This window comes from Vibrio sp. 2096 (assembly GCF_033339595.1).
Taxonomy (GTDB): domain Bacteria; phylum Pseudomonadota; class Gammaproteobacteria; order Enterobacterales; family Vibrionaceae; genus Vibrio; species Vibrio alginolyticus.
On the sequence record NZ_JAWOUX010000006.1, the window covers coordinates 1 to 57,671 of the forward strand.

At 43.5% G+C, this 57,671-nt stretch carries 53 protein-coding genes and 1 pseudogene; 24 read left to right on the top strand and 30 right to left on the bottom strand.

Features of this window, described 5'->3' with window-relative positions:
• From R7Q41_RS12950 to R7Q41_RS12965, 4 genes and pseudogenes are all read left to right on the top strand, one after another.
• Positions 1–558: pseudogene (locus R7Q41_RS12950) on the top strand (assembly protein); the annotation flags it as partial.
• A gap of 944 nt (positions 559–1,502) precedes the next feature.
• Positions 1,503–2,318 carry a hypothetical protein gene (locus R7Q41_RS12955; protein WP_258473522.1) on the top strand — a complete coding sequence of 272 codons (816 nt, stop codon included), beginning with the start codon at positions 1,503–1,505 and terminating at the stop codon, positions 2,316–2,318.
• Between the two features lie 3 nt (positions 2,319–2,321).
• Positions 2,322–3,041 (top strand): hypothetical protein, encoded by a 720-nt coding sequence (locus tag R7Q41_RS12960; RefSeq protein ID WP_258473521.1) that lies wholly within the window; start codon positions 2,322–2,324, stop codon positions 3,039–3,041.
• A 76-nt stretch (positions 3,042–3,117) separates the two neighbouring features.
• Positions 3,118–3,714 (top strand): hypothetical protein, encoded by a 597-nt coding sequence (locus R7Q41_RS12965; protein ID WP_258473520.1) that lies wholly within the window; start codon positions 3,118–3,120, stop codon positions 3,712–3,714.
• A gap of 39 nt (positions 3,715–3,753) precedes the next feature.
• Here the strand turns inward: R7Q41_RS12965 and R7Q41_RS12970 are convergent, their stop codons facing one another.
• Together R7Q41_RS12970 and R7Q41_RS12975 are read right to left on the bottom strand one after the other, a co-directional pair.
• On the bottom strand, positions 3,754–4,119 hold the full coding sequence (locus R7Q41_RS12970) for a regulator (protein WP_258473519.1): 366 nt from the start codon (positions 4,117–4,119) through the stop codon (positions 3,754–3,756).
• Between the two features lie 565 nt (positions 4,120–4,684).
• The gene (locus R7Q41_RS12975) at positions 4,685–5,035 is read right to left on the bottom strand and encodes a hypothetical protein (RefSeq protein WP_258665377.1); all 351 of its coding nucleotides are present in this window, start codon (positions 5,033–5,035) and stop codon (positions 4,685–4,687) included.
• 81 nt (positions 5,036–5,116) lie between these two features.
• Here R7Q41_RS12975 and R7Q41_RS12980 point away from each other — a divergent pair, with 81 nt between their 5' ends.
• Complete coding sequence (locus tag R7Q41_RS12980) at positions 5,117–5,956, top strand: LysR family transcriptional regulator (protein ID WP_258665375.1); 840 nt, start codon at positions 5,117–5,119, stop codon at positions 5,954–5,956.
• 296 nt (positions 5,957–6,252) lie between these two features.
• Entirely contained in the window at positions 6,253–6,465 is a 213-nt protein-coding gene (locus R7Q41_RS12985) for a hypothetical protein (RefSeq protein ID WP_005376260.1), read from the top strand.
• A 90-nt stretch (positions 6,466–6,555) separates the two neighbouring features.
• Here the strand turns inward: R7Q41_RS12985 and R7Q41_RS12990 are convergent, their stop codons facing one another.
• The 10 genes from R7Q41_RS12990 to R7Q41_RS13035 form a co-directional block, all read right to left on the bottom strand.
• Positions 6,556–6,945, bottom strand: coding sequence for a universal stress protein (locus R7Q41_RS12990; protein ID WP_053349900.1), 390 nt, complete (start codon positions 6,943–6,945; stop codon positions 6,556–6,558).
• Between the two features lie 877 nt (positions 6,946–7,822).
• Complete coding sequence (locus tag R7Q41_RS12995; RefSeq protein ID WP_005376257.1) at positions 7,823–7,984, bottom strand: YoaH family protein; 162 nt, start codon at positions 7,982–7,984, stop codon at positions 7,823–7,825.
• A 41-nt stretch (positions 7,985–8,025) separates the two neighbouring features.
• Positions 8,026–9,147, bottom strand: a complete 1,122-nt coding sequence (locus R7Q41_RS13000) for a conjugal transfer protein TraF (protein ID WP_025767767.1) — start codon at positions 9,145–9,147, stop codon at positions 8,026–8,028.
• Between the two features lie 60 nt (positions 9,148–9,207).
• On the bottom strand, positions 9,208–10,089 hold the full coding sequence (locus R7Q41_RS13005; RefSeq protein ID WP_017820158.1) for a DUF2861 family protein: 882 nt from the start codon (positions 10,087–10,089) through the stop codon (positions 9,208–9,210).
• 6 nt (positions 10,090–10,095) lie between these two features.
• A complete protein-coding gene (vxrB, locus tag R7Q41_RS13010; RefSeq protein WP_005376251.1) occupies positions 10,096–10,758 on the bottom strand; it encodes a response regulator transcription factor VxrB in 663 nt (220 codons plus the stop codon).
• Positions 10,733–12,187 (bottom strand): sensor histidine kinase VxrA, encoded by a 1,455-nt coding sequence (vxrA, locus tag R7Q41_RS13015; RefSeq protein WP_025767766.1) that lies wholly within the window; start codon positions 12,185–12,187, stop codon positions 10,733–10,735. Before vxrA ends, vxrB begins: the two co-directional genes overlap by 26 nt.
• A 155-nt stretch (positions 12,188–12,342) precedes the next feature.
• On the bottom strand, positions 12,343–13,719 hold the full coding sequence (gene pntB, locus R7Q41_RS13020) for a Re/Si-specific NAD(P)(+) transhydrogenase subunit beta (RefSeq protein WP_005376248.1): 1,377 nt from the start codon (positions 13,717–13,719) through the stop codon (positions 12,343–12,345).
• Positions 13,720–13,727: 8 nt separating this feature from the next.
• Complete coding sequence (locus tag R7Q41_RS13025) at positions 13,728–15,284, bottom strand: Re/Si-specific NAD(P)(+) transhydrogenase subunit alpha (protein WP_318144520.1); 1,557 nt, start codon at positions 15,282–15,284, stop codon at positions 13,728–13,730.
• A 434-nt stretch (positions 15,285–15,718) separates the two neighbouring features.
• Positions 15,719–16,000, bottom strand: a complete 282-nt coding sequence (locus tag R7Q41_RS13030) for an HlyU family transcriptional regulator (protein WP_318144521.1) — start codon at positions 15,998–16,000, stop codon at positions 15,719–15,721.
• 41 nt (positions 16,001–16,041) lie between these two features.
• Positions 16,042–16,410, bottom strand: coding sequence for a late competence development ComFB family protein (locus R7Q41_RS13035; RefSeq protein WP_005376241.1), 369 nt, complete (start codon positions 16,408–16,410; stop codon positions 16,042–16,044).
• Positions 16,411–16,663: 253 nt separating this feature from the next.
• Here R7Q41_RS13035 and R7Q41_RS13040 point away from each other — a divergent pair, with 253 nt between their 5' ends.
• The gene (locus R7Q41_RS13040) at positions 16,664–17,902 is read left to right on the top strand and encodes a sensor domain-containing diguanylate cyclase (protein ID WP_065275318.1); all 1,239 of its coding nucleotides are present in this window, start codon (positions 16,664–16,666) and stop codon (positions 17,900–17,902) included.
• Positions 17,903–18,152: 250 nt separating this feature from the next.
• Here the strand turns inward: R7Q41_RS13040 and R7Q41_RS13045 are convergent, their stop codons facing one another.
• A complete protein-coding gene (locus tag R7Q41_RS13045) occupies positions 18,153–19,112 on the bottom strand; it encodes a diguanylate cyclase (protein ID WP_017634619.1) in 960 nt (319 codons plus the stop codon).
• Positions 19,113–19,385: 273 nt separating this feature from the next.
• Here R7Q41_RS13045 and R7Q41_RS13050 point away from each other — a divergent pair, with 273 nt between their 5' ends.
• The gene (locus R7Q41_RS13050; RefSeq protein ID WP_005376232.1) at positions 19,386–19,823 is read left to right on the top strand and encodes a DUF3069 domain-containing protein; all 438 of its coding nucleotides are present in this window, start codon (positions 19,386–19,388) and stop codon (positions 19,821–19,823) included.
• A gap of 76 nt (positions 19,824–19,899) precedes the next feature.
• Here R7Q41_RS13050 and modC read toward each other — a convergent pair whose 3' ends face one another.
• The 4 genes from modC to R7Q41_RS13070 form a co-directional block, all read right to left on the bottom strand.
• A complete protein-coding gene (modC, locus tag R7Q41_RS13055; protein WP_005376229.1) occupies positions 19,900–21,006 on the bottom strand; it encodes a molybdenum ABC transporter ATP-binding protein ModC in 1,107 nt (368 codons plus the stop codon).
• The gene (modB, locus tag R7Q41_RS13060) at positions 21,003–21,692 is read right to left on the bottom strand and encodes a molybdate ABC transporter permease subunit (protein ID WP_104976084.1); all 690 of its coding nucleotides are present in this window, start codon (positions 21,690–21,692) and stop codon (positions 21,003–21,005) included. The genes modC and modB overlap by 4 nt, the downstream gene beginning before the upstream one ends.
• Positions 21,693–21,719: 27 nt before the next feature.
• Positions 21,720–22,475, bottom strand: coding sequence for a molybdate ABC transporter substrate-binding protein (gene modA, locus R7Q41_RS13065; protein WP_104976083.1), 756 nt, complete (start codon positions 22,473–22,475; stop codon positions 21,720–21,722).
• Positions 22,476–22,544: 69 nt separating this feature from the next.
• Positions 22,545–23,996 (bottom strand): cobyric acid synthase, encoded by a 1,452-nt coding sequence (locus tag R7Q41_RS13070; RefSeq protein ID WP_033907055.1) that lies wholly within the window; start codon positions 23,994–23,996, stop codon positions 22,545–22,547.
• A gap of 155 nt (positions 23,997–24,151) precedes the next feature.
• On the opposite strand from R7Q41_RS13070, the gene R7Q41_RS13075 reads away from it, so the two are divergent.
• Together R7Q41_RS13075 and R7Q41_RS13080 are read left to right on the top strand one after the other, a co-directional pair.
• Positions 24,152–24,526 carry a YgiW/YdeI family stress tolerance OB fold protein gene (locus R7Q41_RS13075; RefSeq protein ID WP_033907054.1) on the top strand — a complete coding sequence of 125 codons (375 nt, stop codon included), beginning with the start codon at positions 24,152–24,154 and terminating at the stop codon, positions 24,524–24,526.
• Between the two features lie 154 nt (positions 24,527–24,680).
• Positions 24,681–25,217 carry a hypothetical protein gene (locus tag R7Q41_RS13080; RefSeq protein ID WP_017634623.1) on the top strand — a complete coding sequence of 179 codons (537 nt, stop codon included), beginning with the start codon at positions 24,681–24,683 and terminating at the stop codon, positions 25,215–25,217.
• 135 nt (positions 25,218–25,352) lie between these two features.
• On the opposite strand, the gene R7Q41_RS13085 is transcribed toward R7Q41_RS13080, so the two are convergent.
• The 3 genes from R7Q41_RS13085 to R7Q41_RS13095 form a co-directional block, all read right to left on the bottom strand.
• A complete protein-coding gene (locus tag R7Q41_RS13085; protein WP_033907053.1) occupies positions 25,353–26,036 on the bottom strand; it encodes an ATP-dependent zinc protease in 684 nt (227 codons plus the stop codon).
• An 11-nt stretch (positions 26,037–26,047) separates the two neighbouring features.
• The gene (locus tag R7Q41_RS13090; RefSeq protein WP_033907052.1) at positions 26,048–27,235 is read right to left on the bottom strand and encodes an aromatic amino acid transaminase; all 1,188 of its coding nucleotides are present in this window, start codon (positions 27,233–27,235) and stop codon (positions 26,048–26,050) included.
• 155 nt (positions 27,236–27,390) lie between these two features.
• The gene (locus R7Q41_RS13095) at positions 27,391–28,248 is read right to left on the bottom strand and encodes an AraC family transcriptional regulator (RefSeq protein WP_025767758.1); all 858 of its coding nucleotides are present in this window, start codon (positions 28,246–28,248) and stop codon (positions 27,391–27,393) included.
• Positions 28,249–28,368: 120 nt separating this feature from the next.
• Between R7Q41_RS13095 and R7Q41_RS13100 the strand changes: the two genes are divergently transcribed.
• Positions 28,369–29,754 carry an MATE family efflux transporter gene (locus tag R7Q41_RS13100; protein ID WP_005388027.1) on the top strand — a complete coding sequence of 462 codons (1,386 nt, stop codon included), beginning with the start codon at positions 28,369–28,371 and terminating at the stop codon, positions 29,752–29,754.
• A gap of 84 nt (positions 29,755–29,838) precedes the next feature.
• Here the strand turns inward: R7Q41_RS13100 and nrdG are convergent, their stop codons facing one another.
• Both nrdG and nrdD read right to left on the bottom strand, forming a co-directional pair.
• A complete protein-coding gene (gene nrdG, locus R7Q41_RS13105) occupies positions 29,839–30,309 on the bottom strand; it encodes an anaerobic ribonucleoside-triphosphate reductase-activating protein (RefSeq protein WP_017634628.1) in 471 nt (156 codons plus the stop codon).
• 84 nt (positions 30,310–30,393) lie between these two features.
• Positions 30,394–32,514 carry an anaerobic ribonucleoside-triphosphate reductase gene (gene nrdD, locus R7Q41_RS13110; RefSeq protein WP_005388026.1) on the bottom strand — a complete coding sequence of 707 codons (2,121 nt, stop codon included), beginning with the start codon at positions 32,512–32,514 and terminating at the stop codon, positions 30,394–30,396.
• A gap of 309 nt (positions 32,515–32,823) precedes the next feature.
• Here nrdD and R7Q41_RS13115 point away from each other — a divergent pair, with 309 nt between their 5' ends.
• Positions 32,824–33,687 (top strand): endonuclease/exonuclease/phosphatase family protein, encoded by an 864-nt coding sequence (locus tag R7Q41_RS13115; RefSeq protein WP_104976081.1) that lies wholly within the window; start codon positions 32,824–32,826, stop codon positions 33,685–33,687.
• Positions 33,688–33,723: 36 nt separating this feature from the next.
• On the opposite strand, the gene R7Q41_RS13120 is transcribed toward R7Q41_RS13115, so the two are convergent.
• From R7Q41_RS13120 to R7Q41_RS13130, 3 genes are read right to left on the bottom strand one after another with little or no spacing between them, the layout of a single operon-like run.
• Positions 33,724–34,164 (bottom strand): YeeE/YedE family protein, encoded by a 441-nt coding sequence (locus R7Q41_RS13120; RefSeq protein ID WP_017820171.1) that lies wholly within the window; start codon positions 34,162–34,164, stop codon positions 33,724–33,726.
• A gap of 14 nt (positions 34,165–34,178) precedes the next feature.
• Positions 34,179–34,592: a YeeE/YedE family protein gene (locus tag R7Q41_RS13125; protein WP_372036149.1), complete on the bottom strand. Its 414-nt coding sequence runs from the start codon at positions 34,590–34,592 to the stop codon at positions 34,179–34,181.
• Positions 34,593–34,597: 5 nt separating this feature from the next.
• Positions 34,598–34,888 (bottom strand): ArsR/SmtB family transcription factor, encoded by a 291-nt coding sequence (locus tag R7Q41_RS13130; RefSeq protein WP_005376206.1) that lies wholly within the window; start codon positions 34,886–34,888, stop codon positions 34,598–34,600.
• Positions 34,889–35,039: 151 nt separating this feature from the next.
• Here R7Q41_RS13130 and R7Q41_RS13135 point away from each other — a divergent pair, with 151 nt between their 5' ends.
• Positions 35,040–36,743 carry an FAD-dependent oxidoreductase gene (locus R7Q41_RS13135; RefSeq protein ID WP_318144522.1) on the top strand — a complete coding sequence of 568 codons (1,704 nt, stop codon included), beginning with the start codon at positions 35,040–35,042 and terminating at the stop codon, positions 36,741–36,743.
• A 67-nt stretch (positions 36,744–36,810) separates the two neighbouring features.
• On the opposite strand, the gene R7Q41_RS13140 is transcribed toward R7Q41_RS13135, so the two are convergent.
• Positions 36,811–37,509, bottom strand: a complete 699-nt coding sequence (locus R7Q41_RS13140; RefSeq protein WP_170893241.1) for an aspartate/glutamate racemase family protein — start codon at positions 37,507–37,509, stop codon at positions 36,811–36,813.
• 139 nt (positions 37,510–37,648) lie between these two features.
• Positions 37,649–38,449, bottom strand: a complete 801-nt coding sequence (locus R7Q41_RS13145; protein WP_042520943.1) for a PhzF family phenazine biosynthesis protein — start codon at positions 38,447–38,449, stop codon at positions 37,649–37,651.
• Positions 38,450–38,596: 147 nt separating this feature from the next.
• On the opposite strand from R7Q41_RS13145, the gene R7Q41_RS13150 reads away from it, so the two are divergent.
• Positions 38,597–39,046 (top strand): YkgB family protein, encoded by a 450-nt coding sequence (locus R7Q41_RS13150; protein ID WP_005376100.1) that lies wholly within the window; start codon positions 38,597–38,599, stop codon positions 39,044–39,046.
• Between the two features lie 208 nt (positions 39,047–39,254).
• Here the strand turns inward: R7Q41_RS13150 and R7Q41_RS13155 are convergent, their stop codons facing one another.
• Both R7Q41_RS13155 and R7Q41_RS13160 read right to left on the bottom strand, forming a co-directional pair.
• Positions 39,255–39,731, bottom strand: a complete 477-nt coding sequence (locus R7Q41_RS13155) for a DM13 domain-containing protein (protein WP_005376099.1) — start codon at positions 39,729–39,731, stop codon at positions 39,255–39,257.
• 195 nt (positions 39,732–39,926) lie between these two features.
• A complete protein-coding gene (locus R7Q41_RS13160) occupies positions 39,927–42,251 on the bottom strand; it encodes an FdhF/YdeP family oxidoreductase (protein WP_042520945.1) in 2,325 nt (774 codons plus the stop codon).
• A 667-nt stretch (positions 42,252–42,918) separates the two neighbouring features.
• On the opposite strand from R7Q41_RS13160, the gene R7Q41_RS13165 reads away from it, so the two are divergent.
• The 10 genes from R7Q41_RS13165 (at position 42,919) to R7Q41_RS13210 (ending at position 56,352) form a co-directional block, all read left to right on the top strand.
• Complete coding sequence (locus R7Q41_RS13165) at positions 42,919–43,803, top strand: LysR family transcriptional regulator (protein ID WP_206958863.1); 885 nt, start codon at positions 42,919–42,921, stop codon at positions 43,801–43,803.
• A 53-nt stretch (positions 43,804–43,856) separates the two neighbouring features.
• On the top strand, positions 43,857–44,687 hold the full coding sequence (gene fdhD, locus R7Q41_RS13170) for a formate dehydrogenase accessory sulfurtransferase FdhD (RefSeq protein WP_206958865.1): 831 nt from the start codon (positions 43,857–43,859) through the stop codon (positions 44,685–44,687).
• Positions 44,688–45,091: 404 nt separating this feature from the next.
• On the top strand, positions 45,092–46,486 hold the full coding sequence (gene uhpT / locus R7Q41_RS13175; RefSeq protein ID WP_206958867.1) for a hexose-6-phosphate:phosphate antiporter: 1,395 nt from the start codon (positions 45,092–45,094) through the stop codon (positions 46,484–46,486).
• Positions 46,487–46,624: 138 nt separating this feature from the next.
• A complete protein-coding gene (gene uhpA, locus R7Q41_RS13180; RefSeq protein WP_005376090.1) occupies positions 46,625–47,233 on the top strand; it encodes a transcriptional regulator UhpA in 609 nt (202 codons plus the stop codon).
• Positions 47,233–48,735, top strand: coding sequence for a signal transduction histidine-protein kinase/phosphatase UhpB (gene uhpB / locus R7Q41_RS13185; protein ID WP_206958869.1), 1,503 nt, complete (start codon positions 47,233–47,235; stop codon positions 48,733–48,735). The genes uhpA and uhpB overlap by 1 nt, the downstream gene beginning before the upstream one ends.
• A 6-nt stretch (positions 48,736–48,741) precedes the next feature.
• The gene (locus tag R7Q41_RS13190; protein WP_005376086.1) at positions 48,742–50,082 is read left to right on the top strand and encodes an MFS transporter; all 1,341 of its coding nucleotides are present in this window, start codon (positions 48,742–48,744) and stop codon (positions 50,080–50,082) included.
• Positions 50,083–50,206: 124 nt separating this feature from the next.
• Positions 50,207–51,424, top strand: coding sequence for a mannose-6-phosphate isomerase, class I (gene manA / locus R7Q41_RS13195; RefSeq protein WP_054575431.1), 1,218 nt, complete (start codon positions 50,207–50,209; stop codon positions 51,422–51,424).
• A gap of 354 nt (positions 51,425–51,778) precedes the next feature.
• The gene (locus R7Q41_RS13200) at positions 51,779–53,041 is read left to right on the top strand and encodes a hydroxymethylglutaryl-CoA reductase (RefSeq protein ID WP_115386657.1); all 1,263 of its coding nucleotides are present in this window, start codon (positions 51,779–51,781) and stop codon (positions 53,039–53,041) included.
• 407 nt (positions 53,042–53,448) lie between these two features.
• Positions 53,449–55,017: a DUF1800 domain-containing protein gene (locus R7Q41_RS13205; RefSeq protein WP_064369239.1), complete on the top strand. Its 1,569-nt coding sequence runs from the start codon at positions 53,449–53,451 to the stop codon at positions 55,015–55,017.
• 9 nt (positions 55,018–55,026) lie between these two features.
• The gene (locus R7Q41_RS13210; RefSeq protein ID WP_318144523.1) at positions 55,027–56,352 is read left to right on the top strand and encodes a DUF1501 domain-containing protein; all 1,326 of its coding nucleotides are present in this window, start codon (positions 55,027–55,029) and stop codon (positions 56,350–56,352) included.
• Between the two features lie 85 nt (positions 56,353–56,437).
• Here R7Q41_RS13210 and R7Q41_RS13215 read toward each other — a convergent pair whose 3' ends face one another.
• The gene (locus R7Q41_RS13215; RefSeq protein ID WP_005387993.1) at positions 56,438–57,532 is read right to left on the bottom strand and encodes a ketoacyl-ACP synthase III; all 1,095 of its coding nucleotides are present in this window, start codon (positions 57,530–57,532) and stop codon (positions 56,438–56,440) included.
• Positions 57,533–57,671: the final 139 nt, after the last annotated feature.

Here is a 57,671-nt window from a genome sequence, read left to right on the forward strand (position 1 = left end):
AAGCAAGTGCAGGAAGCCGAAGCAAAAGACATTCGCCCGTTCTGGAAGCGTTGGCCTGTCGTCGGAACGGTGGTGCTGTTATCGCTTGGGTTAGTTTTCAATATCTGGGCTTGGTGGCCGGAGCCAGAGCAACCACCCGACCCCGTTAAACCACCGCAACCAGTACAAACGCAGCTGCCTGATGGAACGCCAACGGTAGATACGGCAGAAACCAAAGCGAAGAAGAAAAAGAAAGCATCAGGGTTCGGGCCTTTGGAAGACTACGACTTCTATATCACCGGATACGCAAAGCAAATCGCCTACGCAAAACGGCTGAAGTATGCTGCCGAACTCGACCGTGACCTGACGTTCTACAAGATATACATCGATGTGTACGATGGTCGCGACAAGCTATTCAGTTTCGACCATCTGGACTTGGTAAAGATTGGGTATCAGTTCGAAGTGTTGAGCGACTGCGTATATCGAGTGACTTGGGAAGAAACAGAAAGGATCTTCACGTGCGGCCAAAGAGAAAAGCCATCAGATATATTGCAGCAAAACATGCCTGTCCATATCTAGACCGCTCGCCACAGCGTCGAAGCTAGCGCAGTCTGCGTAGACCGAGGAAGCGGAACATGTAGGACACCAAACCTTGGCACTTCCACACCGAACTTAATCATGGGGCTCTATACGAGCCCTTTTTATTATGTGCGCGGTATTGCGAGCATTTTGGGAGGGGCCCGCTTTGCGGGAGGGACCTAAAAGCGGAGCAAACCCCCGAATCTGTATTACGGGGGTAAATTCCCACTCGGTGCTATCCTTGCGTGCTGATACAAAAAAGCCAAACTATAAAGTTCGGCTTATCTTTTTAAAATGTGCATGATGGCATATGCCTAAAAGCTTTATACATCTTTTTAACCCTACTTCCGTTCTAAATTAGCAGGTGCTACAATTACTGTATGGATGAACAGTAGTGGTGTTTTTTTATGTTAATCTCCTATATTAAAAATCACAGTGGATACCTCCTTGACTCTAAGGGTTATGATATCCACGGTAATTTAATTGAAGTACCTGCTTTACTTCGTAATGGAGATTACAGGTACGACAGATATAGAGGCGTGATTAATGTTTTTGAATGTGACTCTTTTCAACGAGTCAAGCTAGTTGGCTTCGAAGAGTATAGCCTAGATAGTGGTAAGACTTGGATTAAGGTTGAAAAAAATCAGTGTCTTATAGGGGTTAGAAAGTGGGGAGAATTTTACGTCGTACTTTTTAATGGCAAACCACGAACAATAACTTATACACCAGTATCTCCCGTGCGTTACTTCAATAATGTTTACCATATTCACGGCCCAGATAACTAGCAAATTTGACTGTTATCACATTGTCATCAACTTACTCATTACTATAACGTTGATGAGATAAACAAAAATACTTATACAAAATTAATAATCATAGCTCTACGTGATATCCATACTGTACTATCACAATAGCATCAATACGCATATTATGGATTTCAATAAATGAAACTAGATCTAATTATTAAAACTGAAGAGCATGCCGTTGATATGAAAGCGGGGCTTGATACTATTTCTGGCGCGTCTGAAGCTGTTCGAAGTGTTGTAGAGGCTGCGGTTACAGACACGGTTTCTCAACGAAATACTAGCTCGAATAAGTTGCGCAACAAAATGATGGAGTCTTTTGAGGGCTCTTACGGCTTGGTCTTTGAAGTTGCGTCAGAAGATCCGGAAATAAAAGCCAAAATGTCTCGCATAGGTAATGAAACCATGTGCCAAGTCGTTAGCTATTTCATTTCTGAGGCTATTTATCAGGACAGCCCACCATTATCTAATGAGGCTACAGCATTAATTGCGGAAATTTCTGCCGAAAATCAGGAGGCTCTTGTCGAAAAGCTTAGACGTAGCCCGTTGAAAAATGCAGTGTCTGTTCCTAGCCATTACGGCTACAATGTTGTGCTAAAAGCCCACGTGGGCGAACTAGATAGGCGAGAAATCATTACCTTAACTCAAGCTAGCAAGACTAATTTGTCACCGAAGGTGAATGATCAAGTGCTTCGTTTAAGAGCTTGTATCACACGTCTGAATATCAATACAGGAAATGGTCGGTTGCTAATTGAGGGCGAAAGTGAGACTGTTGCCTTCGGTTTTCCATCTGCGTATAAGGAAGTTCGTATTGCTGCTAAAAAGCGGTTTTCGGAGAATCTTGATAAAAACAATGGCATCCCATCAGATGAGTGGGAATACATAGATATCACTGCTAAGAGTTTAAGACTTAAAAGTGGTCATATCATTAAATACTTGATATCAGGTTTTGAGTGATAAATGAAAAACGACAACTACATCTATGCTGCAGTGCTATGCATCTTAGTTGTATTAGGTTTGTATGCCTTGCAGTTCCATAATTATAAGCTTTCAACAGATGTTGACCATTGGAATCAATTTGGTGGTTATGTAGGTGGTGTTTTAGGCCCGCTGTTTAGCTTTTTATCTTTTGTTATGCTTATAAAGTCATTGAACTTGCAAAATGATTCGAACACTACTCTCAGAGAAGAAGCACAACTCAACATTAAGAATGAGAAGATGAGGTCTTTTGAAACACATTTTTTCAATTTGTTGAGTGCACAAAGAGATTCTTTTGAGTACTTCAAGCTCACACTAAACGGTAAAGTGTATTCTGGCGTTGAATCTGTACGCAAACTTGAAGATGCTATTGAAAGCTTGCGAGCTAAAAATGCTACTGACGCTGAAATAACTAAGTTCATAAAAGAGGCAGATTCAGATGAAAAACTCTACAACACTCAGCGTATATTTTTTATTATCACAAAAACGATTAACCAAAAGCTCTCTGATGAAAACGGATTTACTCAAGAGGAGCGTAAATCTCAGCTTGAAACTATGATCAATTTTACTGAGTTTTCACAGCTTCGCTTGATCTTAATTAGCATGCAGTTTTTGAATTATAGGTCATCGAAACTTTTGAGGGAAAACCAAGAGTTTCTGTCGATACTAGAAGAGTTGAAGTTACCAATAGATAATTACTAAAAAGCTCCATCAGGAAACATTTTTTATTAATCCTTTCATAGTTATGGATTTGATGTCCTAGTATCAAGAGGCTGTAATGAAATCAAAGGAAACATGGATTGTTGTAACAGCAGCGGTATTTATACTGATTGTCTTTGTTGTTTATAGGGTGAATTTTTCTGGAGATTTTTCTCCGAGCCATATTCGTTGGGCTGAATTTGGAAGCTTTTTTGGTGGTGTCCTTGGCCCGATATTGGTTTTCTTCTCGCTTTTGTTTTTATCTCGACAACTTGAATTACAGCGTCTCGAAATAAAGCGTAGCTCTGAAGAGTCTGAACTCAGGTATAGAGAAGACTATATTTCTCGAAATCTTAACTTGTTGCAAATACAGTTGGGTGAACCTGTGAATGAGAAAACTTTTAGTCACCTCATTCTTTCTATCTATCGAAGTAGTGATGTTCGAAAGTATAACGAGGTGTTTAAGAAAGGTATGTCATCTAGAGCAGAAGCACTTATAACGTGGGTAAACATATCGATAGCTTTAAGTCGAGTAAAGTTTGTTAATCACGAACGGTATAATGAGCTATTGGTTCTTATTATAGTAACTATCGGAAATGAATTGTGTTCTGCATTGGATGAAGTTGTTACATCCGCAACCGATATATCAATAAACCAACACTTTAAGAATAAGTAGCACTATTAAAGAAAAGGCTCCTAAAGGAGCCTTTATGTATTAAATCAATTTCTTCAAAACACGTGCATATTTGAGAATTTGGTGTGAAATCTTAATATCATTTGATGCACCTAACTCTAATAAGGCGACTCCAACCAAAACTTGCTGCGCAGTAACCAACTGACCAGTTGGAAGCTCTAAGCGATCATGCCTCATTACGAAGTTTTCCCAATCTTCACAAGAGCTCAATTCCCTACCCTTGTTCATCCTCATCAAGCGTTTACACTCTGGAGGAATGGATTTCCCCTTGTCCCATTCTTTGACCGTTCTCACAGTTTTCAAACAAAGTTTGGCAGCTTCTTCGACGGTTAAACCACATTCAAATTCACGAAAAATATAGTTTTTAGTCATTTCGTGATACTTCATTGAATTGTCCCTCAAAAGAGAGACATTTTATAGGATACGCATATGCAATCGTATTCAACATAAGCGCCCATAATGCGAACTTAAGGGTTAGAAGATTATCATTGGTGAAGTCAGTTTAGTTACACCGTATTTGGCTGTTGCTGCTTTGCAAGCCTCATCAGCTGTCTTGTATGGACCGTGAACTTCGATTTCACCACAGCGACAACTTGATAATAACCAGTCATCAACTTTAAAACCGTGTGGCTAATTAAGTTCCTTCATTGTATCTTGGGTTACGTTCAACACAGTACACGTTGGTTCTGCGTCTTGCTCATTCAATATGAGTCAACATGGACACGCATTTGCTTAACCCAAACGTGTAAGTACTACATTAGTTTTATAGGAACAAGGAATCTAACAGATGTAAACTCTCTACTTTTCAATTATACCTAGATCTTTCTTCATATGTTCACTCAACTCCTTAGTGGCTCTTACATTAATCTTATGTTTGCAATGATGGATTCTCAACTCTTCACCTAATTTTACTAGTGATTTGGTATACAAAGTACTAATATTATTTATTATTCTATACAATGTATCTTTCTGATAAACAGATCTTTTCGAATTTTGTATTGCAGTCTTCATATTTAAATATCCTCACACGTTTAACTTTATAATTTAAAGATTCAATTTCAACTTTTATTATTACTTTTTTCGATATGGAATGAGTCATTATCAATGATGCACAATCAAGAATTAAATCACCCGAATCCAACTTAGTAATTTCACGAGAAAATTTTTTTATTTTTAAATCTTTATTTTCTATATTTAATCCGATTGAGTTAATTTCTTCAGGATATCGGTTTAACTTAATATCCAATATGGTTTTATTAAGATAGTAGTCAGCCTTTATTTCATGGCGGCTTTTAAATATCATTGTCCCCCTCCGATGAAGCAAGTTATACTTTCCCACCAGTTAAAAGACAACGTGACTCAGAGTTGCAAAAAGGTAACAATCATGGAATTGATGAACAATGAGTTGATCTGCTTTGCAGCCATTTGTAAACACCTCTCTCTTACAGAGGCATCAAAAGAACTTGGAAAGTCTAAAGCTCAAGTGAGCAGGCAGCTAGCAGCATTAGAAAAACAACTTGGTGTAACACTTGTCCACAGGACAACAAGGAAACTCGTTTTAACTGATCATGGCGAAAGCATTAGAGAGCTTGCTATCAAGACGTTAGAGAGTTTGCACGAGTTAAATTACAGAGCTAGCTCGTTGAGTGAATGCATTGATGGAAAGTTTAAAATCACAATGCCCAACTCTATAGCCTCTTCTATTTTTGGTTCTGTTCTTAAAGACTTACAAGAACGATATCCAAAAGTTGATTTTGAAATATCATCAAGTAACAATGTAGAAAATTTATTAGAAAGCAATGTAGATTTAGCGATTAGGCTTAATAATGTTATTGATGACACTCTTATTGCACATAAAATTGGTGATTATAGTGATATTTTGATATCTAGGGTAAGTAATGCCAACCACAAAACACTATTAATCTACAAACATCATTCGAATAAGGAATCAATTAAAAGTCAATATACTGATGTTATCGAAGTTGATAACACCTCTATTTTAATAAACTTTGTTTCTGAGGGAGTTGGGGTTGGTGTCATTCCAAACTACCTTATTAAAAGTAACTATATAGACAAAAACATCCGAATATCGCAAACTTTTGATATAGAACGTTCCATGTATATTGCCTACCCTTATCAAAACCCTTTGCCAAGAAAGCTAGCTGAGATATCTACTTTTATTAGGTCTGAGTTATCACAAGTATTGAAGAGTGAGTCATTTTAGGGCGGTTGTTCAGATTTAGAATTTTGCGTTGTCTACTCAACTAGGCCTAACGCCAATCTTTGTAACATATTGTTTCAGCGGTATTTATTAACACCCCCATCTTTATGCTTGCTATCACAATGTGAGATGCTCTGCCGTCTTGTTATCAAGGTTTTGCGTGGAATAAATCACGTGGGGTAAACGATAGATTGACTTACATTAAAATTTTCATCAAAAGCAACTTTATATAAAATTGATTTCATACCAATCTATGTGTATCTTCTACCCATATCCCCACAATAACCAAGGAGAATGCCATGGATAAGCTACTCGCGTCTGCATTAGAAATTAAGCAGCGAACTATGGTGACTGGCTTTTTTGCTAGAAATGGATTCAAAATCGCTATGACCGATTTTGATGATGTCACTTTTGAGCGAGAAGGCGTGCAAGTTAACGTACATTTTGATCTGCAGTCAAACGCGGAGTCTGCATCTGTTTTATCTCATGAGGCATCAATCATTCCTGGCTAAAAACTTTTATTCTCACCGATATACCAAGCCGAACGTTTATGTTCGGCTTTTTAGTGACAAAAAATGATAAGTGCGAACAAGAGTTGTCGATCACTCGTCTAAATAGACGATTAATAAATCAGCTTCAACCTCGTTCACAACCTTTGGTATCGATGAAAAAAAGCGACTCAATAAGTTGTGATGATGGCCACAGACAACTAAATCTATCCCCTCTTTTTTGACGATTCCCGATAGTTTTATATGAAGATCGCCGATTACTACCATGGTCTCGTTTACTGGATATAAGCATTTATCAGCGAGCTCTTGCAGCCTTCTTTCCAATTCTTGCTCTTCCTTCGCTTCCATGACTATGCGATCAACATCTACGTAAACAAATGAGAGTTTGCTGCTTGAGTTATCTGCTTGCATTATTGCTTTTTCGATAACGGCTTGGCTAGATTTAGATAAGTCGACAGCAACCAAAACGTGCTTGTAACCCATCATTCCTCCCTTGGTTAGTTTTTGTTCTCATATTAAGTCTAGTCCACATAGAGCGAACACAACATCAAAACTACTGCTACATGATAGTTAAAGGAGTTTAGTGTAAAACAGGCAAATAGTTTTCATTGCAACCTTGTTGCTTCCTCTCATCCAAAGATCAACGATGTTTTTCCAATTTCTTCTCTAATTATCGGACGGACTATTTAACAGGAAGGATGCCAGGAAACATTACGTTGTAACACACGTTACTGCTCTTGATTTCTACTACTCTTGAGGTTTCATATTACCCACTTCAACGTCGCCTAGTTTAGTAAAACTACTTTAGATTAAGCATATTCAATATGTAACGCTCCGCTCAAATCCAGGAGACGTATTTCGGCTAAAAAAGCAGCTCAATAAGATGAATTTAGATTCATCTATTACATATGTCTGCAAGTGCTTACTGTTCTTATATCGCTTATTTAATAACTCTAGTTTAATTATCGTTATAAGTTACGGTGTCTCTTTTTTCTTTTTTTAGCATAATCTTCTGTCTGAGAACGAAGCTCTCTTGGGTTTTGTAATTAAATTACAAGATCAATCGCGACCAATATGGTTGGCAGATTAAAAGACCGAGGTAAACAATTGATATAATAGAGTTTAACTTATAAGTTCTTTAAAAAATGCCTAACTACCTGCACTGTGTAAGCCAAGGTTAATATGATGAGGTAAAATTTTACTAACCCGCTATTTAGTTTTAAAGGTAATTGAACAAGATTAAAATCATAGAGGTATAGTAAATTTTAGTTACAGCGTAACCAGGGTGGTGTTTGGGAGTGTAAAGGAATAGAAAATAGAAAGGCAAAAAAACAGGGCGTATGCCCTGTCCATGAATTGATTAGTTTTGTTGCTGTTGTTTTTCTGCGTACTCAGAACGAATCCGTTCGGCAACAATTTTGATAGCTTCTGCAGTACTTGTGCCCTTCGCCATCAATTCTTGAATTCTCTCTACAGCTTGTTGTTGCTCTTGGTGAGATAGAGGGGGTAAATCGTCAAACATAAAAAGCTCCTCATTTTGAGGAGCTGACTATAACGATTCAATTAATAGGTAGCAAGGAAATTAATGGATGCACCCATAGCGTTCTCGTTTGTGTACTGAGCTGCGATATCCAATTCGAACAACTTAAGTGGAGACAACCCGATACCAGCAGTAATGGTTCCTTCGTCATTACTTCGAGCTAAGTTCTTCATATACCCTGCTCGTAATGCCATCTGACGCAAAATATCAAATTCAATACCAGCTCGAATCATTTGCGTATTATCATCAAAGGATGAAAAACGTTTTTCTTCGTTGAGATCGTAGTCAACACTCATCGTAAAGTAATCGGCAACAATCCCTGCCCCAACAGTGTATACAGGACGCATGCTATATTCGTATGATTTTATCGTATCACTGCCATACTGGAATGATTTTGTTTTAACGTCTCTTCCGATCAAATTTTTCGCTGAAATACCGAGACGATATGGGCCAAAGAACCAAAGTGCGCCGGCGTCTAAGTTAAACATCGTTTCCGCGGTCTCATTTTCACGTAAGTCTTTAGTATCAAAATTCTGAAAACTCGTGGCGTATGAGTATGTGTATATACGCTGAAGTTTAGGAGTAACACCAAAAGAAATGTGTTGGTTCATGAAATTAGTGTATTTAGCAAGTGAAATACCTGCTTCAGCCACGCCAATAGAAACACCTTGTACATAGCTATCATCTAATGGATTAGTACCTGAGGTATCAACATTTGGTTGTACGAATGATTCAGTGTATAGCTTACCGTATGCAGTTGCAGATAAGAATTTGTTGGGGATACCAATGGCAACGACACCACCAAGATCAAAGTCTGTCTTTTTCCCATCGATAGCATCCATCGATTTTTTGATTTCATCGACGTCTGTCAATTTGCTGATGCGTTCGATCTCATCAACTAGATCATATTGATCATCGTAGCTGCCACCAAAACTTGGCACGATCATGCCTGCATCGTCATTTCGGCGATAAATCGCAGTAAGAGCGGGGTTGAAAAAAGGCGCAGTTAGATAAGTTGCTGATACGGTACCAACGCCACCCATTGCATCACTACGAGCCTCTATCGCATAAGTAGCAGCAGAAGCAGCATTAGCGAAAAGAATAGTAGCAACAGAAGTGGCAAGAATTTTATATTTGTTTTTCATACTACACTTGTGATTTTAGTTCGTCCTGAACCTTTATCGGCACAAGTAGTATTTCTTTAACTATTCTTCCTGAGAAAGATCATAGGTTCGGCTAATAGTTTGAGCCTGCTCAACAATTATATCGCCCTGCCAACGGCGACTATTGATACTTACCGCCAATACGTATCTATCGTTTGGGACACCCGCTAGCTCCAATGAATTTGGATAGTTAGACTCGTAAGTCTTTTTCCACATTTGCTCGTACTGGCCATCAATGTAGTCATACAAACCGACTTCAAGTTGCGGTAATGGACAATGGGGATTACGAAGTGCGCTCTTTTCTACTTTCCAATTCTCTTTAGATGTCCAACGAACATATTGAGAAGAGTTTGAATCTCCAAGTATTACCCAAGTTCGATACTCTTGTTTATCAGTAGAAACAACGGTTAAGTGATATAAACCAGCTTCTAGTTTACCTGTTAAGTTATAGCGTTTCGAGTAGCTACGCTCGTTGGCAAGTTCTGTCCCGCTCGGCTGTTGTTCATAGCTGAATGAACTGTCCGCGGATATAGAATCATCCACCCATCGATTAAATGAAATATTTTCGATGTCAGTTGTAGCTCTTAGCTTGATCACCAATCTAAATGTATCTCGCCCAGGGCTTTGAATAGTCTGACGAATAACGTTCACACCACTTATCCAATCAGGCAGCGTTACACCAGTGAGAGCCTTGCCACAGTTTTTAGATAGTGACTGACCAAGAAGATCATTAAGGTGAGGAGTCAAATCTTTACTTGGTTCCGTTTGCCAGAGTTCAACAAGAGAGTTGAACATACCCGCAAGATCATCTTCAAGTAAGTGTTGATGTGCCTGTGTTAAAGGCGTGTTAGTTTGAAACCAGTCCATCGCATGGACTGGTTTCACTAACGCTAATGAGAGAACTACAGGGAGTAGTATTTTCATTACGACTTATGCTTTCATCTTGTAGCCAACACCACGAAGTGTTTCAATTTCCAGTCCTGGCAGTTTTTGACGAAGCTGTAGTACATGTGTATCAACCGTACGTGTTGTCGGGAAGTGATTGTAACCCCAAACGTGGTCAAGTAGCTCATCACGAGTAAACACGCGACCTAAGTTTGACGCCAAAAATAGCAGCAAATCAAACTCTGTTCGAGTAAGCGTAATTAGCTCGTCTTTATAAGTCACTTCACGAGTCGAGCGGTCAATCTCTAAGTCTTTTGTAATCACTTTATCAGCGTTGCTTTGTTCTGCTGAATCCGGTGCTCGTAGCTGTGCACGGATTCTCGCAAAAAGCTCCGCCTCAGCAAAAGGCTTTGTTAAGTAGTCGTTCGCGCCGGAATCAAGGCCTGCAACTTTATCTTTTACGGTAACAAGTGCCGTTAACAAGATAACTGGTACGTCTTTAATCTGTTTCCATTCTGGGAGACATTGTACAGAGTCACCATCTGGGAGTTGGCGATCGAGAATTACCAAGTCAGCTTTTTTCCATTGTGGCTCTACGTCTGCAATACGCTCCACATGTAAACACTCATATCCTGCTTGTTCCAGGCTTACTAACAGGCCGTCAGCCAAGTTTTTATCGTCCTCAACGAGAAGCAGTGTCTGTTTCACAAGGTATCTCCAATATAAAAGTTGTAGGTGGTCCCATTAAGGACATTTTTCCGCCCATGCGGCCTACCATAGATTCAACGATTGTTAATCCAAGTCCTAACCCGCTCTTACTTACGAACGGTTTCTTCAAATTTGCCCAATCTTTAGCCGTTAGGCCTCCTGCATCTCGGACTTGGAATACTATTTTTTCTTCACTAGTTGAGACATCCAATTCAACCGGTGCGACACCGTACTTAAGCGCATTACGAAGCAAGTTATCGATACAAGTTCCTAACCAGTACACATTAACTTTAGCAGCCACATCTTCATTGATGTTAAAAAGCACGGCACTATCAAATTCTTCTTCGATCTTAAATTCTAACCAATCTGCAACGGATGGTACCCAGTCTGTTGCAAGCATTTGGTTATCAGATTGCAAATAATCTTTACTCGCTTCTGCCAATTGACGCAGGCGGCGCGTATCTTCACACAATCTGCGGAATTCGTCATACACACTTTCAGGCAAATGCTCGAACTCTCGACGAAAGCCCTCAACCGTTAGTGACAGAGATGCAATCGGTGTTCTGAGCTCATGCGTTAAAATTTGCAACACGAGCATTCTACTACGTAGTTCTTCTCGCTTGCTATTCCAACGGTACACCGCCCAACCAATCACCAAAAGAATATTGGCGATTACCAGTATGATCATACTGATCCGCAAAACTTGCGAGTGATCTTCTACATCCCAACAAATATTACCTCGTTTAACAAAGCAACTTTTGCTTTGAGACGCTAGAGCGTATGACAGACCCGCATTCGCTACGTTCTCTTGCCAGATATCTTTCTCGAAAACAAAGTAACGGTCACCACGTCTTAACCAAAGTTCGTTACCTTCAATAAACATGCTCGCGCCTGCAATCAAAGCATTAATGGCGTCGTCATCCATGTTTTTCAAGCTTTCTAGCAACTCATCCCCTTCCTCGTTATCACGCTCTTTTATATGCATGTACTGAGATAGTTTGGGTTTGAGTTCTGGATACTTATCCACATAACGTGCCGCATACGTCCCACCACCAGGGTGAATGAGACCACTACGCGAGAACCAACGAGGTGTCAGCTGCGTCCCTTTACAAATCGCCCTTGTAAATACTAAAGGCTCAGTAATTAAAGGACTTAATGGTAATTTGCCACGACAAGTATTCGCCAAGCTGTAAAGCTGTTGGATATCTTTTAACGGATAGTCAGACGTTTGCGGCAGAAGCGAATCTGGCGCAAGTAACTTGGTAGGATAATTTGATTGCAGAATACGAATATCGTACGACTTAAGAGCTACTTCATAGTTAAATAGCTCTGTAAACGTATCTATTCTTTCTGGTAGTGAATCGGAAAATGCAGGTGCCGAAAAAAGCGGCAATACAGTTGCAAAACCGAGCAAAAACTTTTTAATCAAACTGTTACCGTCACTTGTTACATTAGCCAAAACTATACATCAATCTACAAGCAATTGACATCTGCTAACAGAAGGATTTGCATTACTATAACATTGAAACGGAACAAAAAAGGGCCAGCGATTGCTGACCCTGTATAGTTTTAAATCAAGAATGGTTAAAGTGCTTTAAAAATAGACTCAACACTTTCTTTCGCATCACCAAATAGCATTGATGTATTTTCTTTGAAGAACAGTGGGTTCTGTACCCCTGCGTAACCAGTATTCATTGAGCGCTTGAATACCACTACGTTTTTCGCGTTCCATACCTCCAATACGGGCATACCAGCGATTGGGCTGTTCGGATCTTCCAGTGCGGCGGGGTTGACCGTATCGTTAGCACCGATAACCAATACGGTATCGGTTTCTGCAAAGTCATCATTGATTTCATCCATTTCAAGAACGATATCATACGGTACTTTTGCTTCAGCGAGTAACACATTCATATGCCCCGGTAGACGACCCGCTACTGGGTGAATCCCAAAGCGAACTTCAATACCTTGTGAACGAAGTACATCAGTAATTTCATGAACAGGGTATTGTGCCTGAGCTACTGCCATGCCATATCCTGGAGTGATGATTACTGATTTTGAGTTCTTCAACATCTCTGCAACTTCTTCAGCCGTTGTTTCACGATATTCACCCTGCTCTTCGTCACCTGAAATCACTATCTCTTGACCAAAACCACCAGCAATAACACTGATAAACGAACGGTTCATTGCTTTACACATGATGTAAGAAAGAATCGCACCTGATGAACCTACTAAAGCACCTGTTACAATCAATAGATCATTTGCTAGCATGAAACCTGCTGCCGCTGCTGCCCAACCTGAGTATGAGTTCAACATAGAGACAACAACTGGCATATCAGCACCACCGATTGAAGCGACTAAATGGTAGCCGAATGCGAACGCGATCAAAGTCATCACAATAAGAGCGAACATGCTGCCATCTGCTTTTACGAAGTAGATCATAAGAAGCGTAGAAATAACAACCGCTGCGAGGTTCATTTTGTGCTTATGAGGCAGGTTAAGTGGCGACGAAGAAATCACACCACGCAGCTTACCAAATGCGACAATTGAACCGGTGAAAGTTACGGCACCGATGAACACACCCAAGAATACTTCTACAAGGTGGATAACATGCTCAGCATGTGTTGCTGCTTCTGGCGCATCTAGGTAACTGTTGTAGCCAACTAAAACCGCAGCTAAACCTACAAAGCTGTGTAGAATCGCAACCAGTTCTGGCATCTCGGTCATTTCTACTTTCTTCGCATAGAAAATACCGATCGCACCACCTATCGCCATCGCGATAATGATCCAACCAAAACCTTGCGCATCTGGGCTAAAGATCGTCGCTATCAGCGCGATCGTCATACCAGCGATACCGTAGTAGTTACCATTACGAGCAGACTCTTGCTTTGAAAGTCCCGCCAAACTCATGATGAAAAATAATGCAGCAACAATGTAAGCTGCTTGTACTAATCCTGCAGACATTGTGACTCCTATTTATCTTTGCGGAACATTTCAAGCATACGCTTGGTGACGGTGAAACCACCGAAGATATTGATACTCGCGATCAATACGGCAATAAAAGATAGGAATGAAACGACGCCATTACCTTGTCCAATTTGCAGTAATGCACCAACGACAATAATGCCAGAGATAGCATTCGTTACTGACATTAGTGGAGTATGAAGTGCATGGGTAACATTCCATACTACGTAGTATCCGACAACACACGCTAGAACAAATACAGTAAAGTGAGAAAGAAACGCTGCCGGAGCAACCGATGCAACCCATGCAAAGGCTCCAACAGCCGCTGCCACACCAATAATTTTCTTCGTTGGAGACGTAGGTTCTTCTACTTTAGGCTCTGGCTTCGCAGGCTGTTCTTGTTTCACTTGCAGCTGAGCTGAAACCTGAATTGGTGGCGCTGGCCAAGTAACTTCACCTTCTTTCACCACGGTAACGCCACGGATAACAACATCTTCAAAATCAATATTGATGTTGCCATCTTTCTCTTTACACAGCAGTTTTAGAAGGTTAACAAGGTTTGTCGCGTAAAGCTGAGAAGATTGTGTAGGCAAACGACCAACCATGTCAGTGTAACCAACAATTTTTACCCCGTTATCCGTCATGATAACTTGGTCTTTCACTGTATATTCACAGTTACCGCCATTAGCAGCTGCCAAGTCGACAATTACACTGCCCGCTTTCATGCTGTCGACCATTTCTTTGGTGATCAACTTCGGCGCAGGTTTACCAGGGATGAGCGCGGTCGTAATAATGATATCAACATCTTTAGCTTGCTCTGCGTATAACTCTGCCGCTTTTTTGTTGAAGTCATCAGACATTTCTTTTGCGTAGCCATCCCCAGAGCCTGACTCTTCTTGAAAGTCAACGGTCAGGAACTCAGCGCCCATCGATTCAACTTGCTCTTTTACTTCTGGGCGGACGTCAAACGCACGGACAATGGCACCTAAGCTACCTGCAGCACCGATAGCCGCCAAGCCAGCGACGCCAGCACCCGCAACCAATACTTTCGCTGGAGGTACTTTACCGGCAGCCGTAATTTGACCTGTAAAGAAACGACCAAACTCATGAGCTGCCTCAACCACTGCACGATAACCAGCGATATTAGCCATCGAAGATAGCGCGTCTAAGGCTTGTGCACGTGAGATACGAGGAACGGAATCCATGGCAAGAACGTTAATGTTCTTACTTGAAAGTTGTTCCATCAACTCAGCATTTTGAGCCGGCCAAATAAAGCTAACCAGTGTTGCTCCATCTTGCAGTAACGCAATTTCGTCAATGCCTTGCTCATCATCCACAATTGGCGCATTAACTTTTAAAATAAGGCCAGATGCCCAAACTTCTTCACTAGAAACGATTTTCGCACCAGCTGCTTCATAAGCGGCATCATCGAAACTCGCTAGCCCCCCCGCTTGGGATTCAATCGCGACATCGAATCCCAATTTTATTAACTGCTCAACCGACTTCGGCGATGCAGCCACTCGCGATTCACCCGCGAGTATCTCTTTAGGTACACCGATTTGCAAAACGCATACTCCTTGTATACATATCAATAAATTAGTCCCAAAACAGAGCGTCGCTCTACTCTAATTCTTTTTTATTTCTATCTGTTTACCACGCAAGACAATTGCAAACGAAAGATGATGTTTGGGGACACCCATTTGCACAATAACACCTTGACTAACAGCCCTGTTATTATTCTGTTTGTATCGAACGCGTCTCATTACTTCAAGTGTTTTGTAATTTAAATACTAAATTTCATTACATATAACGCTAAGTAATGAATGATTGTCGCTCTGTGCACGAAAAATAACAACGCAACACCGTACTAGACTGAGGTCTAACCAGGTAACGATTAAATACTGACTTAACAGAGATTTAAGCGTTAAAAAGAAAGAGCCACTAGCATATACACTAATGGCTCTTTTTAAGATGACTGGAATCAAATTGCAGTAAATTGCTAGTCGAAGATTTTATCGCCCATTTGATCAATAAACATTTGAGATTTCTTCAACATAAGGTCATTGGCATCTTGCTCTGAGCCAAGCAAATCGGAGCGAATAAACCGATGTGTTTTCACTTCATCATTGTCATGCTTTTCTATTCGACCAGCGATGCGATATTGTCCGCCCTCTGAAAGGCTCTCTGGGTAAATAAGGAAACCTTTATATTCAACTGGTTCGATATTTTTGGCTTCAACCGTTTTATCACTACCACCAAACAAACGCGAAAAAAATCCCACGATTCCTCCTTGGGTCAGCTCACTAGTCAACTGAGCGACTCTTACTTAATATTAACGTTAAGGATCGGTTTTTCATACCAATCCAACTCTTTGTCATCATCATAACTAGTATGGGAAAAAATTACAGGCACATCATACTCTCGGTTCTTACGCCTGTCTTCTTTCACCATTTCTGCGGCGTTTTTCACCGCTATATCCGCGCTTTGCTTAAACTGGCTTAATTTTTGTTCAGGAAGTGAAGACAAAAAATCAATATCATGACGGATATAGACAGGCTTGAGCTGGATAAGCGCAAGGCAAGCAATATCGGCTAACTGTTCGTTGTCATACTGTTCTAAAAATTCGGGCAAACTGAGAACCTGGCCTACTAAGGTTTCCATGTAGTTGTGCACATCTGAGCTTATCTGCATCTGTAAATCTCCTTTTTCCTATGAAATGAGTATAGCAACGACTTGTTTATAACAACTTATTGATTGCTCTTAATTTAATCAATCTCTCTCTTTTTGCCGTAATGTCTTCCAAAATACTTGGGAAAAGGAACAAATAGACGTATTCTTGCTAGTTCTCAAAGTTCGAAATTCAATAACGGATAAATATCCATATTGATAAAACGATTTACCTAACCAATTATATAGTCAACTATTTTCAGGCAGTTTGTAATAGATGTCCTCATCGTCAATGACTTCATCAGGCTTCAGATTCTCATTCCCTTTTTTGCTACTGGGCATAGTGAGTTCGGGCATGGACAGCATTATTCAGATGACTCAGGCAAACTGGGGCATTGCCGCAAACTTGCCGTACATACTATTAGGTTGTGCGCTACTCCTTTGTTATTCATTTAAGCAAGGCAGAGAGTCCATGGTGTGCTTGGCAATGTTGCTAGCCTACTTCGTGATACAGCACCGCCTACAAGTCCCGCTTCAAAGTGGTACCGCTTTACTTGAGCTAACCATTTTAGCCACGTTACTTCCTGTCTCGTTTCTTACGGTATTTTTGTTTAGTAAAGAAGGTTTTGACTCTAGAGCCATGTTGACTTACATCTTGATGTTAGCAATGTTCGTTCTTTGGTCTTATCTAACGCTAGCATATTACGTTGAAGGAGGGTTTGAACAATGGACAAGCGGTATTTTATTTATTGTACCTACGGTCTCTAAACTGCCTTTAATTCTTGTTTTATATTGCGTGGGTATTGTCTGTTTTCTTGGAATCCTTGTTTTAAAGAAGAATGAAATTATCCATGCGATGACCTACTCTGCCATGGTATTGGCGTCTGCGACGTTCATTTTCTTTGATGTGCAGTACATATCAAGCACCATGTTTACGCTAACAGGGCTGCTTATCATTATTTATGCCGCTTCCGCTAGCCATCAACTGGCTTTCACCGATAGCCTAACGCTGATTCCAAGCAGACGTGCACTTGATCTCGATCTAAAACACATGGGTAAGAAGTTCACGATCGCAATGCTTGATGTTGACCATTTTAAAAAGTTTAACGACACCTACGGTCACGATACTGGTGATGACGTTCTAAAAATGGTCGCTTCGCGCCTCACTAAAACCCCAGGCGGCGCAAAAGTTTATCGATTTGGCGGAGAAGAATTTACCATCGTTTTTAAAGGCAAATACGCTGACGAATGTAAGAACTTTTTGGAAGAAGCTCGCAAATCGATTGCAGAATACGAGATGATATTACGCGATGAAGAATCTCGCCCTGAGAACCATAAACAAGGACAAAAACGTCGTGGTAGCAACAGTTCGAAAAGAAAGTCGGTTTTTGTTACCGCAAGTTTCGGAGTTGCTGATAGCCGGAATGGGCAAGCTCCTCTGGACGTTATTAAATCAGCGGACGAAGCACTTTACAAAGCGAAAAAGGCCGGACGTAACTGCATAAAGCTTCGTTAGACCCTCACCAATCGTGAAAGTTAACAAGCTTGTCTGGGTTTAAAACAAAACCGAACTTCCCCATCAGCATAATAACTGCACTCATCGTTGCCACTATCCCGATGTCATCTATCTAATCAAAGGTATAAGGTATACGCCCGATTGCGACATTCCGTTCGCACTGTTTGCCTATCTTACTTTGAGTTAGCTTTAAAATAACCACCAAAAGTGACAACGCAACAAAAAGAATGGCATTCATAAGATTTTGTTTTTAAAAAGAATTAACTACAGTATGTGTGTTTCTTCCCAAAGACTTCGATGTATATAGTGCTTTATCAACGGTTGCATACAAGTCTGATTGCACTTCTTTCCCTGTCGGTTGAAAAACAAAAACACCCTGTGACACTGTCACTCTATTTGACACACTAGAATACTCATGTGGGTAATCGAGAAAATACATAGCCTCTTGTATACGCTCGGCTTCTCTTTCTGCTGTTTGAGTGTCGGTACACCCTAGCAACACGACAAACTCTTCCCCACCATATCGACCTACATATTCCCCAGAGCGACAAAACGTCGCCTTTAGTTGATTCGCAATCGCTTGCAAGCAACGGTCGCCTTCAATATGACCGTAATTATCATTAAACGGTTTAAAGAAATCGACGTCCAATAGAATCAAAGCCATTGGCATATTGTGACGGCCATGCCATGCAACCATCGATTCCAACTTATGGTCGATATAACGGCGGTTATAGAGTTTGGTTAGGCCATCTTCATTCGCTTGCTGAGTCAAAAGTTGATTAACTTGCTCTAATTGAGCTGTCGCTTGCTTAAGCTCTCGTCTCATATGAGCAATACGCTGCATTGCGATAAGTTTAGAGTTTAGTACCAGTTTATCTACCGGCTTAATTAAATAGTCATCACCGCCCGCATCTATGGCTTTAGCAATCATTTCTGGCTCTTCGTGACTACTCAAGAAAATAATTGGGATCCAATCCGGAAACGTTTCTCTTATATGAAGAGAGACTTCAAAACCGTTCATATCTGGCATTGATATATCGAGCAACACCAGTTCCGGATCAAAACTCTCGTAGGTATTTAACGCCTCTAGTCCACTACCTACGGCTTTTACAATATGTCCAAGTTGCTTTAGACGAATAGCCAACTGCATCCTGTCTAGCTGAACATCGTCAACCAGAAGGATTCGCATCGATGTCCCTGTCGGTTGCATAACGCGTTCCATTTTTAATTATGTCTTTATTAAACATATACCATACTCATAGAGTTGTTGCATTCGACTCATAATTAAGTGCTATATTTTTGTTTGAATATCACGGAATCCATTGCATAAAGCAGTTAGACTGGACGTTACCCTATCTAATCATGGCCTGTGAGCAGAAGTTCAACAAACTCATTCACTTTGGTCATCTTGTGGATTAATGGGTATAGCTATTTGATGCATTTGGTATTAATATTCCCGCCTTTTTGTAATGAGAGACACACCATGTCAGAAGCAACTAACAGCGAAAGCAAAAAAATCGATCTAGCCAGCATTTCTCCAGAGCTACGTAAAGTTATCGAATTTGACGAAGTTCCAGAGCAAATGTTCGAAATGGTTACCTCTATCCATGAAGTGTCTGAAGAAGCGGTGCGTGAATCATGGGACGAAATGCCAGCAAGTGCACAGAACATTCTAGACAACTTTGAACAGTTTCATGCTCTAGTTTCTGTAGGCCAAGCATTCGCTGGTATTAATGTGATGGAAGAGTTTCCGACTCTTAATCTGCCAGAAAACATGACAGATGAAGATAAAGAAGAATACCGTGCTCAACTACTTGATAATGTGCTTCACAACTGTGTGAAAGACATGGTTAAGCAACTTAAGAAAGCACGTCGTGACCCACTTCTTAAGCGTGAATTCAAAGAAGTATTCGCGAAGTAATTCCGACATTCTTCTAGTAACAAAGGCCGCACTTTGCGGCCTTTTTTGATCATGAAGCGTAAATCAGTCTAAACGGTTAATGAGGCGCTAGTGCCATATCTTTTTGTGTCACACTGACACCTTTAATTTGTGCAAAAACACGGCTACCAATTTTTAGGTTGAGATCGTCAAGGGCCCACGGTGTGATCGTTGCCCACAAATAACATTTCTCGTCTAGCTTGAGTGATACATTAATACTCTGTTTGTCATCGGCTGCGTTAAACACTTCGATGGAATCGACAATAGCAGGCAGAATATTTCGAATCGACGTCGCCTTGGGCTGCTCGAGCGTGATAGAAACGTCGTTGGCACGCACTTGCAAGCGTATTGGCGTGTCTGGTGTTCCGTCAATCTTTTGCACCCACAGGAATACATTAGGTGCAAGGCTGATACAAGTCAGTGCATAACGTTCATGATGTTCAGCAATCCGGCCTTCAAATAAGCTGCTTTGATCTGAGAAAGATTGCCATGGACGCATAGCATGAGAAGCCCACACCTCTTCAAGCTTACCTGAACTCGAAATTTTACCTTGGTCAATAATTGCAAGGTGCTGAGCAAGCCTTAAAATTTCCTGGAGACTGTGTGTGACATAGATAATAGGGATATTTACCTTCTCCGACAACTCCTCGAGAAAAGGCATTACCTCACGCTTTCTTGGCATATCGAGTGAGGCAAGTGGCTCATCCATCAAAAGCAAATTGGGCTTAGATAGCAATGCGCGCGCAATCGCAACACGTTGCTTTTCACCACCAGAAAGTGATACCGGAAAGCGCTTTAGTAACGGTTTGATAGACAAGAGTTCGGTGACTGCATCAAAATACTCGTCATCTTTTTCTTTAACGCCATACAACAAATTGCCTTGAACCGAATAGTGAGGAAACAAACGTGAATCCTGAAACACATAGCCAATGCCACGCTTGTGCGTTGGTAGGTTTATTCCCTGTTCACTGTCAAACAAAACATGCTCACCAACCGCAACATACCCTTGCCTTGGAGTGACCAATCCGCTGATGATGTTAATCAACGTCGTTTTACCTGCACCAGATCGTCCAAACAAGGCACTAATTCCGTTACAGGGTAACTTAAGTTTGATGTCGAAGTCAGTCTCACCAAGCATTTGTTTAAATTGGACTTTAATCGTCATTGCTTCGCACCCAATCTGCTTGCCGCTTTACGATTTAGCCATTCAGAGATCATTAATGTAGACAAGGCTAACGCGATAGAAATGATACACAGACGAGCCGCCTGCATTTCTGCACCTGGCGTTTCAATAAAGTTGTACATTGCCAGCGGAATCGTTTGGGTCTCACCCGGAATGTTAGAGACGAAACTGATCGTCGCCCCGAATTCGCCAAGACTACGAGCAAATGACAGCATCGTTCCCGTAATAATTCCGGGAACGGTCAGTGGTAACGTGACGGTGAGAAACACTTTTAAAGGAGAAGCGCCTAACGTAGAGGCTGCGTGCTCCAATTTAGGGTCGACGCTATCTAAGCTTAAGCGTACTGAACGAACCATCAAAGGCAAAGCCACGACAATACAAGCGACTACTGCCCCTTTCCAATTAAAGCTAAATACTACCCCTAAGTTTTCATAGAGCCACTTTCCAAGGAACCCTTGTCGTCCTAAAGAAATCAACAATAAATAGCCGATTACCACTGGCGGCAATACCAGTGGTAAATGAATTAAGCTATCGAGAATCGATTTACCAAAGAACGTTTTTCGAGAAAGTAGCCAAGCAAGAAAAACGCCGAGAGGAATCAGCCAAAGTACTGCGTACGCGCCTACTTTGAGGCTTAACATTAAGGCTTGGTATTCCAGTTCTGTCACGCTTCGTTCCTATAATTGAAGGCCGGTTTATTGCTGAAAGCCATATTGAGCAAAAACGCGTGCGGCTTCGTCCGATTTTAGGTACTGGAAGAACTGCTCCGACTCAGTAGAATCATTCACAATTGCTGCCGGGTAAACAATAGCCGCATGCGTATCACTCGCAAATTCGCCGACAATTTTGACTTTATCAGTTAACTGAGCATCGGTTTTGTAGACCACACCTAAAGGCGCTTCTCCACGTTCAACCAACGCCAAAGCTAAGCGCACATTCTTTGCTGGTGCGACGTGAGTTTGAACCGCTTTCCATACACCCAGTGTAGTCAATGACTCTTTCGCGTACATACCAGCAGGTACTGACGTCGGATTGCCTAAAGCAAGACGATTTCCATGCAATGCCTTCTCCCATGCCTTTGCATCAGAAAAGTTAAATGAGGTTAATTCTGAAGACTGAGGAGCAATCAAGACTAAGCTATTGCGCACTAGATTTGTGACATTGTCACGACAAATGACGTCTTTATCGACCAAATAATCCATCCATTTCGTGTTCGCAGAAATGAATACATCCGCTGGTGCGCCATTGATAATTTGTCGAGCGATAGCAGAAGAACCACCATAAACGGGAGTGATAGAAACGTCATACTTTTCTTCAAAGTTTTGCGCGATCTCGTTAATCGCATTCGTCATAGAAGAGGCTGCATACACTTTTAGGTTCGTTGATGCGTTTGCTGAAAATGAAATGCTTAATACTACCGTAAGGCAAGCATACTGTTTCCATGCTTTCATAGAGATACTCCAATACAAGGCAAGCGAAAGAACAGGTTATTTAAATATAAAGTTCAATCAGTTAATGGGCTATTTAAACAAAAAATCAAGGCGCACATGTTGTTCTATCGCATCTGCGATGCGATTAATGCCTTGCTCCTTTAACTCTTCAAAGTCTTGTTGTTTGATTTGGGTGCCGTTTACCCATTCTGATACCAGGCTTAAGACAGCTGCCTCGTCAAAGAACCCGTGAAGGTAGGTTCCCATGATTTGGCCACACTCGCTGATCGCCCCCTCCGCTTCACCGGAACTGAATGTAAGAGGTTGCAGGCCCCGTACTTCACTTCGCCCTACGTGGATTTCATAACCCTTTACATTGGCTGTTTTGCCGTTAAGAGAAAGCTGTGCTTTTGTGTTTGTAAGCTGTTTGCTGTTAGTTAGCGTCGTAGTGATATCAAGCAAGCCAAGTCCTTCGCTTTGACCTGGTTGGCCTTCGACGCCGTTTGGATCATCAATCAAGTTTCCAAGCATCTGGTAGCCGCCACAGATACCAATCACTTTTCCACCAAGACGAATATGACGCAAGATATCTTTATCCCACCCCTGGCTTCTTAGATAATCCAGATCGTCTCTGACCGATTTGGTCCCAGGCAAAATAACCAGGTCGGCTTTATCTATTTTTTCGCCTTTACCTACATAACGTAGATTGATGTCTGGATTCAATCGCAGCACATCAAAATCAGTATGATTACTAATCCGGGTTAAAACAGGCACAACAACATTCAGTTTTACCTCAGAGTGCAACTCCTGCTGTGCAGTGATCGCGTCTTCTGCTTCTAAATTCAAACCATGGAGAAAAGGAAGTACACCAAGTACAGGTTTACCTGTTTTTTCTTCTAGCCAATCGAGGCCCGATTGCAATAAACGAATATCACCTCGAAAACGGTTGATAACAAATCCTTTTACTCGCGCTTGTTCAGATTCAGAAAGTAACGCAAGTGTTCCGTACAAATGTGCAAACACTCCACCACGATCAATATCAGCAACAATGATCACTGGTACATCAGCGGCCTCAGCAAAACCCATGTTTGCAATATCGCCTTCTCGTAAATTGATTTCAGCAGGACTCCCCGCGCCCTCGATAATGATCGAATCAAATTCTTGAGTCAGACGAGAGAAGGAATCTAACACCGTGTCCATCGCCACTTTCTTGTAATCATGAAAGCCAGCCGCATCCATATTGGAAATCGCCTTACCCTGCAAAATGATCTGAGCACCTGTATCACTGTTAGGTTTAATCAAAACCGGATTCATATGTACGGTTGGCTCAATATTACACGCCTGTGCCTGTACGGCCTGTGCTCGACCTATTTCACCGCCATCTTTGGTTACCGCACTATTTAGTGCCATGTTTTGTGGCTTAAATGGGGCAACATTTATCCCTTTTCTTGCTAATACACGGCATAAACCTGCCACAAGGACACTTTTTCCGGCATCCGAAGTGGTGCCTTGAACCATTAAAGATGGGATCGCTGATTTCATGAACATTCGTAAGGAATAGAGGAAGATGAACAATCATAACGTCATCGTCCCCACTTACTCAAGCAAATGAATAGAATATGAATGTTGAAATCATCATTGGTTCAAACAAGCCCTGTTTTAATGACCCCATCAAAACAAACCGATGAGGATGTAACATGAAAAAGAATACAATTATCGCAACAATCGCCGCCTTAGCTATTGCTCCTTCTATCGCGTTCGCGAAAGATAACGCTCAAAACCAATCAAACTTCCAGTTTAACGGTCCTGTCACTGTGGAAAAATTGGATGCCTTGCTAAACGACTCCAATATGTTTACTGAAAAAGATGTGGTCGTTGAAGGTAACTTATTGCGTCAAGTTCGCTCGGATAAGTTTGTCTTTAGCGATGGTTCCGGTGAAGTGATGGTCGAACTCGATGACGATATTCAGCTAAATACTCCGATTGATCACACGACTAAAGTCCGTCTGTTTGGCGAATTTGAAGGCGGGAACAAACCAGAGATTGAAGTCGAACAACTCGTGGTCATGTAAAACAAACCCCGATTGCTGTGCATATCAACATGATGTAGTGACGATTACAGCTAAATAGTGACGGCAAGCACTTAAAATGATAGCTTTATCAATCTTGGTCTGCTTTTTGCAGACCATTTTTTTGTTCATTTTAATCATCTTGCCCGGAGACACCATGCTAGGTAAAGCTCTAAAGGTTGCAGCCTTTGGTTTGTGTGCTATTTTGCCACTTTCCGCACATGCAAATAATTTCAACTACAACACGATGGAATTTCGCATGGGCACTAGCCCTGGTACATTTGGTGGAGAGTTCAATACCTACTTTACAGAGAATACCCATTTCATTGCTCGCGCAGACAGTGAATTCAGCGGAGACTGGGACATTGCTGGTGGTATAGGCTTTAATGGGCCAGCAGGCCAATTTGCAGATATTTATGGCCAAATGTTGGTACACAACATTAAAGAGAACGGCAGTGATAAAGTCGGCGACGAGTGGCGCACGGAAGTGAATATTGGCACTCGTATTTGGTTTATGCAAAATGTTGAGCTACATGGCCGTATCGGCCAAATCATAGATAATGACGATTCGAACACCATTTACAATCTGGGCGCACGATTCCACTCAACTCAGCAACTATCACTTGGTGCAGATTTCAAAAATAATGGTGTCTATGGCCAGCAAATTGTAATGTCTGCTCGTTTTGCATTTTAGTGGACATGACTATGACTATGACTACCAGGGCATCACAAGCAAGCATATGATTCAATAAAAATGGCCTCCAATTTTGGAGGCCATTTTTTGTTAATCACGAATTATTAGCTTGTAGCAGAAACTAGCTGTAATACATCAGTTTTTAGCGTTTTTTTTAGGTTTATCTTGCACATATTTTTTCGATACATCTACAACGGCGATATCTCTAAAAAAGCTTCGACCAAGCAAAATTGGAAACGTCATATGTCCGCGATCGGCTAACGTAAACTCTGTCTTTTCTTTGTGCTCCCCAACGGTAATGTAGGCTTTTACCACCGCTCGTTTATCCACCTCTTCTGACGAAGACTGCTTAACTTTAGCCCAGCGCTCAACGGGTACTTTAAATTCTTTGGTGTCTTTGTCACCTAAATCTATCTTAAATTTAACCCAGTCTTTACCATCACGCTCAAACGGAACAATGTCAGTCGCACTAATTGATGATGTTGTCGCCCCTGTATCGACTCTAGCCTTGAAAGTCTGGTCAATTTCAGGAACATAAACCCATTCTTCAGAACCAAGAATTAACATGCCATCGGGTGTTTTTGTGACCTTGACTGGCTTCTTAGGCTTTGGTTCCGGCTTTTTCTCAGGTTTCGCTTCTGGTTTGGGCTCCACCTCTGGCTTTGGATCTACATCAGGTTTCACTTCTGGCTCGACTTTAACGGGCTCTTCGACCTTTGGCGACTCTGGCTCAACAGGTTCCTGCGTCGTTTGAGTTGACGTACAAGCAATTAAACTGCCGCTCATCATAAGCGGCAGAATCAGTTTCCAGTTTTTCATCCACACTCCAATTAAGCTTGAGATACTTTCTTAATTGCGTCCGCTACGTATGGAATATGAGTTTCGGTAAGTCCGGCAATGTTAATTCGACCATCGCCAACACCATAAATGCCATAATCTTCACGCAGTTGCGCCATTTGGTTTCCACTAAAGCCTAGCACAGTAAACATGCCTTTGTGACCCTCAATGAAATCAAATTGATCTGTATTATGGTTGTTTCTCAACTCGTTACACAAACTTTGACGAAGGCTAACCAAACGATGTTGCATTTCACTCAATTCTTGCTTCCAAACGGAAGTGAGATTGTCATCTTGCAGAATGGTCTTAACTAAAGCTGCACCATGGTCGGGTGGCATCGTGTAAGTCGAGCGAGCTAGAGTGAGGAGTTTACCTTTTGCATTGGTTACATCATGCATGTTCTTACCAACCACAATCGCTGCACCAGTTCGTTCACGGTACAGACCAAAGTTCTTCGAACATGAAGTAGTAATCAACATCTCTTCAACGTTATCTGCCATAAAACGAAGGCCTTTTGCGTCTTCTTCTAGGCCATCACCGAAGCCTTGGTAAGCAATGTCCACAAATGGGATGAAACCGTTCTTCTGCGACAATTCTGTAATGGCTTGCCAAGCAGAGAAGTCAATATCCGCACCAGTTGGGTTGTGGCAACAACCATGAAGAAGTACCACATCTGAAGGCCCAGCTTTCGCAAGATCATCCATCATTTTTTCGGTGTCTACTTGTTTCGTTTCCGAAGAGAAATAGTGGTAGAACTTAACTTTAAGGCCTGCTGCTTCCATCACTGGCTTGTGGTTTACGTAGCTTGGGTTGGAAATCCAAACCGTCGTATCTGGCTGTACGATCTTCATTAGATCACCGAGCATACGCAGCGCACCACTTGCACCTGGCGTTTGAATAGCTGCAACACGATCCATTGCAGACGTTCCCGTCAGTAGCAAATCGATCATGCTTTTATTAAATTCTTCGCAACCTGCAAGACCAACATAAGACTTGGTTTTTTGAGTTTCAACAACGACATCCTGCGCCATTTGAATGGCTTTCATAATCGGCGTTTCGCCTGCGCTGTTTTTGTATACGCCAATGCCAAGGTCAACCTTGTTTGGACGTTCATCGTTACGGTATGCAACGGATAGAGATAAAATAGGATCTAATACGGGAGTTGGGAGATTAGAAAACATGAAAGTCATAACCCTTTGAAATTCAAGTACCGAACCTCACGTTAACACCATCGCAAAAAATGACGAAATGATTTTTCACTTATTTCATCAATTAGAGAACAAAATTCTGGATTGCGGTGAGTTTTGTGCGCTCTATCGTTCAGAAAAAGAACGATTCACTCCTCGTTGTACCAATCCACTCTACCGTTTTTTCTAAACTCTCTTGGTGTCATGGTCGACCACGCTTTAAAACGTGTACTAAAGTTAGCGCTGGTCGGATATCCGACTATTTCTCCAATATGCTGAATTGGCCATTCTGTTGAACGAAGTAACCTAGCAGCATATTCCATGCGCATACGCGTTAAATGTGCCATTGGGCTTCGACCAAACTGCTTTTGAGTCAGTCGATGCAAATGAGGCTCCGAACATGGATATAGAGCCGCCACCTGCTCAACGCTCCAATCCTTATGGAGCTGACGTTGGACAAGGTCAAATACACGCCGAAGCCTCAATTGGCTGCGTGATATCGACTCTGAGGGCGGCATGTTTAACATCAGCTCTAACTGAGCCACACTATGCTCACCTACCGCACCACCATAATCGATTGGAAGGTTAATGCTGCGTAGTAACGTTTGGATACATGCATACATCACTTCAGGTGTAGATGAAAGCTGGTAGCGAACATCGCATTCTAATATCGGCCACTCTCTATCAGGAGCAAGAAAAAGCCACGCGATCTGCCAAGGTTCTTCTTCTATACCAAAACCGTTTTCAACACCTGCGGGTACTGTAATCAACGAGCCCGGTTCCAAATCGTATCGATAAGTCCCACTCTCTAGCCACCCTTTACCACGCACCGTATAGAGCAGCATGTGTTTCTTTTGGTTTTTACGATAAACAGAGAAGAAGTCACGACAAGTGGCAATGCCGCACTGCACAATGCCTCTCTCCTCAAGTGCTAATACTCGACTGTGATCAATAAACTCTTGATAAGTTTTTTCTGAAATCGCGTAGCGTTCTTGTTTATCTTCCATGATTTATTGGCTCACATGTGCGTTAGTAGAGAGTTTTACAAAGGTTTTGGATTCCTTTGAAAAATACACCGCCAAATCATGAGGATAAACTACTCGCATTAATCTTTAAGGAGAAATGCGATGCTCTTAACACGCGAATACATCGATAAAGCATTTTGGCAAAAGCTGATTACGATTGGCCTACCTGTTTCACTTCAGTCCATGCTTTTTGCTTTGCTCGGCGTCGTGGATATTTTCATGGTAAGCCTACTCGGAGAATCTGCAACGGCAGCAGTTGGAGTTGGAAATCGTATCTTTTTCTTCAACCTAGCGGTTGTCTTTGGCCTGTGCGGTGCAGTTACCGTACTTGCTTCTCAATACTACGGCTCAGGAAACCTAGCCGGAATTCGCAGAACGTTGGCGCAATCTTGGTTTATTTCCATTTTGGTGACGCTGCCGTTTATCGTTCTTTATGCGATTTTTGATGAAGAGATCGTCTCTTTTATGTCAGACGATCCTGAATACGTCACTTATGCACGTGATTATCTTGTGGTTACGGGCTTTAGCCTCATTGCTACGGCGATAGTAGTACCGATTGAAGCGGTATTGCGCTCCGTGGGCCAAACCAAACTGGCAACCAACGTTAGTATCTCCGCCATTGTCGTTAACGTCGCGCTTAATTATGTTTTGATTTTTGGTTTATTTGGTTTCCCTCAATGGGGCGTATTTGGTGCAGCCGTAGGTAGTTTTGTTTCTCGATTTTTCCAAACCGCCGTCTTGATTTATTTTTTCTACAAACGATATGCTTACCTAATTCCGACTAAGTTCGATTGGGTACAAGGCCGCTTAAAACAGTATCGAAAAAAGTACTTTAAGGTTTCTTTACCCATGTTGGTCCACGATGCACTTTGGACTGGTGGATTGATCGTTTACAGCATCATCTATGGTCAATTGGGCGTTTCAGAACTGGCGATCATCTCATTCTTATCACCGATTGAAGGGGTACTGATTTCAACCTTTATGGGATTTGCGGTCGCTGCATCCGTTCTTCTTGGGAATGATATTGGTGCAAAACATTATGACCGAGTCGAGAAAACGGCGTGGTGGTATGTGTTAACCAGCGCAATCTTAGCCACCTTGCTGTTTTTCCTAGTGTGGTTGAGCTCGCCCATGATTCATCACCTATTGGTACTGAGCCCGTTAACCGATGCAGACATGGCACTTAACGTATGTTTAGTCATGGCGCTAGGTATGATTTTGAGGGTGTTTAACATGGTTGGGATTGGCGGCGTACTAAAGAGTGGCGCTGATATTCGCTATAGCATTTTCATCGACACGTTCGGTCAGTGGGCTATTGGCATCCCCCTTACTTATTACACAGGCATGGTGTTAGGGCTGCCTTTGCATTTTGTCTTGATGTCTCTGCTCGCGGAAGAGTTAGTGAAAGGCGTACTGACGACTTACCGTATTCAATCTAAACGTTGGATAAATAATATGGTTGAAGATGACCAATCGGTGACAGCGTAACCAAAAAGACATTAACGAACTCACACCAAAAGGGCTCACCCGTTATGCACGCGTGAGCCCTTTTTATGTGCGGAGAATGCTTGATTAGATGTCCGTAAAGCGATGAATGATTTGGTTTGAACTGCCACGCCATTCGAGATTGAGGTCTTTCTTGTCTTGTTCAAACTTACCATCAATCAAAACATCGATGTATTGCACCACTTCCCTTTGCGCGTTATTCAGTTCCGTCAGCGTGTAGCCAGTCCAAACCCAAATGTCTTTACCTGGGCACTCCTCTCTCACCCTTTTCACTATCTTCAAAATATGAGGCACATTAGCAGGGTGAAGCGGATCTCCACCCGACAACGACAAGCCACGGCGTTTGATACGCGTGTCGTTTAAGTCAGCGATGATTTTGTCTTCCGCTTCTTGCGTGAAAAGTACACCAGAATCCAAACGTTGCGTCGACTGGTTATAACACCCACGGCACTGATGCACACAACCCGACACAAACAGCGTGCAGCGCGTACCCGGTCCGTTAACAACGTCAATTGGATAGTATTGGTGGTAATTCATAATGCGTCTCTGTGTTATCGCGAAAGAGAAAATCAACCTGTTTAAAGTTGATTTTCAAAGTGTTAAAACGAGTGGTAGTAAACCTTACAGGTGTTTAACTCGGCGCTTCACTTCTTCTTGCTTACCGAAGTTAAACGGGCGTGCATCTGGGCTGCCTAGGTAGCCACAAACTCGACGTGTTACTGATACTTTAGTTGAGTCATGGTTACCACAGCTTGGGCAAGTGAAGCCTTTACTTGTACAGTCAAACTCGCCGTTGTAGCCACACTCGTAGCACTCATCAATTGGCGTGTTTGTACCGTAGTAAGGCACTCGGGTGTAACTGTAGTCCCATACGTTTTCTAGTGCTTCAACGTTACGTTGCATGTTCGGGAACTCGCCGTAACAGATAAAGCCGCCGCTTGAGATTTCTGGGTAAGGCATCTCAAAGTCGATCTTGTCGTATGGGTTCACCTTCTTCTCAACATCTAGGTGGAAGCTGTTGGTGTAGTAACCCTTGTCTGTTACGCCTTCAATTACGCCGAACTCTTTCGCATCGATGCGGCAGAAACGGCTACATAGGTTTTCACTTGGCGTTGCATATAAGCTGAAGCCATAACCTGTTTCGTCAGCCCATTGATTCACAGCATCTTTTAGATGCTTGATGATCGCGACCGCTTTTTCACGCAAAACAGCGTCATCATAAACGTGCGCTTCTGTACCGAATAGCGCGTTAATTGTCTCGTGTACACCGATGTAACCAAGAGAAATAGACGCACGACCGTTCTTGAAGATATCTGCGATTGAGTCGTCTGCTTTCAAGCGAACACCACATGCGCCTTCCATGTATAGGATTGGGGCCACACGTGCTTTCACGTTTTCAAGGCGAGAGATACGTGTCTCTAGTGCTTTACGAGCAAGACGTAGGCGGTCATTTAGAAGCTCGTAGAATTTCTCTTCGCTTCCGTTTGCACGGATAGCGATACGAGGAAGGTTCAAGCTCACGACGCCAAGGTTGTTACGACCTTCGTGAATCAGCTCACCGTTTTCTTCGTAAGTACCAAGGAAGCTACGGCAACCCATTGGCGTTTTGAATGAACCGGTTACTTCCACTACTTTGTCGTAGTTAAGAATGTCTGGGTACATACGCTTAGACGCACACTCAAGCGCAAGTTGCTTGATGTCGTAGTTTGGATCTTCTGATTTGTGGTTCAAACCATCTTTGATGCCGAATACAAGTTTAGGGAATACCGCTGTTTTACGGTTCTTGCCTAGACCTGCAATACGATTCTTCAGAATCGATTTCTGGATAAGGCGTGATGCCCAGCTTGTACCAAGACCAAAACCAAACGTAACGAATGGTGTTTGACCGTTCGCCGTGTGTAGCGTGTTTACCTCGTACTCTAGAGATTGGAACGCGTCGTAACACTCTTTCTCAGTGCGTGCTTTTGCGAACTCTTCTGGCTCAGCAATGTTCCACTCTTTTGCGATCTCTAGGTGTTTCTCGTAGCTTGTGATTACGTACGGTTCTAGAACCTCATCAATACGGTTGATGGTTGTACCGCCGTAAATGTGGCTCGCGACTTGAGCAATGATTTGCGCTGTTACCGCTGTTGCAGTCGAAATTGATTTTGGCGTATCAATCTCAGCGTTACCCATTTTAAAACCATGCGTCAGCATGCCTTTAAGATCGATAAGCATACAGTTAAACATTGGGAAGAACGGTGCGTAGTCTAAATCGTGGTAGTGAATGTCACCCACTTCGTGCGCTTGAACCACATCGCGAGGAAGAATGTGCGTCTTCGCGTAGTGTTTCGCTACGATACCAGCCAACAAGTCACGTTGAGTCGGAATTACTTTGCCGTCTTTGTTCGCGTTCTCGTTGATTAGATCCAGATTACTTTCTTCAATCAAACCTTCGATTTCGCGAGTTAGTGCACTTTGCTTCTCACGAGCGATGTCGCGATCGTGGCGATATTCAATGTAAGAACGCGCTAGGGCTTTGTAAGGACCTTGCATGAGTTCATTTTCGACTAAGTCTTGAATCTCATGGATGTGAACTTCATCGTGTTCTCTTAACTGTAACTCGACAGCAAGAGCCACATTAAGAGCATAAATAGCGACATCTTTATCTTTGTTTTCCGCTGCTGCTTCAACTGCTGCTTGGATACGATCCCTGTTGAACGGAGCTCTTGATCCGTCGCGTTTGATTACGATTGGTTTCACTTTGTTCTCCTTACCCGAGCATACTCACAGAGTTATCCACAAACACACTATATGGGGTTGTTTTTTATTTTGGCAACACAATATATTGTGGCGTATTTAACGAGAAGCACCACTCGAAAACATTGATTTTGATCAATAAAGATTGGCTAGCGAACAAGAAGAAATCGATCTTATTGGCGTTGATCTCAGTTGCGAAGAAAACCATGAAAATTGCAAAATTGGTACTAAATCTACTTGCTATTTTTGGAGGTCTTGTAGGATAAAGGATGGAAAGGAATACGCTAAAAGATAGGAGTGCAACAGGCCAAAATGCGATCACTTTTTGTTACGTTAATATTACTTTTTAGTTCTCTTTCATTTGCTCAAAACTCCATCAATCTAACCAGTTGGAACATAGAATGGTTATCTATAGATGGTGGAAAAGTGTCGAGAACACCACAAGATTTTGAAAAGCTGACCCACTATGTGGATAAAACACAAGCCGACATTTTTGCTTTTCAAGAAGTCGAAAGTGCTGCTGCCATCCAAAAAGCCGTTGGCAATGACTTCACTATTTATCTTTCCGATCGTTCAAACGCCTCCAACCGACACCTTCAGTTTAACGACACCAACCAATACACAGGCTTTGCCGTGCGCAATGGCGTAAGCGTATTAGACAAGCCAGACTTCTCTATCACACGAGGCAACAGCAAGCTTCGCTTCGCGAGCTACCTTGTTTTAAATCCAAACCAAGAACACGAGACTCACCTACTCTCTGTACATCTGAAAGCGGGTTGCAGTGGCGCGTATCGTAATAACCGCGATTGTAAGATAGTGAAACAACAAGGACAGGCACTAGCTAAGTGGATAAAGGCGCGCGAGGACAACAAACAACATTATGTCGTGCTTGGCGACTTTAACCACAACTTGGGTTATCAAGGAGATTGGTTGTGGGACGTGATATCGGACAATACTAGTGCAAAGCTAGTGACTAAAGACACTAAAGCGGAATGTAAAGTGCGCTCTAATCGTAATCCGAATAAAACCCACCAATTCCGCTCGGTGATAGACCACATTATTGCGAGTGGTGATTTAAAGGCGTCGTCTGGTGTTCAAACCGTTTTCAAAACACAAGATGTACTCGACTATAAACTGAGTGACCATTGCCCGGTTTCTACGACACTCACTTTTTAGCGTTTAAGTACTCTTTTTAACGTTGAAGTACTTTCTTTATTGACGAACCACTCTTTTAGCGGTGAATGACCCAACCAACATTGCCGCTATAAAGAGCAGAACTTGTGTGTTGCCAGTAAAAAGGCTGGCAACCGCAGGACCAGGACACACACCCAGTAAGCCCCAACCAATACCAAACAGTGCTGCACCACCGACTAACTTTTTGTCTATCGTTTTAGAAGTCGGACAGACAACCTCATCACCAAACACAGATTCGCTTCTTGGCTTTATTAATAAAAGATAAGCAGGAACGAACACAACAAGTGCTCCGCCCATAACGAAGGCTAAGCTTGGGTCCCATGAACCGGTAATATCAAGAAAGCCGATCACTTTTGCCGGATCTGCCATACCAGAGACCACCATACCAATACCAAAGAGCACACCAGAAAATGCAACAACGGACATTTGCTTAATACTTTTCATTACGTGAGTTTTCATAACGACACTATTCCTCACGATACTAGCAAGACGGTTAACATGGCTGTGGCCATAAAAGTACACGTCGCGACCACAGAACGGATTGAGAAACGCCCTATTCCACAAATGCCATGGCCACTAGTACAACCATTGCCGATACGCGTACCAACACCGACTAACAAGCCAGCAACGATAACTAAAATAAGAGAACCGCTGTACTGATCTGGTACATGCCCGCCAAGAACATAAACAGCAAACAAGCCACCTAATACCATCGCAATTAAAAAAACAATTCGCCAAACGCGGTCTGCGCTCTCAACGGCACCGTTTAAGATCCCACTGATCCCAGCAGTCTTGCCAGTAAATAGCATCAGTGTTATCGCTGATACGCCAACTATTATGCCGCCCAACAGCGACATCCAAGGAACTTCAAACATAGCAACCGCCAAACTAATTACTTACAGAAAACTTGCTTAAACGCTTCAACCAGCGGACCAACTCTTTCATCAGAAATTGAATAAAATACCTGCTGAGAAACCTTCCTAGCTTTAATGATGTCGTGCTTTCTCAATACGGTGAGATGTTGTGAAAAAGCAGATTGGCTTAATGATGAACCTTCAAATAGTTCACCGACCCCTTTCTCGCCTTCAATCAGCTTACACATCACGATTAGGCGCTCTGGATGAGCCATAATTTTAAGCAGCTCACTCGCTTCGGTCGCACTTTGTAGCATACTGTCGCCCATTCTTATGCCTCTTCATTACTACATTACATTTCATTAGATATTACTAATTAATATTATTAAGTCAATGCTAATGTAGATTAAATAACATTAGACTCAGCTAATTTATTTAAGTAAGGTGTAGGCGTTTTCGATCATTCAGCAGGAGAAATCCATGAGCAAAATCGTGATTATTGGTGGGGTTGCTGGAGGTGCATCTGCAGCAGCTCGCGCTCGTCGTTTAAGTGAAGATGCAGAAATCATTATGTTTGAACGCGGTCCATTTGTGTCATTTGCAAACTGTGGCTTACCCTATCACATTGGTGGTGATATCCAAGAGCGCAGCAAACTGCTTCTTCAAACGCCTGAGAGCTTTTTAGCGCGTTTCAATGTTGATGTCCGTGTGATGAACGAAGTGGTTTCTATTAACCGTCAAGACAAAACGGTTACGGTTAAGAATTTGCTTGATGGCTCGGAATACCAAGAGAGCTACGACTTTCTTCTACTCAGCCCTGGCGCAGGTCCAGTTGTGCCGCCTATTCCGGGTATTGATAACCCGTTAACGCACTCGCTGCGCAATATTCCAGATATGGATCGCATCATTAAAACGATCGAAACCAACAAAGTTGAACACGCTACGGTCGTTGGTGGTGGTTTTATCGGTTTGGAAATGATGGAAGCCTTCCACCAGCTAGGCATAAAAACCACATTAGTTGAAATGGCGGATCAAGTGATGACGCCCGTTGACCGTGAAATGGCTGGCTTCGCACATGCTGAAATTCGTGAGAAAGGCATCGACCTTAAACTTGGCATCGCACTTGAGTCGGTGAAATTCGTACCTAACGAGCACGTGGCAAGTTTCGACTCTGGTGAGAGCGAAAAACACCAACATCTAGAAGGTGAATTGGAATTAACACTAAACAACGGTGAAAGACTCACCACCGATATTTTGATTATGGCAATTGGTGTTCGCCCCGAGACCAAATTAGCAAAAGAAGCTTGCTTAGAAATCGGCGCTCTTGGTGGTATTTATACCAATGAATACATGCAAACCAGCGATCCTTCGATCTACGCTGTCGGCGACGCGGTAGAAGAGAAAGACTTTGTGACTGGCGAGCAAACTCTAGTGCCACTTGCGGGCCCGGCAAACCGTCAAGGCCGAATTGCAGCAGACAACATGCTTGGCCGCCAAGAAACTTACCAAGGTACGCAAGGCACGGCGATCTGTAAGATTTTTGATTTAGCCGTCGCTTCTACTGGTAAAAACGAGAAACAGCTGAAACGTGAAAACATCGCTTATGAAAAAGTGTATGTGCATACAGCAAGTCACGCGAGTTACTACCCAGGTGCAGAAACCGTGTCATTCAAAATGCTGTTTGATCCAGTAACAGGTAAAATATTAGGTGCGCAAGCAGTAGGTAAAGACGGTGTTGATAAACGTATCGACGTAATGGCAGTTGCTCAGCGTGCTGGTATGACGGTAGAGCAACTGCAACACCTCGAGCTAACTTACGCGCCACCTTATGGCTCTGCTAAAGATGTAATTAACCAAGCGGCGTTTGTGGCAAATAACATCATCAAAGGCGATGCGACCGCGATTCATTATGATGAAATGGATTCACTGACAGAAGACCAACTGTTACTTGATGTTCGTAATCCTGGTGAATTGGAGTCCGTTGGTTATCTTGAAGGTGCAATTAATATTCCTGTCGATCAACTACGTCGTCGCATGCACGAACTTCCTAAAGACAAAGAGATCGTGATTTACTGTCAAGTTGGGTTACGCGGTAACGTAGCATACCGTCAGCTGGTCAACAATGGTTACAAAGCCCGCAACTTGATTGGTGGATACAGAACTCTCAAATTTGCTCGCTTATAACTTGATAATAAAAAAGAGAAAACCACGTGCTTGGTTTTCTCTTTTTTTGCAGGAAAGAAAGCGTAGATCATTCACCTTCAATTGCCAAACGGACTGCTGCTTGAGCATGGATAGAAGTGGTATCGAGTAGTGTAACATCGGTGTGACTTTGGTTTACAAGTAAGGCAATTTCAGTACACCCGAGAATCACAGCTTCAGCTCCGTGCTCTTTTAGTTTTTCAATAATTTGCAAGTATATCGTCCTTGACTCCTCTTTGATTTCACCTTGGCATAACTCTTTATAAATAATGTTATGTACTTTAGAGCGGTCGTCTTGATCGGGAATGACGACATCAAGCCCATAACGGTCGGAAAGCCTTCCTTTATAAAAGTCTTGCTCCACTGTGAATTGAGTACCAAGGAGTCCGACCTTTTGAACCCCTTTCTCACGAAGTAACTCAGCAGTCGCGTCTGCGATATGTAGTATGGGGATATTAATACTGGCTTCAATTTGAGGCGCAACTTTGTGCATTGTGTTAGTACAAATAAGAATGAAGTCAGCGCCCCCTTTTTCTATTAAAGATGCAGCATCAGATAGAATGCTTGCCGTTTCTTCCCATTTACCTTGATGTTGAAGTTTCTCTATCTCCGAAAAATTCACGCTATACATACAAATTTTTGCGGAATTTAGGCCGCCTAACGCCTCTTTGACTCCTTCGTTGATCAATTTGTAATAACTAAGCGTCGACTCCCAGCTCATACCACCTAGAAGACCGATAGTTTTCATATAACTCTCCAATCGTTATACACCACCGTGCCAGGGGTGTTTTTACAAAAAAAATCAGCCACTTAAATAAGCAGCATTCAAGCGTCTTCACTATTGAGCATTGGGTAACACGAAAATAAAATCATTCCCACAAGGACCGCTACGCGATTCTCATATATCCTCGCAATATCGTTACTGCATTTCCAGAAAGCTTAACGTGCTCAGTGCTTAACAACTCTGTATGGACGACCCCACTTCTCTTGGAGGCTTGGAAGCCTTTCAGTTGCTTTTTGTTGAGCTCTTTAGCCCAGTAAACACATAAAGCGCAATGTGCAGAGCCTGTAACTGGGTCCTCATTAACACCTACCCAAGGCGCGAAGTATCGAGAGACAAAATCGGCGTCAGTGCTTGATTGAGCAGTGATGACGACGCCACGGCCTTTTTGTTTAAGCAGCGCACCAAAATCAGGGTCGAGCTGTTCAAGCACAAATTCATCATTAATGACGATCAACTGCTTATTATCAAACTGACCGTAGGCGACTACATTGGCGGCATCTAGCCCCAAGCCATGAAGTAAGTCTTTGTTAATACTCGCTCTCATATCTAAAGTTGGCGCAGGAAACACCAAATGAATTTCTTCATGATCGAGTTGTGCAGTTAAAACCCCAGATAGCGTAACGAACTCAATCGTATCTCCAGTATTATATAACCCCTGCTCTTTCAGAACGTGCGCCGTTGCAAGTGTGCCGTGTCCACACAAAGCAACTTCCGTCCTCGGTGTAAACCAACGAAGTTGCATTGTATTGAGTGACAGAAATGCCGTTTCAGATAACGACATCTCGGCCGCGATGGCCAACATCGTTTCCTCATCAAGGCTTGACTCTGTGATACAAACACCCGCGGGATTACCTTTGAAAACCTCTGATGTAAACGAGTCAACCTGAAAAATTTTAACTTCCACGAAATATCCTTAAGTTCTATCAAACACGTAATTCTGTATCACGTGATTTTTAATATCTGTTGTTTGAGCGAAAAAAACCTATGAAATTTTCTACCAACCTTATAGGTCTTGTTGGAAGCGCTAACAAACAGGAGAATGTAGTTAATTATGCAAAACGTAAAAAGCCATCATCAATGTGACTCAATTGGATATCTTATCGGAGTTTTCGGCGTTTCTTTAGTTCTAATATGGATTGGTATTTATAAATTCACACCTACAGAGGCCAAGCTTATACAACCGCTCGTTGAAAATCATTTTCTGATGAGTTGGTTGTATGATGTGATGTCAGTTCAAGCCGTATCAAACATCATTGGCGCAACAGAAATCATTGTCGCTATTGGATTAATCGTTGGCCTTAAAAACACACGAGTCGCTTATTTTTCTGGCATAGCCGCCGCAATTATTTTTCTTGCGACACTCAGCTTTCTAATTACGACACCGAATACATGGAAAGTGTCTGATGGGGTTTTGGTGACAAACTTCTTTTTAGTAAAAGATATTCTATTTTTAGCCATTGCGATTAGCGTCATCGAACGAAACAAGCCAAACAGAGAATAACTCTAAATAGTTCGAAATCTTGTTTTTCCAGAACGTAGCCTGAAAGGTGCAAACGACTTACAAGTCGAAACAAGTCGAATGGTTCTGTCAATAACTCTAAACAAAGGCTCTTAAATTTAGAATGTTTAAGAGTCTTTGCCTCTTAATTATGCGAAACAACATCTTAGCGTAAAGTGAAAAGAAAAGCCTTTTACTCTACTGCTAAGGTTTATTGATACTTTGCCGAAGTAATGAACTCACCGAATGTCTCGCACCATACAACAACCGTATTGTATTCAGAAATTGAAGTGCTTTGAGGAACCTCAACAACGAAGTTATCGAACGTTTTTACATCACCAATTAAGCTCATTTCAGATTTAAGGTCATTAAACTCTTGTTCCGTTTCGACAAACTTAGGAGATAGATAGAGTTTATAGTCTGGTCCGGGAGCGAGTTTTCCTACCAACGTAATGACTTCAGAACTCAAATGAATCTCTCCCTCTCCCCAATGAAAAGCATCGCTACCTTTGAGTTCCCTCTTAAACACTGCGCTGTATTCTGCACCTTGCTTGCTCTTAGCAACTTGTTCATCGGTCGGCGCAGGTGGTGCAATAAGGATCGGTAAAGTATAGATACCTATCGCAATGCCAATAGAAACTGCCACTAAGTGACTGATTGTTAATTTAATTATATTTTTCAAGGTCATAAGCATCTTCTTATTAGTTTTACTACTTGAAATTAGATTCAAATCGGCCTTATCTGTCTATTATCGAGCAGCATAATGTCATTAACATTATACACAAGCTATGCGCACTAAATGCAGACTGAGCGCAATTAAAAACGGCTGATAATTAATATCAGCCGTTTGCTTATCGGAAATGTCGTTGTGCCGGTTTGGTCACTATTCCGCTTCCACCAAAGCGATCTTATCGGATGTCGATTTTTCCAATTTTATCGCAATAAACTTAGAGGTTGGCGTAAACGTTCTATCCCCATAACTGTCCAAAGGAACTAATGGGTTTGTTTCTGGATAGTAAGCCGCCGCCTGACCTGCTGGTACATCATAGGCAACAAGCGTAAATCCGCTCACACGGCGCTCAACGCCATCTTCCCACAATGACACCATGTCCACTTTGTCGCCCGGTTCAAAACCGAGTTTACGAATATCCGCTTCATTGATAAACAGCACTTCGCGCATACCAAATACTCCACGATAACGGTCATTCAAGCCGTAAAGTGTCGTATTGTATTGGTCGTGTGAGCGCATGGTTTGCAAGATCAAATCTGGCTTTTGGCCTTTTTCGAGTATCGCTTCGCTGATCAACTGTTTCGGCAACTCACTAGAGCTGAACTGTGCTTTGCCGCTTGGTGTATTCCATCGACGCTCAGCAGCTGGGTTTACCAAGTGGAATCCACCCGGGTGTTTGAGCTTATGGTTAAAGTCGGTAAAGCCCGGAATCGTGTCGGCAATCAAATCGCGAATACGGTCGTAATCTTCAATCACCCACAACCAATCAATTGGTTTTGCCCCGAGTGTAGCATTGGCAATACCGGCAATAATCGCTGGTTCTGAACGCAAATGCTCCGAACGCGGTTTTAGCTGACCAAATGAAATATGTACCATGCTGAAGGTATCTTCAACCGTCACGCCTTGTGGGCCAGTCGCTTGCTGATCAATCTCAGTACGGCCTAAGCATGGAAGAATAAGCGCATCTTTACCTGTGACAAGGTGAGAACGATTTAACTTCGTCGAAATGTGTACGGTTAAATTACAGTTTCGCATCGCGTTGTGCGTACGTTCTGTGTCTGGCGTTGCTTGTGCAAAGTTACCGCCCAAACCGATAAATACTTTCGCTTGCCCTTCTTCCATCGCTTTAATGGCTTGCACAGTGTTGTGGCCTTCACCACGCGGGACGGCAAAGTTAAATCGACTTTCAATGCGATCCAACAACAGATCTGAAGGTTTTTCATCAATGCCCATCGTACGGTCGCCCTGAACGTTACTGTGACCTCGCACAGGTGAAAGACCCGCGCCCGGCTTTCCAACGTTACCTCGTAACATTTGCACGTTTGCGACTTCTTTAATGGTTGGCACAGAGTGACGATGCTGAGTCAACCCCATTGCCCAACACATGATCACACGTTCTGCACGTCGATACATGCTCGCCACCATCTCGATTTCACTTAAATCAAGACCCGATTGTTCCGCGATGTGTTCCCAAGACGTTGCATCCACTTCAGCCAAATACTTATCAATACCTATCGTGTGTTGTTTGATGAATTCGCGGTCAAATACCGCTTTGCCACCGTTTTGCAATGCCTCGCGCTCCCATTGCAACAAGAATTTCGCGATGCCACGAAACACTGCCATGTCTCCACCTAAAGCAGGACGCAGGTACGCCGTGTTTGTAGGCTCTGAGCCGTTACTCAACATCTCAATCGGCATTTGTGGGTTTTGGAAACGCTCTAACCCGCGCTCTTTGAGCGGGTTTAGACAGATAACCTGTGCACCACGTTTTACCGCTTCGCGCAGAGGTTCAAGCATTCGTGGGTGGTTCGTGCCCGGGTTTTGACCAATCACGAAAATCGCATCAGCTTCTTCAAAATCATCAAAAATCACTGTGCCTTTACCAACACCAATAGTGTCTTTCATCCCGATTGCACTGGCTTCGTGACACATGTTGGAACAATCTGGGAAGTTGTTGGTACCGAATGCGCGCACAAATAGCTGATATAAAAACGCCGCTTCGTTGCTTGCACGACCAGAGGTATAAAACTCCGCTTGGTGCGGTGAATCCAATTGATTGAGATGTTTCGCGACAAGAGAAAAAGCCTCATCCCAAGAGACAGGTACATAGTGGTCGGACTCGGCATCGTATCGCATTGGGTGCGTGATACGGCCTTGGTATTCCAACCAGTAATCGGTTTGCGTTGAGAGAGATGAAACGTTGTGATTGGCAAAAAACTCAGGATCAACCAGACGATTGGTCGCCTCCCAGTTTACCGCTTTCGCGCCATTCTCACAGAAATTGACTTTACCGCTATCTGGCGACTCACCCCATGCACATCCCGGGCAGTCGAAACCGCCATTTTGGTTGGTTTTGAGCATAGTGCGAATGTTTTTAACTGCATTTTCACTGCCCCACCAACTTCTGGTTACGGCTTTCAGTGCACCCCAACCACCAGCTGGACCTTTGTATGTTTTTATTTGTTCTTTTTGGCTCACGACTTTACTCCTCGCAGATATACCAGCAAGCAGGGTGCCCGTGAAAACAAGCGCGTTATTTATTGAGATAATGCGGAAGTATTGAAGGGCTTAGTTTCTAATCCATGTATTTTTTAATCCAAATAAGTAACCACTCAACATGCTCTCGCTTGTCCGAGCGTTTACTTATCTAGATTCTTGATATCGGATACCCGCCTACTGTTTCTAAGACTGGTAGATTCAATTCGCATTGTTGCGTCTTGATCTAAATCAAAGATTAAGTCGTTATTCAATATGCGTCCAATTGATAATCCTGACCGAGTGATAAACAAAATCTATGACGAATTTTTCCACTGACGGTCATAACATTTTTAATCAATACAATTTATGAGGTTAATCGTTTTCCCATCCGATTCCACCTAGTTCGCTTAACGAGCTCAATAAAATCGGTACTCTTGATAATAGATAATATCTATCACACTATAGATACTTTAAATTTGACCCTAATTAATATCAGGAATAGCCTTGATTCAGATCAATTTTGAGTGTGGTTTTATTCTTGACTTGGTTTTGGTTTTCCATTTCCCAGTTAAAACGCTCCAGCGCTTAAAAAGTACGGTAGTGCCGTGCCCTTTTTAGGGAGTTCCCCCCGTACATGTGACTCACAACGCAAGGTTAACAAGCCATTATGGATATCAAACAACTTAAATATCTCATCGCACTTGAACAGACCAAACACTTTGGTCAAGCCGCCGCATTGTGCCACATTACGCAGCCTACCTTGTCCATGAGAATCCGAAGCTTAGAGGAAGAACTCGACCTCGAATTAATCCAAAGAAGTCAACGATTTGAAGGGTTTACTGAAGCCGGAGAACGCATTTTAGCTTGGGCAAAAACCGTCTTAGCCGCTCATGATGGATTGCAAGCCGAGGCTGCTAACTGCCGTGGTCAGTTGGTCGGCTCTCTTCGGCTTGGAATGGTGCCACTCGCCAGCCAAAACCCGATGGAATTGCTCAAACCATTAGCTCACCAGTTCCCTGAGTTACGCTTTCAAATACTCTCCATGACGACCGAACAGATCATAGACCAACTCAATCGCAATCAACTTGATTTGGGGATGTGTTATGTCGATCAAGTCAACACCGCTTACTTCGATGTTATCGAACTAGATTCAACCAAACTTGGCGTTTTATTCGATGAGCGTCATTTTGATTTTGCCGAATCTGAAGTGTTGTGGGAGTCACTCAATAACATTCCGCTAGGGCTGCTTTCGAAGGGCATGCACTATCGCCACTCCATTGATCTTAGCTTTGTGAGTAAAGGGCTGGTTCCGCAAACCGTCATTGAAAGTAACTCCACCTTTCACTTGATCCAAGCAGTAGCCAGTGGCCTTTGTTGCGCCATTATGCCGCTGAATTGTGGATTGGAAGAGTTGAACGATACGCTTCGCATTATCCCTATCGAAGAAGCCGCCGTTCACGCCCCGCTAGGTTTGTTAAAGCGAAAACAAGAACCCTTCTCCGCGCTAACCGATCAGTGCTTCGCAGAAGCAAAAAACATATTCAATCGATAACAAGAATCCACACGTCAATTTTTGGCATACATAACGGCTTATGAGGTGATTTCATGAGATGTACTACTCAATCTTATTTAGAACTGTCCGATTTCAATCAAGCACCACCTCAACCAAGTGCGTTCAATTACCGAGAATTGATTGATGGCCGCCCAGTGCAACAAATGTCGCTGGCGAGTGAATCCGCCTTAGCTATCAGCTATAACGGCATTAGCCAAGCGGTCATGATGGTGACGCCAGGCCATCTGGAAGACTTCGTGAAAGGATTTAGCCTAAGCACAGGCATCGTCCACGATTTCAAAGAGATTAAAGACATTGAAATTGGTGGCGATCACGAATCTCACTATGCGGAAGTGGAAATCAGCAACCGCGCTTTCTGGGCGTTAAAAACACAGCGCCGAAATCTTGCCGGCACAACCGGATGCGGCATTTGTGGTGTAGAGGCTCTGGAACAAGCTTTGCCTGATTTGGCACCGCTAACACCGTCTCTTCCTCCGCGCTCCGATGTATTCGAAGGGCTGCGAGACAAAGTCGCACTGCATCAAGAAGCCGCACGTGAATCTGGCGCGTTACACGCCGCTTTATTTGCAGATTTACAAGGCAACATCAAGTTGTGCCGAGAGGACATCGGCCGCCACAACGCGCTAGATAAGTTGATTGGCGCATTGGCCAACAATCACATCGAGCCTCAAAGTGGCTTCGCAATCATGACAAGCCGTTGCAGCTTAGAGTTGATCCACAAAGCCGTTCGCGCGCGTATCCCCACTCTGGTTTGCTTATCTGCACCTACAGCGTTAACTGTCGAATGGGCAAGAAGAAACCATTTGAACCTAATTCACTTACCAAAACACGGCTCGCCGCGTCTATACAGCCCTGCCCCTTAACACGTCAACCTAGCCGAATTCCTAATATTTCTAACAGAGACCTCTGGGTCTCTGTTGTTTGCTTCTCGTTCCCAATTGATACTTAGCGACAAGACACTATTCTCTCCAACCAAACGTGCTCCCCCCTTGTCTGCACTAAGCTTACGCATATTAACCCGCTTGCATTTGAACGCTTTCCAATCCGATAAGAACCCTGTCAAAGACCCATAGATTAGTAAGGATTGTGTGACTCTTTTCACGCTTTTCCGCCTTCCTAGGCATTTCTAGGAATTTTTCCTAGCCGATCTAGGCAACCATCTCATGTGCCTCACAAAACCACTCTCTAGAATTCCGCTCAGTCAAAAGTAACAAGAGCGCATAACGGTCTCCGTTGTGTTTCTAAAACAATTACAAGAGAGTTCATCATGTTAAAATTCCTCGAACAGGTGCGGAAGCCGACCCTCGATCTTCCTGTCGAAGTTAGAAGAAAGATGTGGTTTAAACCGTTCATCCAATCTTACTTGGTCGTATTTATCGGCTACCTAACCATGTACTTGATTCGTAAGAACTTCAATGTCGCGCAAAACGACATGATCTCAACTTACGGTTTGAGCATGACAGACCTAGGTCTTATTGGCCTTGGCTTCTCCATCACATACGGCATCGGTAAAACCGTTGTGTCTTACTACGCTGACGGTAAGAACACCAAGCAATTCCTCCCTTTTATGCTGATCCTTTCTGGTCTTGCAATGCTTGGTTTCAGCTTCAGCATGGGCGGCGGTAGTGCAAGCCTGTTCTTGATGGTGGCTTTCTACGCTCTAAGTGGTTTCTTCCAAAGTACTGGTGGCCCTTCTAGTTACTCAACCATTACAAAATGGACACCTCGTAACAAACGCGGCTCTTACTTAGGCTTGTGGAACATGTCACACAACGTTGGTGGTGCGGGCGCAGCGGGTGTTGCTCTTTTCGGTGCCAACTACCTATTCAACGGCCACGTAATCGGCATGTTCGTGTTCCCTTCTATCATCGCGATCATCGTTGGCTTTATCGGTATGCGCTTTGGTAGCGACTCTCCAGAAGCTTATGGTTTAGGTAAAGTAGAAGAACTTTTCGATGAAGCAGTGAGTGAAGAAGACACCGCCGCTGAAGAAAACCAGATGACCAAAAAAGAAATCTTTGTTGAATACGTTCTTAAAAACAAAGTTATCTGGCTACTTTGCTTTGCCAACATCTTCCTTTACATCGTTCGTATCGGTATCGACCAATGGTCAACGGTATACGCGTACCAAGAACTTGGTCTGTCAAAAGAAACGGCAATCTCAGGCTTTACTCTATTCGAAGTCGGTGCGCTTGTGGGTACTTTGATGTGGGGTTACTTATCTGACTTAGCAAACGGTCGCCGCGCATTGGTTGCTTGTGTGTCTCTTGGTTTGATCATCGTATCGCTTGAGTTCTACCAACACGCCACTAGCGAGTTCATGTACTTAGCCTCTCTATTTGTATTGGGCTTCTTGGTGTTTGGTCCTCAACTTCTTATCGGTGTTGCCGCGGTTGGTTTTGTCCCTAAAAAAGCAATCAGTGTGGCTGACGGCGTAAAAGGTACATTCGCTTACCTAATCGGTGACAGCTTCGCGAAACTTGGTCTCGGTATGATTGCAGACGGTACACCTATCTTCGGCTTAACAGGTTGGAAAGGTACCTTCGCAGCTCTAGATACCTCCGCCATGATTTGTATTGTTTTGCTTGCTTTCGTCGCTATCGCGGAAGAGAGGAAGATTCGACACGCGAAGAAGCTTCAACTTGCACAAAACCAAGCCTAGCTTCTCTGCGCGCTTTACTTCGGTAAAGCGCGCAAGATCATTAAAAAGCATGGCTCAATTCAGTATCATTAAAGATTTTTCTATTAGCTCCTGTTGGAGCTTATTGTTGTTAGTCGCCTACTCTATTTGGTTGTAATAATGATTCATGTTGCTCTAGTTGATGATCACGTCATCGTGCGTTCAGGTTTCGCACAATTATTAAATTTAGAAAGTGATATTACCGTTGTTGGTGAATTCGGCTCTGTCGCCGAAGCGCGAAAAGGCTTGCCTGCGGTACACCCTCATGTCGTCATCCTAGATATCTCCATGCCCGATGAGAGCGGCTTAAACTTTCTTAGCGAAATACCAACTGGCATTGCCTGCGTGATGCTTAGCGTGCATGACTCCCCTGCGATGGTGGAAAAATCACTAAAGCTAGGTGCAAAAGGCTATCTTAGTAAACGCTGTAGCCCAGACGAACTTATTCAAGCCGTGAGAACCAGTGCTTCTGGCGGCTGTTACCTCACATCAGATATTGCACTTAAACTTGCAACGCCTAGCGACAACACCACCTCTCTATGCCAACTGACAAAACGTGAAAACGAGGTATGTCAGCTACTTGCGACCGGGTTGGATGTAAAGTCTGTCGCGGCAGAGCTTGGCTTGAGCCACAAGACCGTGCATGTGCATCGTGCGAATGCCATCGACAAACTCGGCGTGAAAAACAACGTTGAGCTCGCCAAACTATTTTCTCAAGAGTCCTTTTAATGCGAGCCTATTCTGTCACAACGATTTGTGGTCTGTTTGTTATGGCCTGTGCTTGGTTCTGTTTGTGGGTGATCGCCTACTACTTTGTCAACGATCCAGAGCTCGCCATTCTGCTTTTCCCATTCGCCTTACGATTGGGGATTGCGCTGCACACTCGCACCGCGTACTGGCCAACAATCTACGTATCAGAATGGGCGCTGACGATTGCACTTGCGACCCTATTAGAGCAACCTCAATGGCTCACAGTGCTGATCGCCAGTGTTGCCAGCATCCCTGTCACACTGATTGCGAAAAAATACTACTACGGTGACCAAAACCGCCACTTAGCCGTCATGGGCGTTGTGATCATCATTACCGCCTTCATCAACGTAATGGCGGTCGGCTTTCACGTGCCTTCTGTTTACATGGTGTGGTTAGCCAGTATTTCTGGTGGGCTGATGCTGGTTCCTATGTGCTACCTACTGTGGAACTACCTATTTCAAAGCCGATGGTCGCCTCTGACGTCGCATCTTTTGAACAACACTGTGGTGTTCAGCATTCGCCACATTGTGTTTTACGCCGTACTTCTTATCGGCAGCATTCTAGTGCAAACGAGTTTGCCTGAAGAGTTAAAACGATTTGCGCCATTTTGTATGGCTATCCCAATCATCGTGCTGGCACTTCGTTACGGCTGGCAAGGAGCCCTACTCGCCACCATGCTCAACAGCATTGCGCTGATTGCGGCTCGCAGCGGCGTATCAAATCTAGAAATCACCGATTTGTTATTATCTCTCTCGGCGCAAACCATCACCGGCATTATGCTCGGCTTAGGGGTTCAGAAACAAAAAGACCTCAATCACAAACTGCGCGGCGAACTTGCACGCAATCAGAATTTGTCTCGCCAGCTTATCAAAGCGGAAGAATCGGTAAGACGCGATATTGCGCGCGAGCTACATGACGAAATTGGACAGAACATCACGGCGATCCGCACACAAGCCAACATCATTAAGCGGGTAAATAACGCCGAAACAAGCGTGGGTTGCGCCGACATGATCGAAGGGCTTTCCCTCAACGTGTACGACACCACTAAGCGACTGTTAAGCAAGCTAAGACCAAAAATGCTGGATGATTTGGACTTAAAAGAATCCGTCGAGCAACTGACGCGAGAGATGGAATTCGCCAATCACGGAACAACTGTTCAACTGAACTGGCAAGGCGATTACACCAGCCTGAGTGACACACTCAAAGTAACCCTATTCCGTTTATGCCAAGAGTCATTAAATAACGCTGCCAAGTACGCAGAAGCGCAGTTGATCAATATTGAACTGACAATTGGAGAAGCTGCGGTGTCACTGATGATTCACGATGATGGTGTCGGATTCAAAGTTCAGGACAGCATGAAAGGCATGGGCGTTCGCGGCATGCAAGAACGTGTGCACGCGTTAGGTGGAAAAATGGTTATCTACTCCACCAGCGATCAAGTGATCGGCACACAAATCAGCATTACTTTACCTAAGGTGTAACTCAAGATGTTTGGATTTTTACGTTCACCTAAATTTACTCAACCGAGCCTGAGCAACGAGCAAATCGACCAGCGTTACCACCATTGGCGTTTGCACATTATGTTGGGGATGTACATCGGCTACGCAGGTTTCTACTTTACCCGTAAGACCTTTAACTACGCCGCACCAGCGATGATTACCGATCTTGGCTTAGATAAAGGCGATTTGGGTCTTATCGGTACACTTTTCTACATTACTTACGGTTGTTCGAAGTTTATTTCTGGCACGATTTCGGATCGCTCTAACCCTCGTTATTTCATGGGATTAGGATTGATTGCGACAGGTCTGGTCAATATCGCGTTCGGTTTTTCTAGCTCACTCGCGGCTTTCATTACTCTGTGGATCTTAAACGCCTGGTTCCAAGGCTGGGGCTGGCCTTCATGCTCCAAGCTGTTAACCACTTGGTATTCACGCTCCGAGCGTGGCTTCTTATGGGCCATTTGGAACACCGCACACAACGTTGGTGGCGCGCTGATCCCTATTTTGGTGGGCTATTTAACGTTGCACTACAGCTGGCGTGAAGGCTTTATTCTACCCGGCATCATCGGCGTATTACTCGGTCTATTCGTTTGTTGGCGATTGCGCGACAAACCCACAACAATGGGTTTACCAAGTGTCGGCCAATGGCGCAACGACGCACTAGAACTTGCGCAGGAAAATTACGGACGTGGCCTCACCTACCGAGAAATTCTGAAATCGTACGTATTTAACAACAAATACATCTGGCTGCTCGCGTTCAGTTATGTGTTGGTTTACATCGTCCGAACCGCAATCAATGACTGGGGAAACCTGTACTTGACCGAGCAGCATCACTATAGCCTGATTAATGCCAACGCTGCTCTGTCTATGTTTGAAATCGGCGGTTTTGTTGGTTCATTGGTTGCGGGCTGGGGCTCAGACAAACTCTTTGGCGGTAACCGTGGACCAATGAACTTGCTGTTCGCGATTGGGATTTTCTTATCTGTCTCTGCGCTTTGGCTAATGCCTCTGACCAACTTTGCATTCCAAGCAGCGGGATTGTTCTCCATCGGCTTCTTTGTCTTTGGACCACAAATGCTGATCGGTATGGCGGCGGCGGAGTGCTCTCACAAAGATTCTGCCGGCGCGGCAACAGGATTCGTGGGCTTGTTCGCCTACATGGGCGCAGCATTGTCAGGTTATCCACTGGCGTTAATTCTTGAAGAATATCATTGGACGGGTTTCTTCATCACCATTTCAGTTTGTGCAGCCGTCATTGGCCTTTTGTTGCTGCCATTTTTGCAAGCGCAACCATCACGAAAACCACTCGAACCAAAACCTCGGTTGTAAATCGACTTATCGCCCTTCGGGCAAATTGGCGAGTGACCTAACCGAGCTCGCCATCCTTATTTAATGTATCTCTGCTTAATTTTTCTTCCGATTCAGTTCGGAGGGTTAACTATGGGAAAAATTCATGAATTTGAACACTATTTCATCGTATAGCTTCTTTCAAATGAACAACAAAATCCAAAACTACGCTTGGGGAAGCACCTCTTCTATTCACGATTTGTTTGGCTTTTCTAACGAAACGAATGAGCCTCAAGCAGAAGTATGGATGGGTACTCACCCAAACGGCTGCTCTGAAGTTCAGATTGAGCAAAACACGCTGCCTTTGTCTGAACTGATCAAACAAAACCAACCCGCTTATTTATCAGCAGAAACCGCAGCGAAATTTGGCGACCTGCCCTTTCTGTTTAAGATCTTAGCGGCCGAACACGCACTGTCGATTCAAGTTCACCCAAGCAAACAAGATGCCGAAATAGGTTTCGAAAAAGAGCAAAGTGCTGGGATCCCACTAAACGCGAGCCATCGTAACTACAAGGATCCGAACCACAAACCTGAGTTGGTGTACGCGCTAACAAGTTACCAAGCCATGAACGGTTTTCGCTCGTATTCCGAGATTATTGAGGCATTTAGCCTTTGCGATATCGATGAGCTACGCGCGCCACTAGATGCATTCAAACACGAAGCCAACTCACAAGGTTTACGCGATTTCTTTGTGCACATTCTGACCATAGAAGGAGAAACAAAAGAGCGAGCACTGAAACAACTTCTTGCCCACGCTTCACGTCAATCGGAACAAGGCACTGACAGCGACGTTTTCCAGCTCATCTTGGATCTATCCACTCAATACCCCGGCGATGTCGGCTTGTTTGCGCCATTACTGTTGAATGTCATCACGCTGCAACCTGGCGAAGCGATGTTCCTGAGCGCAAGAACGCCACACGCTTACATTAAAGGAACGGGATTAGAGATCATGGCGAACTCAGATAACGTTTTGCGTGCAGGACTCACGCCGAAACATATGGATGTTGAAGAACTGGTTAAATGCACAGACTTTGTGCCTAAGCCGTTTAACGGCCTTGTTCTAGAACCCAATGCCAATGGTTGCCAAAGCCTTTACCCCGTTCCAGTGGCAGACTTTAGTTTCAGCATTCTTAACGAACCGAACAATGAAGTGATTGAGGCTAACAGCGCAGAGATTTTGATGGCGATTGATGCCGACCTGACACTCATCAGTGATAACGGTGAGACGTTAACCGCCGCGAAAGGACAATCGGTATTTGTTCCTGCTTACGTTGGCCATTACCGTATTCAAAGTGCGGGACGTGTGGCTCGCACCTTTAACTAACTTCTGGATAACGGATTCAAGCTAGCGTCTGACCCAAGGGACTGGGTTAGACAGCTTATTCCTCTCATAGATTGAGCCTGTCCGGTTTTAAGACACTCATTCTTACACCTTATCGACTCAAAGCCGCTGCGGTCTAAACCATCTAAGTTCTCTAAGAACCATAGGTTCCTCTATTCACTGCAACATTCATTGTCAAAACCCATTTATTTCCAGTAAATTCGCCGCTCCAATATCAAATCACTTGGATAATAAAGGCGCTTGCACAGTGGTATTTGTTGCAAAACGTATAATCAACGTTGTAATCAAAGCCTCAATCACTACAATCTCTGGTTCGATTTTTCAGTTAACGTTTGTATGCCGAAGTTAAACCAAGATAACCCTGTTCAAAGCTCCGCCCTTTCCGATATCGAAACCAGCAGTAAGATTCAATCGGCATTAGAACCGAAGTTTCACAAGCCAGAGAAACGTCTCTGCTTAAGCCCTGGCCTATCGGATAAGCATTTGGCGCGCCGTTGGCAAGTATTGGAACAAGTGACCAATAAAGATCATCTTCTTGATCCTTTCACACAGTCACATTGCGACGCTTACTCCAACAACATCGAGCACTTCATTGGTACTGTCAATGTGCCGGTCGGCATCGCAGGCCCTTTGCGCGTCAACGGTTTGTATGCGAACGATGACTTTTTGGTTCCGCTCGCAACGACAGAAGCCGCGTTAGTCGCTTCCTACAACCGTGGCGCAAATCTTATCACCGCCGCTGGTGGCGCGAGCGCATTGTTACTAAGTGAAGGGGTGAGCCGAACACCAGTATTCGCCTTTAATCACCTTGCTGACGCCGGCCAGTTCGTCAGTTGGGTTGTGACCCAGTTTGACGTATTTCGTCAAATTGCGGAATCCACCACCTCACATGGCAAACTCAAAGACATCAATGTAAATATCGAAGGAAACCACGTTTATTTGGTCTTTGAATACGTGACTGGTGACGCTTCCGGACAAAACATGGTGACCATCGCAACAAACGAAGTGTTCCATCATATTTTGGCGACCAGCCCAATCAAACCAACTCAAGCATTCTTGGATGGCAACTTATCAGGCGACAAAAAACCAAACGCGCACACACTGCGCTCGGTACGCGGTAAGAAAGTATCCGCCGAAGTGACCATTCCTGCTGAGTTGGTGGAAAAATATCTGCATACGACGCCGGAGTCTATGGTTCAATTTGGCAAAATGACCACAGTGGGCGGTTTACTCAGCGGGACAATTGGCGTCAACGCGCATTACGCAAACGCGCTTGCCGCGCTGTACATTGCTTGTGGTCAAGATGCCGCTTGCGTTGCAGAGTCTGCCATTGGAATCACTCGTATGGATGTGGACGCTCAAGGCAACTTGTACGCGTGCGTGACCTTGCCAAACATCATGGTGGGGACGGTTGGTGGTGGTACTGGCCTTCCAACGCAAAAAGCATGTTTGGATATTTTGGGTTTGCACGGCAACGGCAATGCGAAAGCGTTAGCCGAAGTCGCAGCTGCGCTTTGTCTGGCTGGCGAACTCTCGATCGTGGGCGCATTTTGTGCCGATCACTTTTCTCGTGCTCACCATAAGCTTGCCCGAAAATAACCTTTGTTGCTTTGTACAAGAGAACATCCGTGTGGTTTTCTCTTGTGCAAACCAATGGACTTTATTTATTGGCTCAATAATTTCTTGAAACTAACTTAAGCCTTAACAAACATACCAATCTCTTGTTAACAGTACTTTAGCTGTCCCCCTTCTATATCCATTGCGATATCTCTGCTTGTTACTCTTCATTGGCCATATTTAATATCAGTATCTTAGAAAAAATAGCATCAAAAACTTCTAGCACTATAGTACCAAATTCATCGTTTGAGTTTTTTGTTCACCACTTATAGCTACTATACTCGCCTATGCAGCTGCTTGATTTTCATAAATTTACTAAACAGCTCAAAAGAGCTTAATAACTCCCGTTAAATGGACTTAAATCGTTACTTCGGGTAAGCGAGTTAACTATGAGACGTCAGAAGCTAAATAAAATCTCTGCTTGGGTACTAGGATTGGCTATCTTATTGCTGAGCCATGTGCCTAATGTATCAGCACAAATACAGCAATCCCCATCCGATCAAACCGTTGCGCGTTTTCTCTATCAAACCTCTTTTGGACCAACTCCTGCGTTAATTAATGAGGTTAGGGAAAACGGGTTAGAGGACTGGATACAGAAACAAATCAACCTGCCAGCAACCTACCATCAACCACTTTATCAAACGCCTTTTTCTAAAGGCCTACAGTCAAACCGAGAAAATGCTTGGTATCAGATTGTTGTTACTGCTGAAGATCAGCTCAGACAGCGAACGGCTTATGCATTGAGTCAGATCGTAGTCGTTTCTCGTTATGGCGGCGTTCTTTCCAGCAAACCTACAGGGTTAGTGAATTACTACGATCTGTTGGTTGAGCATGCGTTTGGCAACTACCGAGACCTGTTGTATGACGTTTCCATCCATCCAGTCATGGGGAGCTATTTGTCTATGCTCGGTAGTGCAAAAGAAAATAGTGCGACAGGAACGCTTCCCGATGAGAACTTTGCTCGAGAGTTAATGCAGTTATTCACTATCGGTTTGTATGAACTCAATTTAGATGGCAGTAAAAAGCTAAACCACGCAACAGGCAAACCTATCCCCACGTACAATCAAACTGATATTCAAGAGCTCGCGCGAGCATTAACTGGATGGAAAAATTCCGACATCGCATTCGTGAAACCGATGCGAGTTATCAGTCAAAGACACGACACCGGCGAGAAGCGATTTCTAGGGAACGTGATCCCATCGGGTCTAACCGCACAAGAAGAGCTTTCAAAAGTGATTGATATGTTGATGTCTCACCCAAATGTTGCTCCATTTGTTTCAAAGTTACTTATCCAACGTTTGGTCAGTTCAAATCCAAGCCCAGAGTACGTCGCGCGTGTTGCTACGATATTTAACAACAATGGGGAAGGAGAAAAAGGCGATCTAACCGCCGTTGTTCGAGCCATATTGCTCGACCCTGAAGCATTAGGGATGACGGATACCCCGCCTATAAAAGTGAAAGAACCGATACTGGTCCTGACTAATTTTCATCGAGCATCAGGTTTTACGATTAAAGGATCACGTTACGAAGACGCAACAACGATGATGAACATCGCTAATCAAGGGCCGCTTCGTTCTCCTTCCGTGTTTAATTTTTACTCTCCAGACTATCAGCCGTCTAACGAGTTTACGGAGTCTGGTATTAACTCTCCAGAGTATGAACTTCTCAATTGGTCTGTTTATACCGATTTGGTCAACTATATGTTAACCAGCACTCGTAGAGGAGGTGGAGATTCCTACCACTTCGATCTTAACGAGTTTTATCTTCTTCTGGACGATCACCGTGCCTTAGTCGAATTGGTTAACGAGCGTTTCTTTGCTGGAACGGCTTCTGCTGAATTGAAAGAGCTCATGCTCACCGCCCTGAATGATTATCGTGGGGACTATGTGCCAACAACAAAACTCGCTCTAGTGATATTTACCGCCATTTCTGGCGACGAATTCTATATTCAGGATTAGGAGTGAATTATGGATATTTCACGACGACATTTTATACAAAGCACGCTATCGATGGGCGCACTAGCCTCTCTTAGTCTGCCAGGTTACTCTCTCGCAGCGCCATCCAATGACTTTCGAGCATTAATATGTGTGTATTTAGCAGGCGGAAACGATGCATTCAACACCATACTGCCATTATCGGAGGCGCACTATCGTCAATATTCCAAAGTCAGAGGGCCACTCTCTGTCGCCAAAGAAGACATACTCCCTATCAATTTAAGTGCTGTCGATAGCTCAAATCACCCAGTGAAGCTCGGCTTACACCCAAAGTTAAATGCGTTAACTTCCGTTTTCGAACAAGGCGATGCCAGCATCGTGCTCAATAGTGGCATTCTCAACCATCCCGTCACCAAACAAGCTATTGAGCAAGGTGAAGCATCACTTCCCGAGCAACTGTTTTCTCATAATTCTCAAACAGACGCTTGGTTACTTGGTGGAATGAGCGAGTCTAAAAATCTTGGTTGGGCTGGCAGAATGTTGGATGTATTAAACTCTGAATCAGAAATAACACCGCTATACAGTGTGCATGGCAACTCGCTTTGGTTACGGGCAATGGAACACCGCCAAACTGTCCTGAAAAAAGATCGCGCGGTTCAGCTTACCGCGATTGATAACCCGCTATACAAGGGGATCTATGATCGCCTTCTCTCTCATCAAACTGACAATCCATTTAATGGTCATTTTAATTTGATGGTTGATGAGTCGATGGTAATGAGCAGTGTACTGAGCGAGCAACTCAACCACATTGCTGACGAGCCGCTGTTTACGTCATCGACGCTCGGCAAGCAGATGCAAACCGTGTACAAATTGATAGCAAGCCAAGATGTCCTGAAGCAGCAACGACAAGTCTTTTTCGTTAAACACTCTGGGTATGACCTACACGATTCGCAACTGGCACGTCATCCAGTGCTACTTGAGGATCTCGCGACAAACCTTTTAGCAATGTATCGTGTAGTCGAACGGTTAGGGCTAAACAAGCAAGTCACCTCTTTCACTATGTCTGACTTCGGTCGACGGATGATGAGCAACGGAAATGGTACCGATCATGGCTGGGGTGGCCATCAACTATTAATTGGAGGCGCGGTAAATGGGAAACAACCTATCGGTACATGGCCGGAACTAATACTGGGCGGAAACGATGATTACTCTCAAGGCCGACTCATACCCAAAATTGCCGCTGATCAAGTTGGTTCAACACTAGCACAGTGGATGGGCGTGAGTGATAACGCTGCACTGGAATACGTGTTCCCGAACATCCGTAATTTTACCCATTCAAACCTGGGTTTTATGTCGTAAGATATTTTACAGGTAGCTGTAGAACACATCATCAAATAAGGGAGCCTCGCGCTCCCTTACTCATCTTATGTTTGCAAAGTGTCCGTTACACCTCGTCGCGACGGCGTTCGTTACACAGCTTAATGGCACGCTCAAGTAATTCTAGCGCGGATTGCTCACATTCAGGCAGAACCGCATCACTTTCACCAATTGGCGTTACGCGGTCACCCCATTTCAATACTGCCGCACCCCATGTCAAACCTGCACCAAACGCAGCAAGAAGCATGTTATCACCTGGGTTAACTCGACCTTGCTCTACCGCTTCACACAATGCAATTGGCACCGTCGCAGCTGAAGTATTGCCATAGTTTTGAATGTTAACAAACGCTTTGTCGTGTGGAATTCCAGACAGGTCGCACAAGGTTTGAATAATACGAATATTCGCTTGATGCGGAATCACAACATCGATTTGTTCCGTCGTTAACTGTGATGCTTTCAGTACGGTTTTCGCAGCTAGCCCCATACCTTTTACCGCACGTTTGAAAATTTCTTGTCCTACAAAGTTGAAATCCCAGTAACCGTTGTCTTCCGCAAAGCGATCCATACAAGTACCAAACTTTGGTACGGACAGAATATCGCGGCCTTTTGCGTCACAACCGATTTGAGACTGTAGTAAACCCGTTTCTTTTTCCGTTCTTGATAACACAACGGCGCCCGCACCATCACCAAATAGAACAGCGGTATCTCGCATTGCCCAATCGATGTAGAATGACAATCTTTCCGCACCAATAATGATCGCGTTACGATAGTTACCTGATTGAATCAAACGTGTGCCCGTTTCTAGGCCATAGACAAATCCCGTACATGCGGCATTTAAGTCAAAGGCAGCGGCTGCACGAATACCTAGGTTCTGCTGTACCTTAGAAGCGATATTTGGAATCAATGAATCTGGTGAACAAGTCGCCACAATGATTAAATCCACGTCTGTTGCATCGACGCCTGCTCGAGCTAATGCATGTTTAGCAGCAACGGTCGCCATGTCTGACGTGTTTACATGACTAATACGGCGGTTTTCGATACCAGTGCGGGTACGAATCCACTCATCGGAAGTATCGAGGAAAGTGCTAAGATCATCGTTAGAGAGCACAGCTGGCGGAACACATTTCCCCCAACCTGTAATTTCAGCGTAGTAATTTGTCATCGCAGACCTATTTATTGTTGTATTTTAATAAAATTTCTTAGAACCTTAGGCTCAAATACAAACCTGCGCTGCGTTATTTCGGCAGGTTAAAAAATAAGTATACAAATAATGAGGCTGACTGGTAAGTCATGTTTTCATC

Coding starts and splice junctions, on each gene's coding strand:
- R7Q41_RS13210 (WP_318144523.1), top strand. CDS start 55,027: ATGGATATTTCACGACGACATTTTATACAAAGCACGCTATCGATGGGC.
- R7Q41_RS13155 (WP_005376099.1), bottom strand. CDS start 39,731: ATGACCTTGAAAAATATAATTAAATTAACAATCAGTCACTTAGTGGCA.
- R7Q41_RS13140 (WP_170893241.1), bottom strand. CDS start 37,509: ATGAAAACTATCGGTCTTCTAGGTGGTATGAGCTGGGAGTCGACGCTT.
- R7Q41_RS13075 (WP_033907054.1), top strand. CDS start 24,152: ATGAAAAAGAATACAATTATCGCAACAATCGCCGCCTTAGCTATTGCT.
- R7Q41_RS12990 (WP_053349900.1), bottom strand. CDS start 6,945: ATGGGTTACAAGCACGTTTTGGTTGCTGTCGACTTATCTAAATCTAGC.
- R7Q41_RS13005 (WP_017820158.1), bottom strand. CDS start 10,089: ATGAAAATACTACTCCCTGTAGTTCTCTCATTAGCGTTAGTGAAACCA.
- modA (WP_104976083.1), bottom strand. CDS start 22,475: ATGAAAGCATGGAAACAGTATGCTTGCCTTACGGTAGTATTAAGCATT.
- R7Q41_RS13040 (WP_065275318.1), top strand. CDS start 16,664: ATGTCCTCATCGTCAATGACTTCATCAGGCTTCAGATTCTCATTCCCT.
- R7Q41_RS13095 (WP_025767758.1), bottom strand. CDS start 28,248: ATGGAAGATAAACAAGAACGCTACGCGATTTCAGAAAAAACTTATCAA.
- uhpA (WP_005376090.1), top strand. CDS start 46,625: ATGATTCATGTTGCTCTAGTTGATGATCACGTCATCGTGCGTTCAGGT.
- R7Q41_RS13080 (WP_017634623.1), top strand. CDS start 24,681: ATGCTAGGTAAAGCTCTAAAGGTTGCAGCCTTTGGTTTGTGTGCTATT.
- R7Q41_RS13085 (WP_033907053.1), bottom strand. CDS start 26,036: ATGAAAAACTGGAAACTGATTCTGCCGCTTATGATGAGCGGCAGTTTA.
- uhpB (WP_206958869.1), top strand. CDS start 47,233: ATGCGAGCCTATTCTGTCACAACGATTTGTGGTCTGTTTGTTATGGCC.
- R7Q41_RS13045 (WP_017634619.1), bottom strand. CDS start 19,112: ATGCAACCGACAGGGACATCGATGCGAATCCTTCTGGTTGACGATGTT.
- uhpT (WP_206958867.1), top strand. CDS start 45,092: ATGTTAAAATTCCTCGAACAGGTGCGGAAGCCGACCCTCGATCTTCCT.
- R7Q41_RS12960 (WP_258473521.1), top strand. CDS start 2,322: ATGAAAAACGACAACTACATCTATGCTGCAGTGCTATGCATCTTAGTT.
- R7Q41_RS13165 (WP_206958863.1), top strand. CDS start 42,919: ATGGATATCAAACAACTTAAATATCTCATCGCACTTGAACAGACCAAA.
- R7Q41_RS13000 (WP_025767767.1), bottom strand. CDS start 9,147: ATGAAAAACAAATATAAAATTCTTGCCACTTCTGTTGCTACTATTCTT.
- R7Q41_RS12995 (WP_005376257.1), bottom strand. CDS start 7,984: ATGTTTGACGATTTACCCCCTCTATCTCACCAAGAGCAACAACAAGCT.
- nrdG (WP_017634628.1), bottom strand. CDS start 30,309: ATGAATTACCACCAATACTATCCAATTGACGTTGTTAACGGACCGGGT.
- R7Q41_RS13150 (WP_005376100.1), top strand. CDS start 38,597: ATGCAAAACGTAAAAAGCCATCATCAATGTGACTCAATTGGATATCTT.
- R7Q41_RS12985 (WP_005376260.1), top strand. CDS start 6,253: ATGGATAAGCTACTCGCGTCTGCATTAGAAATTAAGCAGCGAACTATG.
- R7Q41_RS13200 (WP_115386657.1), top strand. CDS start 51,779: ATGCCGAAGTTAAACCAAGATAACCCTGTTCAAAGCTCCGCCCTTTCC.
- R7Q41_RS13130 (WP_005376206.1), bottom strand. CDS start 34,888: ATGGGCGACAGTATGCTACAAAGTGCGACCGAAGCGAGTGAGCTGCTT.
- R7Q41_RS13205 (WP_064369239.1), top strand. CDS start 53,449: ATGAGACGTCAGAAGCTAAATAAAATCTCTGCTTGGGTACTAGGATTG.
- fdhD (WP_206958865.1), top strand. CDS start 43,857: ATGAGATGTACTACTCAATCTTATTTAGAACTGTCCGATTTCAATCAA.
- R7Q41_RS13090 (WP_033907052.1), bottom strand. CDS start 27,235: ATGTTTTCTAATCTCCCAACTCCCGTATTAGATCCTATTTTATCTCTA.
- R7Q41_RS13120 (WP_017820171.1), bottom strand. CDS start 34,164: ATGAAAACTCACGTAATGAAAAGTATTAAGCAAATGTCCGTTGTTGCA.
- R7Q41_RS12955 (WP_258473522.1), top strand. CDS start 1,503: ATGAAACTAGATCTAATTATTAAAACTGAAGAGCATGCCGTTGATATG.
- R7Q41_RS13215 (WP_005387993.1), bottom strand. CDS start 57,532: ATGACAAATTACTACGCTGAAATTACAGGTTGGGGGAAATGTGTTCCG.
- R7Q41_RS13115 (WP_104976081.1), top strand. CDS start 32,824: ATGCGATCACTTTTTGTTACGTTAATATTACTTTTTAGTTCTCTTTCA.
- R7Q41_RS12975 (WP_258665377.1), bottom strand. CDS start 5,035: ATGATATTTAAAAGCCGCCATGAAATAAAGGCTGACTACTATCTTAAT.
- R7Q41_RS13070 (WP_033907055.1), bottom strand. CDS start 23,996: ATGAAATCAGCGATCCCATCTTTAATGGTTCAAGGCACCACTTCGGAT.
- R7Q41_RS12980 (WP_258665375.1), top strand. CDS start 5,117: ATGGAATTGATGAACAATGAGTTGATCTGCTTTGCAGCCATTTGTAAA.
- R7Q41_RS13190 (WP_005376086.1), top strand. CDS start 48,742: ATGTTTGGATTTTTACGTTCACCTAAATTTACTCAACCGAGCCTGAGC.
- R7Q41_RS12965 (WP_258473520.1), top strand. CDS start 3,118: ATGAAATCAAAGGAAACATGGATTGTTGTAACAGCAGCGGTATTTATA.
- R7Q41_RS12970 (WP_258473519.1), bottom strand. CDS start 4,119: ATGAAGTATCACGAAATGACTAAAAACTATATTTTTCGTGAATTTGAA.
- R7Q41_RS13035 (WP_005376241.1), bottom strand. CDS start 16,410: ATGCAGATAAGCTCAGATGTGCACAACTACATGGAAACCTTAGTAGGC.
- R7Q41_RS13100 (WP_005388027.1), top strand. CDS start 28,369: ATGCTCTTAACACGCGAATACATCGATAAAGCATTTTGGCAAAAGCTG.
- modC (WP_005376229.1), bottom strand. CDS start 21,006: ATGACGATTAAAGTCCAATTTAAACAAATGCTTGGTGAGACTGACTTC.
- R7Q41_RS13135 (WP_318144522.1), top strand. CDS start 35,040: ATGAGCAAAATCGTGATTATTGGTGGGGTTGCTGGAGGTGCATCTGCA.
- R7Q41_RS13050 (WP_005376232.1), top strand. CDS start 19,386: ATGTCAGAAGCAACTAACAGCGAAAGCAAAAAAATCGATCTAGCCAGC.
- pntB (WP_005376248.1), bottom strand. CDS start 13,719: ATGTCTGCAGGATTAGTACAAGCAGCTTACATTGTTGCTGCATTATTT.
- manA (WP_054575431.1), top strand. CDS start 50,207: ATGAATTTGAACACTATTTCATCGTATAGCTTCTTTCAAATGAACAAC.